The sequence below is a fragment of the Pseudomonas sp. FG86 genome, assembly GCF_057808775.1.
This window is the reverse complement of the sequence record NZ_JBMDIS010000030.1, coordinates 1-55,059: the sequence shown is the minus strand read 5'-3', so window position 1 is coordinate 55,059 and position 55,059 is coordinate 1. Positions and strand designations below refer to the sequence as shown.

The following is a 55,059-nucleotide window of genomic DNA, read 5'->3' as shown; positions in this document are numbered from 1 at the left end:
GGTCAGCACCGGCCACACCTTGCGGAAGAAGCGCAGCGGGTTGATCCCGGCCAGCGACAGCAGCAGGCCATGCACCACGAACATCAACCCCAGGGCCAGGTACGAGACCACGACAAAACTGCCGAGCTTGATGATGTCTTGCAGGTTGGAGCTGGCGACCACCTTGGTCATCAGCGCCAATACACCGTAGGGCGTCAGCTTCATCACCAGGCGCACCAGGCGCATCACCCAGGCTTGCAGGGTGTCGATGGCGTTGAGCACTTTCTGGCCTTTCTCCACGTCATCCTTGAGCAGTTGCAGCGCGGCAACCCCTAGGAATGCGGCGAAGATCACCACACTGATGATCGACGTCGGCTTGGCCCGCGCCAGGTCGGCGAACGGGTTGGCCGGCACGAATGAGAGCAGCAACTGCGGGATATTCAGGTCGGCGACCTTGCCCGCGTAATCGCTCTGGATGACTTGCAGGCGCGCCATTTCCTGGGTGCCGGCCACCAGGCCTTCGGCGGTGAGGCCAAACAGGTTGGTCAGGCCGATGCCGATCAGGGCTGCAATCGCCGTGGTGAACAGCAGCGTGCCGATGGTCAGGAAGCTGATCTTGCCCAGGGACGCGGCGTTATGCAGGCGCGCCACGGCACTGAGGATCGAGGCGAACACCAGCGGGATCACGATCATCTGCAGCAACTGCACATAACCATTGCCGACCAGGTCGAACCAGCCGATGGAGGCCTTGAGCACCGGGTTGCCGGCGCCATAAATGGCGTGCAGGGCCACACCGAACGCCACGCCCAGTACCAGGGCGAACAGAACCTTCTTGGCGAGGCTCCAGTGGGTGCGACGGGTTTGTGCCAGGCCCAATAGCAAGGCCACGAACACCAGTAAGTTGAGAATCAGGGGCAGATTCATTGAAGCTCCGTTGAGAAGGCAGCCAATCGCGTGAGCCTGCGATTGCGAACCGGGAAGCCTAACAGCTTGAAATATAATGATTTAATACCGATATGGAATGGTGTCTGTCGTTTTTGGAATAAGCGTTTGACGCTCAGGCACATGCCATTGGCGCAATCGCGATGGAGGCGGTCGTGCTCGGGCGGTAACTGTCACAGAGATTTGTTAGCGTCGATGTCTTTCTCTCAGGGAGACAACGCCTATGAAGCTCGTACCGAAACTACTGGTATCCGCCGCATTCTGCCTAGGCCTCGCCAGCCAGGCGTTCGCCGCCACCGAGTTGAAGCACTGGCCGGCACCCGCCGCCAAGCAACTGGACGAAATGATCGCCGCCAATGCCAACAAAGGTAACTTTGCGGTGTTCGACATGGACAACACCAGCTATCGCTACGACCTCGAAGAGTCCCTGCTGCCCTACATGGAAAACAAGGGCCTGATCACCCGCGACACGCTCGATCCGTCGCTCAAGCTCATCCCGTTCAAAGACACCGCCGACCATAAGGAAAGCCTGTTCAGTTACTACTATCGCCTCTGCGAAGTGGACGACATGGTCTGCTACCCGTGGGTCGCCCAAGTGTTTGCAGGTTTTACCCTCAAGGAGCTCAAGGTTCAGGTCGATGAGTTGATGGCCTCCGGCAAGCCGGTACCGGTCAGCTACTTCGAAGGCGACGTGGTGAAGAACTCCGAAGTACAGCCGCCGAAAGTCTTCACCGGCCAGGCCGAGCTGTACAACAAACTGATGGAAAACGGCATCGAGGTGTACGTGATGACTGCTGCCTCGGAAGAGCTGGTGCGCATGGTCGCCGCCGATCCGAAGTACGGCTATAACGTCAAGCCCGAGAACGTCATCGGCGTGACCACCTTGCTCAAGGACCGCAAGACCGGCGAGCTGACCACGGCGCGCAAGCAGATCAGCGCCGGTAAATATGACGAGAAAGCCAACCTCGGCCTGGAACTGACCCCGTACCTGTGGACCCCCGCCACCTGGATGGCCGGCAAACACGCCGCAATCCTGACCTACATCGACGAATGGAAAAAACCGGTGATCGTCGGTGGCGATACCCCGACCAGCGACGGCTACATGCTGTTCCACGATGTGGACGTGGCCAAGGGCGGCATCCATCTGTGGGTCAACCGCAAGGACAAGTACATGACCCAGCTCAACGGCATGATCGCCAAGCATGCGGCCGCACAGGCCAAGGAAGGGTTGCCGGTGACGGCGGACAAGAACTGGGTGATCGTCAAGCCTGACGAAATTCAGTAACGGGCCGAATGCGGTCAAAAATGTGGGAGGGGGCAAGCCCCCGATAGCAGTGGGTCAGCTGTGGATGTATCTACTGACACGCTGCCATCGGGGCAAGCCCCCTCCCACAGTTGATCTTCAGTGTTTTGAAGAGTTGTTCCAGGCAAAAAAATGCCCCGCACTTGGCGGGGCATTTTTATGCGCGAGGCTTACAGGCCGTCGAGCATCGCCTTGTTACGCACGGCACCCTTGTCGGCACTGGTGGCCAGCAGGGCATAGGCTTTCAGCGCCGTGGTGACTTTGCGCGGACGCTTCTCCACCGGTTTCCAGCCTTTCTTGTCCTGCTCGACCCGGCGCGCAGCCAGTTCTTCGTCGCTGATCAACAGGTTGATCGAACGGTTCGGAATGTCGATCAGCACCTTGTCGCCATCCTGCACCAGGCCGATCGCGCCGCCAGCAGCGGCTTCCGGCGAAGCGTGGCCGATGGACAGGCCCGAGGTGCCGCCGGAGAAGCGGCCGTCGGTCAGCAGGGCACAGGCTTTGCCCAGGCCCTTGGATTTCAGGTAGGACGTCGGGTAGAGCATCTCCTGCATACCCGGGCCGCCTTTCGGGCCTTCGTAGCGGATGATCACGATGTCGCCTTCCTTGACTTCGTCGGCGAGGATGCCGCGTACGGCGCTGTCCTGGCTTTCGAAGATCTTGGCGTTGCCTTCGAACACGTGGATCGACTCATCCACGCCGGCGGTTTTCACCACGCAGCCGTCCAGGGCGATGTTGCCGTACAGCACGGCCAGGCCGCCTTCTTTCGAATAGGCGTGCTCGACGCTGCGGATGCAGCCGTTTTCACGGTCGTCGTCGAGGGTGTCCCAGCGGGTCGACTGGCTGAACGCGGTCTGGGTCGGGATACCCGCCGGGCCGGCCTTGAAGAAGGTGTGCACGGCTTCGTCGTCAGTCAGGGTGATGTCCCACTTGGCGATGCCTTCGGCGAGGGACTTGCTGTGTACGGTCGGCAGGTCGGTGTGCAGCAGGCCGCCACGGGCCAGGGAGCCCAGGATGGAGAAGATCCCGCCGGCGCGGTGCACGTCTTCCATGTGGTACTTCTGGATGTTCGGCGCGACTTTGCACAGTTGCGGCACGTGGCGGGACAGACGGTCGATGTCGCGCAGGTCGAAATCGATCTCGGCTTCCTGGGCCGCGGCCAGCAAGTGCAGGATGGTGTTGGTGGAACCGCCCATGGCGATGTCCAGGGTCATGGCGTTTTCGAACGCCTTGAAGTTGGCGATATTGCGCGGCAATACCGACTCATCGTTCTCGCCGTAGTAACGCTTGCACAGCTCGACGATGGTGCGGCCGGCCTGCAGGAACAGTTGCTCGCGGTCGCTGTGGGTGGCCAGTGTCGAACCGTTGCCCGGCAAGGCCAGGCCCAGGGCTTCCACCAGGCAGTTCATCGAGTTGGCGGTGAACATGCCGGAGCATGAGCCGCAGGTCGGGCAGGCGCTGCGCTCGTATTCCGCGACCTTCTCGTCAGAAGCGCTGGAATCGGCGGCGATGACCATGGCGTCCACCAGGTCGAGGCCGTGGGAGGCCAGCTTGGTCTTGCCGGCTTCCATCGGGCCGCCGGAGACGAAGATCACCGGCACATTCAGGCGCAGGGCGGCCATCAGCATGCCGGGGGTGATCTTGTCGCAGTTCGAGATGCAGACGATGGCGTCGGCGCAGTGGGCGTTGACCATGTACTCGACGGAATCGGCGATGATCTCGCGGCTCGGCAGCGAGTACAGCATGCCGTCATGGCCCATGGCGATGCCGTCGTCCACGGCGATGGTGTTGAATTCCTTGGCCACGCCGCCAGCGCGTTCGATCTCGCGGGCGACCAGTTGGCCCAGGTCCTTGAGGTGCACGTGACCCGGTACGAACTGGGTGAACGAGTTGGCAATCGCGATGATCGGCTTCTTGAAGTCGTCATCTTTCATCCCAGTGGCACGCCACAGCGCGCGGGCGCCGGCCATGTTGCGACCGTGGGTGGATGTTTTCGAGCGGTAATCAGGCATTGGAGCACTCCGGGCGGCTAATCGGTATCAAAGGGGAGTGAGCTTCTATTGACGTCTGGAACACCCGAAAAATGGCACTGGTGTCCGGAAGTTGCCGCAAACGTGACGGGATCGCCGTGCGCATTGGCCTTGAGCTCATAAACCCGCCGGGGGATGACTGGCGATGAATAGGGCCGATTCTACACCGCTGGTGGCTGGAGGGAATGGGGCAATACTCACGGCCGCAGGCTTTGTTTAGACTAGCGGCCCTTTGCCCTCGCCCCTCTCCAAAGGAATTGGAATGCCCGGTATCCATCGTTTTCTTGGTTGCTACCTGCTGATCGGCCTGATCCAGGGAGTCGTCTTCTATTACTCCGATCAGCTCTATCGCTTGAGCGAAACCCTGTTTTTTGTCACCTACACCGTGGTGTTGGTCGGCGGCACCACCTTGCAGTTGCTGGGGGAAAAAGCCCGGCAGTGGCGGTCGCTGCTGCCTACGCTGGCGTTCACTCTGTTGATGGGCGGCATGACGCTGTGGGTCTGCTACGGCCTCGACCATGTCGGCAATAACCGCTGGGCGATCAATTCCTGGTTCATCAGCGTGATGTTGTTGAGTTATGTCTGTGCCACGTTTCTGTTCGCCTGGCCCGCCGAAAAAGGGCAGCGCTGGCGCTATGAGGACCTGTTCCAGCAAGCCTGGAACAGTGTATTCATCGTGCTGTACGCCCTGATCCTGGTGGGGGTGTTCATGTTGCTGCTCAAGCTATGGGGCCGACTGTTCCTGATGCTGGGCATCGAATTTTTCGAGCGCCACTTCTGGAGCCAGTTATTCCTGTGCATCAGCTTGCCGTTGGTGTTCGCCTTGGGCATGTACCTGGCGGCGCGCAGCGAGAAGGTCATCGACCAGATGCGCGGCATGCTGTTCAGCGCCTGTGGCTTGTTGTTGCCGCTGATCGCCCTGATCAGCCTGCTGTTTACCCTGACCCTGCCGTTCACCGGGCTCGGGCGGATTTGGGCGACGGGTTATTCCACGCCGATTCTGCTGGTGCTGGCCGGGGCGCAGTTGTTCTTGCTCAATGGCGTTTTTCAAGAGGGCGTTCAACCTCCGCCGTACCCCAAATGGTTAACGCGTTTTATCGAGTTGAGCCTGCTGTGCCTGCCGATTCTCGCGGCCATTGCGTTTTATTCGAGCTGGTTGCGGGTCGAGCAATATGCCTTGTCGCCACAACGTTTCATCGCACTGGCCGCGGCGTTCCTGTGTGGCTTGTACGGCCTGGCGGCCGTGTGGGCGGTGGTGTTACGTTCGCCGGTCTGGCTCAGCAACTTGCGTATTACCAACCCGGCCCTGGCGTTGCTGTTTTGTGGGCTGGTGGTGTTGGTCAACACGCCGATCCTCGATCCGGTGCGCCTGAGCGTCGACGATCAGGTCCGGCGTTTGCTCGACGGGCGCATCAAGGCTGAAGCGTTCGATGCGCACTACTTGCGGTTTGGCCTGGAGAAAGCAGGTGAGGAGGCGTATGCAAAGTTGCAGGTCGACCTGGATCAGGAGCGCATTCTGGACCCGGAGGCACGCCGCGCCTTGCGTGAGCGGATGGACGACACGGCACTGAGTTTCACTGAGCGGTATGAAAAGGAGAGGGCCGAGCGGCCCAAGCCCGAACTGGAATGGATCGGCCCGGAGCCCAAAGGCAGTGAGCAGTTTGCCGAACTCGGCCTGAACACGGACTCGCCTTGCGAGCCCGGCTGTGTGTTATGGGCGGTCGACCTTGACGAGGATGGCCGGTCCGAAGTGCTGGCAGTGCCGCGCACCAGTTACCGTCACGACTTCAAGCCCCCGCGTATTTTTGTGCAGGACAATAAAGGCCAATGGAGCGATCGTGGCCCGCTGCTGTGGACGCAACTTCCCGACGGTGCTGTCGACACTGAAACGCTGATCCGCGACATCCGCGCTGGCAAGGTCTCGTTGGCCAAGCCGCGTTACATGCAATTGAAGTCCAGCGACATGCTGCTCACCCCAGTGATTCGGGAGCGTTAGCCGCGACCTGTTCGGTGATTGGTCAGCAGCCCCCATAGGCTGAGGCCGATGAAGCTGAGGGCGATGGACATCAGCAGATAATCGCCGGCCTGGGCCAGTGCGGCGCTGCTGATGGCCGCGGTGAGGAACATAATGCTGTTGCCCGCAGACGCAGCCGTGCCCGCGCTGCTCGAGAACAACAGCATCGCTGCGGAAATCGCAGCGGGCCGAACCAGGGTGACGGCCAGGGCGCTGATCAGCATGGGGATGAGTAAGGTCACGGTGGTGATGGCTTCCAGGCTGACGATCAGCGTTAACAGCGCGCCAGCCACGAGCAGTAGTCCTAGGCCGATGTTGATTTGTAGGGGTAGCGAGATGCGTTTTTGCAGGTACGAAGCCGCCACGCCGCCGAGCAGATAAGCCGCGCCGTACACCATCAGCACCAGCGCGTACTGATATTCGGAAAGCTTCAGCGCATCCATGAAAATCAGCGGTGTCACGCTGATCAAGGCGAAGTAGCAGGCAAACACCAGGGCGGCGATCCACCAGTAGCGCAGGAAGTCGCGATTGGCAGCGACCGCCTTGAGCGTGCCTGGGATCGAGACGGGCGTGCTGTGAGGGCTGGCAGCCTTGGAAGGCAGGATGCAAAACGCATGGAGAAACATGCCCAATGCCATGAGTGCGAACGCATAGAAGCTCCCTTGCCAGTCGAAGGTGGTTTGCAGCCAGGAGCCGATCAGCGGTGACAAGGCGACAAACGAGCCGCTCAGGGTCATGTAATAGAGGCGCACCCGGACTCGGTCCTGTTCGTCGAACAGGTCTTCCACCAGTGCATGGCCCAATACAAAGAACCCACAGCCCATGGCCTGCACCGCGCGAAACAGCAGGAAGGTCAGGTAATTCGACGCCAGTGCGCAGCCTATTGCTCCGACAATCGACAACGTGATGCAGCCGAGCAGCACGTTCTTGCGCCCCCATTTATCCGAAAGCGGACCGGTGACCAGTTGAGAGATGGAAAAGACCAGGGTGAACAGGCTGATGGACAGCGCGATGTCTGCGCTGGGCGTGTCAAACCGGGTTGCCAGCGCGGGGAAAGAGGGCAGTAGGATGTTGATAGGGAAGAAGCTGATCAGTGAAATGCAGGTGATGAGGATAAAGCGGGAGAGGGTGGGCCCAGACATTGCTTTTGTTTTCCGGAGTAAAACCAGAAACGGATACTAGTCTGCGAAAAGTGGAATTCAATCAAAAGCGTTGAGAGAAACTTCCTGAATTGACGTGGCTTGCTTGGGTAGGAAAAGCTTTCACGGCAACCACAAAACAAATGTGGGAGGGGGCTTGCCCCCGATTGCGTAGTGTCAGCCCCATATTAGCTGGCTGACACACGGCTATCGGGGGCAAGCCCCCTCCCACATTTTTATCTGTGCTTGGCTTTAGCTATTGGGCAACAACCGGCACGTAATGCTCTTGATGTAGCGCGTCTCGACAATCGCCGGATGCACCGGGTGATCCGGACCCTGGCCGCCGCGCTCGAGCATCTGGATATTGCGGTCCAGGTGGCGGGCGCTGGTCAGCAGGATGTTTTGCAGGTCGTCTTCGGGCAGGTGCATCGAGCACGAGGCGCTGACCAGGATGCCGTCCTTGCTGAGCAGGCGCATGGCTTGCTCGTTGAGGCGGCGGTAGGCGCCTTCGCCGTTTTTCATGTCTTTTTTGCGTTTGATGAAGGCCGGCGGGTCGGCGACGATCACGTCGAAGCGTTCTTCGCTGGCTTTGAGTTCCTTCAGGGCTTCGAAGACGTCGCCTTCGATGCAGGTCATTTTCTCGGCGACACCGTTCAGCGCGGCGTTGCGCTCGACGCCGTCGAGGGCGAAGGCCGAGGCGTCGACGCAGAATACTTCACTGGCGCCGAAGGCTGCCGCTTGCACGCCCCAGCCACCGATGTAGCTGTACAGGTCGAGTACACGTTTGCCTTTGGCATACGGCGCCAGGCGCGCGCGGTTCATGCGGTGGTCGTAGAACCAGCCGGTTTTCTGGCCCTGGATCACCGGGGCTTCGAATTTCACGCCGTTCTCTTCGAGCGAGACCCACTCCGGCACCAGGCCGAATACGGTCTCGACGTAGCGGTTGAGGCCTTCGGCGTCGCGCGCGGCGGAGTCGTTCTTGAACAGGATGCCGCTCGGCTTGAGCACTTGGGTCAAGGCGGCGATCACGTCTTCTTTATGGGCTTCCATGGTCGCCGAGGCGATCTGTACCACCAGGATGTCGCCGAAACGGTCGACCACCAGGCCCGGCAGCAGGTCGGAATCGCCGTAGACCAGGCGGTAGAACGGCTTGTCGAACAGGCGGTCGCGCAGGGACAGGGCGACGTTGAGGCGGTGCACCAGCAGCGATTTGTCCAGGGGCAACTTGATGTCACGCGACAACAGGCGTGCGCAGATCAGGTTGTTCGGGCTCATGGCCACGATGCCCAGGGTCTTGCCGCCGGCTGCTTCCAGAATGGCCTGGTCGCCTGCCTGGAAGCCGTGGAGTGGGGTGGCGGCCACGTCGATTTCGTTGCTGTAGACCCACAGGTGGCCGTTGCGCAAACGACGATCGGCGTTGGCTTTGAGACGCAGGCTTGGCAGGGACATGACGTCGCTCCGGAAAAAAGAGCGGGAGTATACCGTGTTACATGCAATTTCGCGGCGTGGCCTGATGGACTGTAGGAGAGAGCTTGCTCGCGAAGAACGCCAACGATAACGCAGCGCTATCAGGCAGCCCGCGTCGTCTTTGGGTTTTCGCGAGCAAGCTCGCTCCTACAGGAGCAAGGGGTGGTTTTTTGAGGTGTCGGTGAGCTTCCCATCGGGGTTAGAATCCCCTCTCGCCCAGAGTATGCACTTATGTCCCCAGAGCTTTCCGCCGAACAGATCCAACAGGCCTTGCAAGGCATCAGCGTACCGCCTCAGCCGCAAATCATGGTGGATTTGCAGATGGAGCAGTACATGCCCGATCCGGACCTGGAAGTGATTGCGCGGCTGATTTCCCAGGATCCAGGCCTTTCCGGTGCGCTGTTGAAGGTCGTCAACTCGTCGTATTACGGCTTGAGCAACAAGATCGCTTCGATCCAGCGCGCGGTTAACCTGTTGGGGAGCCGTTCGATCATCAACCTGATCAACGCATTGTCGATCAAAGGCGAGATGAGCGACGACACCATCGTTACGCTCAACCGTTTTTGGGACACCGCCCAGGATGTGGCGATGACCTGCCTGACCCTGGCCAAGCGCACCGGTTCCCAGGCAGTCGACGAGGCTTATGCCTTGGGCCTGTTCCACGACTGCGGCGTGCCGTTGATGCTCAAGCGCTTCCCCGACTACATGGCGGTGCTCGAAGAGGCCTACGCCAACGCTGGCGCCGATTGCCGGGTAGTCGACACCGAGAACAATGCGTTCAACACCAACCACGCCGTGGTCGGCTACTACACGGCCAAGTCCTGGCGCCTGCCGGAACATGTGACCGATGCCATCGCCAACCACCACAATGCCCTGGCGATCTTCAGCGATGAGTCGTCGCGCAATCCGCAGCTGAAAAACCTGCTGGCGATCCTGAAAATGGCCGAGCACATCTGCTCGTCCTACCGCGTGTTGGGCAACCAGGCGGAGGACCATGAGTGGAACGCCATTGGCCACCTGGTGCTGGACTACGTGGGCCTGTCGGACTACGACTTCGAAAGCATGAAGCTGTCGATCCGCGAGCTGGGCGCGCACTGATCCCCCCTTCAAGAGGTCCACATGCCCGAGTTACCTGAAGTCGAAACCACCCGGCGCGGGATCGCGCCGCACCTGGAAGGCCAGCGGGTCAGCCGCGTCGTGGTGCGCGAACGGCGCCTGCGCTGGCCGATCCCGGAAGACCTGGATGTGCGCCTGTCCGGGCAGCGCATCGTGCTGGTGGAACGACGGGCCAAGTACCTGTTGATCAATGCCGAAGTGGGCACCTTGATCAGCCACCTGGGCATGTCCGGTAACCTGCGCCTGGTGGAGGTCGGCATGCCGGCGGCCAAGCATGAGCATGTGGACATCGAGCTTGAATCCGGCCTGGCCCTGCGTTACACCGACCCTCGGCGTTTCGGCGCAATGCTCTGGAGCCAGGACCCGCATAACCACGAACTGCTGCTGCGCCTGGGGCCGGAGCCGTTGACCGAGCTGTTCGACGGTGAGCGTTTGTTTCAACTGTCTCGCGGCAAGTCGATGGCGGTGAAACCGTTCATCATGGACAACGCGGTGGTGGTCGGCGTGGGCAATATCTATGCGACTGAGGCGTTGTTTGCGGCGGGGATTGATCCGCGTCGCGCCGCCGGCGGCATTTCACGCGGGCGTTATTTGAAGCTGGCGATCGAGATCAAGCGCATTCTGGCGGCGGCGATCGAGCGTGGCGGCACCACGTTGCGCGACTTTATCGGCGGTGACGGGCAGCCGGGGTATTTCCAGCAGGAATTGTTCGTCTACGGCCGGGGTGGCGAGGCGTGCAAGGTCTGTGGGAGCGAATTGCGCAACGTGGTGCTGGGGCAACGGGCGAGTGTGTTTTGCCCCAAGTGCCAGAGTTGATTGCGGTGTAAAGGCTGATATCGCTATCGGGGGCAAGCCCCCTCCCACATTTTGAGGGTATTCACAAATCAAAGTGTGGGAGGGGGCTTGCCCCCGATGAGGTCCTTACAGGCACTAAAGAAGCTCAAGCCTTACCGGTAATCTTCCGGTACTTCTCCATCAACTGCGCTTCAGTCTCGGGGTGTGCCTCATCCAGCGGAATGCAATCCACCGGGCACACCTGCTGGCACTGGGGTTCGTCGTAGTGGCCGACGCACTGGGTGCACAGGTTGGGGTCGATCACATAGATCTCTTCGCCTTGTGAAATCGCAGCGTTCGGGCACTCAGGTTCGCAGACGTCGCAGTTGATGCAATCGTCGGTGATGATCAGGGACATGGAAACTCCTGCCAGGGCTGTCAGCCAAGGCATCTGAAAACGAATGCGCGCAATTGTGCCGCATTGGCGCCCGCAGTGCGAGTGCACATGACCTGTGGCCGTCCGGCATGTCGTGTAGAAGACTACTTTGTTGCTGTGGCGAGCGGGCTTGCCAATAAGAGCATTACTTCTTGAAGCGCAGCGTCAGTGCATCCGCCACGGCCGGGTGGACGAACTTGGTGATATCCCCGCCCAATGCGGCGATTTCACGGACCAGCGTCGAGGAAATGAACGAATAACGTTCCGACGGCGTGAGGAACAGGCTTTCCACGTCCGGCGCCAGTTGGCGATTCATGTTGGCCAGCTGGAATTCGTATTCGAAGTCCGACACCGCACGCAAGCCGCGCAGGAACACATTGGCGTTCTGCTCCTTGGCGAAGTGCGCCAGCAACGTCGAGAAGCCCACCACTTCAACGTTAGGCAGGTGCTTGGTGACCTCACGCGCCAGCTCCACGCGCTGTTCCAGGGGAAACAGCGGGTTTTTCTTGGGGCTGGCCGCGACCGCGATGATCACGTGGTCGAACAAGCGTGAGGCACGTTCGACCAGATCGCCATGGCCTTTGGTAATCGGGTCGAAGGTACCTGGGTACAACACTCGGTTCATCGCGTCGTCCTGGCGGAGTCCGTTGGGGAACCGGATGGTATCGCAGCCATCCCGGTCGGCCAAGTCAACTTATGCAGAAGAAAGCACTATAGACACCCCGAATACCGGCTTTTTTCATGCTGTTTTCAGACGTTCGGCCAATGCCGACGCCAGTTGCGCGGTCAATCCATACACCGACAACTGCGGGTTGGCGCCAATGCTGGTGGGGAACAGCGAGCCATCGTGGATCGACAGATTGCGCAGCTGGTGATGGCGACCGAGGCTGTCGGCCACGGCATTTTTCGGGTCTTCGCCCATGGCGCAACCGCCCATCACATGGGCACTGCCCAGGCAGGTGCGGTGCAATTGCAGGTTAAGGCCGTCGATCAGGCTACGGGCTTCGGCCAGGGTCTTCACATACTGCGCATCGTGATGCAGCGGCTTGACCGACTTGGCCCCCGCCGCGAACTGGATCTCGGCCATGCTGTGGAAGGCGCGGCGCAGGCCGTCCCAGGCGTAGTCCGACACCTGATAGTCGAGCACCGGCGTACCGTCACCGCGCAATTCCACGCTGCCACCGGGGCTATCCGGATGGAAACCATCGCGCAGCAAGGCGAGCATGGCGTGAGTGTGGGGCAACTGGCTCATGTCCAGGGCGTTCTGGGTGCCGTAGCCGCCGAGCAGGGTGCTGGCCAGCGCCGGGTGCAGCGGCGGTGCTTCCAGTTTGTAGGACATTTTGCCGGTGGTGCCGTCCTGCCATTGGAAGTGGTCGGAATAGATCGACTGTGGCGCACCGTAGAAGGGGTTGATCACCTCATCGAACAGCCCCGCGGAGAAATTCACCAAGTGCAAAAACGTACGCTTGCCCAGCCGTGAATGCGGGTCAGGGGCGTTGGAGCGCATCAGCAGTGCCGGACTATTGATGCCGCCACCCGCGAGTACGTAATGCTTGGCCTTGACCGTGATCTTGCGCCCGGTGGGGGCCACGCAGCGTTCGTCCATGGCCACGCATTCCAGGCTGCTGATCGTATCGCCGCTGTATCTCAGGCGCTCGGCGCGGGCCAGGTAGAGCAGTTCACCACCTTTCTCCAGGGTGGAGGGAATGGTGGTCACCAGCATCGACTGCTTGGCATTGACCGGGCAGCCCATGCCGCAATACCCCAGGTTGAAACAGCCGCGCACGTTGCGCGGGATCACATGCCAGCTGTAGCCGAGCTTCTCGCAACCTTTGCGGATCACATCGTTATTGGCGTTGGGCGGCATGGCCCAGGGTGCGATGCCCAGGCGCTGCTCCATCTTTTCGAACCACGGCGCCATCTCGGCACTGCTGTGGCCCCTGACCGCGTATTCGCTGGCCCAGTGGGCGAGGGTGGCGTCCGGGGTGCGAAAACTCGAGGTCCAGTTGATCAACGTCGTGCCGCCCACTGCCCGGCCTTGCAGGATGGTAATGGCGCCATCCTTACTCATGCGACCGATGCCCTCCTGGTACAGGCTGGCGTAAGCCTCATCTTCGAGCAGCTTGAAATCGCTGCTGGTCTTGAGCGGGCCTTCTTCGATCAGCAGCACTTTGTAGCCGGCGGCGCTGAGGATCTCAGCGGTGGTGCCGCCACCGGCACCGCTGCCGATGATTGCGACGTCGGCGTCCAGGGTCAGGTCGTTGTCCAGGGCGGCGCCGTTGTGGGTTTTCCAGCCACGGGCCAGGCCGTCGCGAAACAAATCGGGTACGGGCATAGAGGGGCACTCTTGTTTTTATGCGTTAAAGGCTAGGACGTTGCCGTCAATGTGGGCGCCGGAGAACACGGCTAGATCTTCGGTGGCCCGGGGTAACCGCAATGTGCCCAGGACGCCGGTCGGAAGTACCAGGCCATGATCACCAGCTTGAGCAGCGAGCCCTGGCCCATGCGCAGCAGGTTCAGGTAGCTGTTTTCCCAGCGGTGCAGAAAGTTGCGGATTTGCTCGCTGCTGGCGTTTTCCCAACTGCCCCAGATGCCGGTCAGTGGGCCACGGGTGATGCCCATGCCGAGCACGTCGAACAACTGCTCGGTCAGCTTGAACATCTCCGGCGACAGGTGTTGCAGGCTGTAGTCGAGCTTTTTCAGCGTGTCTTCAATCCCGTTGGCGACTTCCTGGGCGCTGGCCACGCCTTCCAGCAGGACCGGGATCACCGCGCGCAGAAATGGCAAATCACTGGCACGCAGCATGGCGAAGCCGCTGGCCGGGGTGCTGCTGGAGCAGCCGCTGAGGCTGGCGCCCAGCCCGGCGGTGGCCAGGAAGGCACTGGCGCACAGGCCGATTTTCAAGACGCCGCGCCGCGACAGCGCGGGTGAATCAGTCAGGCTAGGGTTCATTGTTATTGTTATCCCGAGGGTGGCGGTATCAGCGAACGAACAGCTTCTGGATCAACTTCTGGATCGATTTGCCGTAGGGCGGGTAGATCAGCTTTGCCGCATTGAGGCGCTGTTTCACCAGTACCCCCTTGGCCTTGCTGAACGTGAGAAAACCTTCATGGCCATGGTAATGGCCCATGCCTGAAGGGCCGATCCCGCCAAAGGGCATGTCGTCCTGGGCGACGTGCAGCAGGGTGTCGTTCAGGCACACGCCACCGGAGTGGGTTTCGTGGAGCACGCGGTTCTGTTCGCGCTTGTTGTAGCCGAAGTAATACAGGGCCAGTGGGCGAGGGCGTTGGTTGATGTAGGCAAACGCTTGGTCGAGGCCGCGATAAGGCACGATCGGCAGCACAGGGCCGAAGATTTCATCCTGCATCACGGTCATCTCGTCACTGACATTCAACAGCAGGCTGTGGGCCATGCGCCGTGCCTGGTTCTGCTCGTACAGCGGGATCAGGGTGGCCCCCTTGTCGGTGGCGTCCTTTACGTAAGCATTCAGCCGGGCCAATTGCCGTTCGTTGATGATGGCGGTGTAGTCCGGGTTGTCGGCCAAGGTCGGATAAAACCCGCGAATCGCCTGGCTGTAAGCCTCGACAAAACCCTCGACGCGATCTTCCGGAACCAGCACGTAGTCCGGTGCCACACAGGTTTGCCCGGCATTCAGGGCCTTGCCGAACGCGATACGTTCGGCGGCGTCCTTGAGCGGCACATCCGCCGAGACGATGGCCGGCGACTTGCCGCCCAGCTCCAGCGTCACCGGCGTGAGGTGTTCGGCTGCGGCGCGCATCACATGCTTGCCAATGCTGGTGGCACCCGTGAACAGCAGGTGGTCGAAGCGCAGCCTGGAAAACGCCATGCCCACGTCGGCCTCGCCCAGCACCACACACACCAAGTCTTCAGGGAAGATCTTCGCCAGCAGGGTCTTGAGCAGCGCGCCGGTAGCGGGGGTGGACTCGCTCAGCTTGAGCATTACCCGGTTACCGGCCGCCAGGGCGCCGACCAGCGGGCCGATGGCCAGGTACAGCGGGTAGTTCCAGGGCACAATCACCCCGACCACGCCCAGCGGTTGGTAGATAACTTTGGCTGACGCGGGTTGGAAGGCTATACCTACAGCGCGGCGGGAAGGTTTCATCCAGCCCTTGAGGTGTTTACTGGCGTAGTGAATGCCATGCAGGCTGGGCATCAGCTCGGCGAACAGGGTTTCGTCTGCGCTGCGGTGGCTGAAGTCCTGGCTGATCGCGTTGATCAGCGCCTGACGTTCGTCGCTGAGCAACTCGCGCAGGGCCTTGAGCCATTGCTGGCGTTGCGCGGCTGGCGGCATCGGGTTGGCCGCATAGGCGCGACGCTGGGCATCGAACAAGCCCTGGAGTTGGTCCAGTGCCTGGGAATCCTGGAGGTAGGCAACGTTGGCAGACATGGCGCAGTTCCCGATTGTTATAGGTCTGCCTGGATTTTTAGAGTCATTGCTCTAAATTGTCAAATAACATTGCAGTAACATCCGGATTTATCCCAATCAGGATAGGCCGTAAGATGCCCGATCACGTGTACAGAAGCTGATCCCCTATGGCACCACGAGTAAAGACCAGCGAGCGCATTGTGCAAACCAGCCTGGAGCTTTTTAACCAGCAGGGCGAGCGTAGTGTCAGCACCAACCATATCGCCGCCCATATGGAAATTTCGCCGGGCAACCTGTACTACCACTTCCCCAACAAGCAGGCGATCATCGCCGTGCTGTTTCGCGAATATGAAGCGTTGGTCGACAGCTTCCTGCGCCCGCCCCAGGGGCGTGCAATGGTCGTGGAGGATAAGCGTTTCTACCTGCAGGCCGTATTGGCCGGGATGTGGCGCTACCGCTTCCTGCATCGCGACCTTGAACACTTGCTGGAAAGCGACCCGGAACTGGCCACCGGCTACCGGCGGTTTTCCCAGCGTTGCCTGATCCAGGGCGGCGCCATCTACCAGGGGTTTGTCGACGCCGGCATCCTTAATATGAACCCGGTGCAGACCGAAGCCCTGACCCTCAATGCCTGGATCATCCTCACCTCTTGGGTGCGTTTCTTGTGCACCACCAACGAAAATTCCACGCATTTGAGCGCCGAGGCAATCAAGCGCGGTGTGTACCAGGTGCTGGTGCTGGAGGCGGGGTTTGTCACGCCCCAGGCCAAAGAGGCGGTGGATGCATTGTTCAAAGAGTTTTACGTGCCGCTGAACCAGGCACTGGAAGAAGTGAAGTAGACCTTTCCCACCTGTATTTGTAGGAGTCCGTCATGCCACTTGCCCAATTGATCAGCCCCCAGCAATTAGCCGAGCGCCAAAAGTCGGCGGGGTTGGTGATCCTGGATTGCCGTTTTGCCCTGGAAGACCCGGATTACGGGCGTTGCAGCTACGCCGAAGGGCATATCGAAGGCGCGCAATATGCCGACCTGGAGCGCCATTTGAGCGGGCCGGTGACCAAGGGGGTGACCGGGCGTCATCCCTTGCCAGAGGCGAAAAGATTCGTCGAACAGCTCCAGGCCTGGGGCATCAATGCCGACACCGAAGTGGTGCTTTATGACGACGGCCCCGGCGCCTATGCCGCTCGCGCCTGGTGGCTGTTGGCCTGGCTGGGCAAGCGTGACGGCGTGTTTATCCTGGACGGTGGCCTCAAGGCCTGGCACTCCGCGGGTTTCCCGTTGAGCCTGGATGCGCCGGTAATTGCGCCTGGCACCTTTGTGGGGGCGCCGGACAATCACCTGCTGCTGGACGCCGAACAGCTGCAAAAACGCCTGGGCCAGCCCCGCCTGACCTTGATCGATGCCCGTGCCCAAGCACGTTTTCGCGGTGAAGTTGAGCCTATTGACCCGATTGCTGGGCATATCCCCGGTGCTCAATGTGCAGCGTTTAGCGAAAACCTGGGCAGTGATGGGCGTTTCCTGCCGGCCGACCAACTCAAGCAACGCTTCGCCGCGCAGTTGCAGGGCCGCTCGCCCGAAGATCTGGTGGCGTACTGCGGCTCGGGCGTGACGGCGTGCCACAACCTGTTCGCCCTGAGCCTGGCGGGTTACCCGTTGGGCAAGTTGTATGCGGGGTCGTGGAGCGAGTGGATTACCGATCCCGCGCGGGCAATCGCTACGGGTGACTGAGTTCCCTGCCTCAAATGTGTAAACGATGTCCCCGGTTTCAGATGTAAACGATGTCTACGGTTTTACTTCAACCGTGTTGGGCCAGCAGCCATTGTGGGATGCGCCGCTCCAGGTAGTAGCTGGGGCGTTTCAGTGAGCCATCGACGAAGCCCACGTGCCCACCTTTAGTCGTCAGCTCAAACTCGGTGCATGCCGACAGCTCGCTGGCTTCGGGCAAGCTGTGGGCGAATACGAACGGGTCGTCGGCAGCTTGGATAATCAACGTCGGTGTGCGGATAGCGCCCAGGTAGTAGCGGCTCGACGCGCGCCGGTAATAGTCCTCGGCACTCAAGAAACCATGCAGCGGCGCGGTCACCCGGCCATCGAAGTCCCAGAACGTGCGCATCTTCTCCAGTGAACCGAGGGCTTCCAGGGTTTTCAGCCCGTCCGCACGACCATCCTGTAAAAAGCGGCTTTGTTTGGCGCGGATATACGCGAGCATTTCGCGCATGAAGTGCTTTTGATAGATCCGCGAAAAGCCCAGCCCGATGCGATCTGCGCACTGGTCCAGGCGAAACGGCACCGACACCGCTGCTGCGCCTTGCAGCCCCGAAGCGTCGCCGGTTTCGCCCAAATGCTTGAGCAGCACATTACCGCCCAGCGAATAACCCACTGCATACAGCGGTGCCAATGGTCGTTTGGTGCGCAGGTGGGTAATCGTGGCTGCCAGGTCTTCACTGGCCCCGGAGTGATAGCTGCGCGCCAACAGGTTCGGCTCGCCCGAGCAGCCGCGCCAGTTCAGGGCTGCGCTGGCCCAGCCTTGTACGGCGAGGGCTTTTTGCAGGCCGGCCACGTAAGGCGAGTTGGATGAGCCGGTGAGCCCGTGCAGCACCAGTACCAATGGTGCTTGCGCGTCGTGCGGGCCGTGCCAGTCGAGGTCGAGAAAGTCGCCATCTTCCAGCCATAGCCGTTCACGTTGGCGTTCGAGGTGGGTGGTAGGGCGCCACAGCGGCCCCCACAGGGTTTGCAGGTGAGGGTTGCCGAGGCCGAAGGCGGGGGTGAACAGGTCGGAGGACGGTGTCATGAAACTCTCGGTTTTGAGCTAACTCACTGTCTGTGGCGAACGGGCTTGCCCCGCGTTGGGCTGCGAAGCAGCCCCATCAAGAACACCGCATTTATTCAGTCAGAGTGCCGTCGCAGGTTTTAGGGCTGCTTCGCAGCCCAACGCGGGGCAAGCCCGCTCGCCACAATTGACGCCAGTCTGAAAGGTCAGACGGCGCTTTCGACCAACCGATGCCACAGCGCGTAATACACCCGCCCGGATTTTTGCTCCCGGTGCAGGCGCCAGGCGCCCGGCAAACCCAAGGTAGACGGTGCCGTCTCGCTTTCAGTGTAGATCCATGAGTCCGGTGCCAGCCATTGGCGCTCTTCAAGCAATGCGCACACCGTCGGCAACAGGTTCTGGTTGAATGGCGGGTCGAGGAACACCACGTCGTATTCGCTCGCCGCCTGGGTTTCCAGGTAGCGCAGCGCGTCAGCGGTCTGCACCTGGCCGTTGGTGCAGCGCAGGGTGCCCAGGTGCTCCTTGAGGCTGGACACCGCCACATTGCTGGCATCCAGCGCCTGTGCCTGGGCCGCGCCACGGGACAGCGCCTCCAGGAACAGGGCGCCGCTGCCGGCAAACGGGTCCAGCACCTTCGCCCCGGCGATGTACGGGGCCAGCCAGTTGAACAGGGTTTCGCGCACGCGATCCGGCGTTGGGCGCAGGCCCACGACGTCGGGGAAGCTCAGCTTGCGGCTGCCCCATTCGCCGCCAATGATGCGCAGTTGGCCCACACCGTTATGCACGTTGTGGACAGGTTTTTTCGGGCGAGATGAACTGGCCATTAATGCTCCGGAACCCCGAGCGGCTGCTCGGCAGGTTTATCAGTGGGGGGCGGTAGTGGCTTTTGCGCAGTGGTCGGGCCGGCGGTCACGATGACCATCTTGTCGGCGCTCAAGTGTTTGTTCAAGGCAGCCTTGACCTGCTCTACGGTCAGGGCCTGGGATTGTTTCATGAAATCTTCCAGGTAGCTCAGCGGCAGGTTGTAGAAACCCATGGCGCCCAGTTGCCCGACGATATCGGCGTTGCTCGCGGTGGATAGCGGGAAGCTGCCGGCCAGCTCGCGCTTGGCGTCATCCAGCTCCTTTTGCGTCGGGCCGGTCTTGAGGTAGTCGGCGAGCACATCCTCGACCAGGCGCAGGGTGCCACCGCTCATTTCCGCGCGGGTCTGCAGGTTGATCATGAACGGGCCGCGTGCCTGCATCGGCGAGAAACCGGAGTACACGCCGTAGGTCAGGCCGCGCTTCTCGCGCACTTCACTCATCAACCGGGTGCCGAAACCACCGCCGCCGAGGATCTGGTTGCCCAGGGAGAGGGCCGCGTAGTCCGGGTCGGCGCGGTCGATACCCAGTTGGGCGAACAACAGGTGGGTCTGCTTGGACGGAAACTCGATATGGCTCAGGCCAGCCTTGGGCTCGGTCGGCTGGGCGATCTTCGCCAGGGCCGGGCCCTTGGGCAGCGAGGCCGACACTTTGGCCGTCATCGCTTCGGCTTCGGCGCGGGTCAAATCACCGACCACGGCAATCACGGCATTACCCGCCGCATAAGCCTTGGCGTGGAACGCCTGCAACTGCGCGAGGGTAATCTTCGGAACGCTTTCTGGCGTGCCTTCGCTTGGGTGAGCGTAAGGGTGATCGCCGTACAGGCGCTTGAACAGTTCAAGGCTGGCCAGTTTGCCGGGGTTCTGCTTCTGGTATTCAAAGCCGGCGAGGATCTGGTTCTTGATCCGTGCCAGGGAGTCGGCGGGGAAGGTCGGCTTGCCAATCACCTGGTCAAACAGCGTCAGGGCGGCGTCGCGCTTGGTGCTGTCGCTCAGGCTGCGCAGGGAGACCAGCGCCATGTCGCGGTAAGCGCCATTGCCAAAGTCGGCGCCCAGGCTTTCAAAACCGCTGGCGATCTGGCTGACATCCTTGCCCGGCACGCCTTCGTTGAGCATGGCGTTGGTCATCAGCGCGAGGCCCGGGACGTTGCCGTCCTGGCTGCTGCCAGCGGCGAACAGGATACGCATGTCGAACATCGGCAGTTCATGGGCCTCGACGAACAGCACCTTGGCGCCTTCGGCGGTGGTCCAGGTTTGCACATCGAGCTTGCGATTGGTCGGCGCCTTGCCGTTCAGCTCTGCCAGAGATTGCAGCTTGTTGGCCGATTGGGCCTTGTCCAGGGCCTGGCTGGCGACGGACTCGCTGGGGCGCAGGAAATACACGGCGCTTGCTGCGATCAAGGTGACGGCGATCAGGCCGGGCAGGATCAGGCGGCTGCTTTTGCGATCACTCATGAGCGGTCTCCTGAGGCAGAACATGGGCGACGCTGAGACGTTCGCGGATGAAATAGGTGCGTGCGGCCTTCTGGATGTCTTCCGGGGTCACGCTTTGCAGGTCGGCCAGCTCGGTGTCCATGAGTTTCCAGGACAGGCCGACGGTTTCCAGGGAGCCGATGGCCGTTGCCTGGCTGGTGATGGAATCACGTTGGTATACCAGGCCGGCGATGACCTGGGCACGGATGCGCTCCAGTTCTTCGGCGGTCGGTGGCTTGGCCTTCAACTCTTCCAGCAGGCGCCACAGGCCGGCTTCGGCTTGGGCAACGGTCTTTTTCTTTTGCTGGTTCGGGGTGGCCGAGAGGGTGAACAGGCTGTCACCCCGGGTGTAGGCGTCGTAGTTGGTGGATGCGGCGGATACCAGCTCTTCACCACGCTCCAGTTGCTCGGAGATCCGTGCACTGTAGCCACCGTCCAGCAGGGCCGAGATCAGGCGCAGGGCTTGGACCGAGCGCTTGTCTTCGGCGGTGGCCAGGCCGGGTACGTTGAAGCCCAGGATCACACTCGGCAATTGGGTCTGCACGTGCATCGTCAACAGGCGCTCGCCGGGCTCGGCCAGTTCCATCGGGATCTTGGCGGGCGGTACGTCACGCTTGGGGATAGGGCCGAAGTAGCGCTGGGCCAGGTTTTTTACCTCATCCGGGGTTACATCGCCCACCACTACCAGCGTGGCGTTGTTCGGCACATACCAAGACTGGTACCAGTGGCGCAGTTCCTCGACCTTCATGCGGTCGAGGTCGGCCATCCAGCCGATGGTCGGCGTGTGGTAGCCACTGGCGGGGTAGGCCATGGCCTTGAAGCGCTCGAAGGCCTTGGACATCGGGTTATCGTCAGTGCGCAGGCGGCGCTCTTCCTTGATTACCTCGATTTCGCGGCTGAACTCGTCGGCCGGCAGGCGCAGGCTGGCCATGCGGTCGGCTTCCAGCTCGAAAGCGACGCCCAGGCGGTCGCGGGCCAGTACCTGGTAATAAGCGGTGTAGTCATCGCTGGTGAAGGCATTTTCTTCGGCGCCCAGGTCGCGCAGGATCAGCGAGGCTTCGCCGGGGCCGACCTTGGCGCTGCCTTTGAACATCATATGTTCCAGAGCGTGGGACAAACCGGTCTGGCCTGGGGTTTCGTAGCTCGAACCGACCTTGTACCAGACCTGCGAAACCACCACCGGCGCGCGATGGTCTTCGCGCACCACGACCTTGAGGCCGTTATCCAAGGTGAATTCATGGGTGGGTTGTGGGTCGGCAGCCAAGGCTGAGAGGGGCAGACAAACTGTGCTGAGCAGCAGGCCTGCAGCGCGGCGGGCTAGAGCATTCATTCGTTTTTAAACCTGTTGGGCTGCCCGCTTGGTCTTAGCGTCGGCGGGCGAGGAGGTGCTAGGATACTGATCCGACCTAGGGACGGCCACTATGGCTGTCTTGTTGAGGCCCTATTTAGGCCTTACAAAATGTTGCGCATGAACGAGCTGGCTAAAAAACAGTCTGTTACGCATCGAATTTTATTTACCGATGTGCCCCTTGGCGCGTCGCTACCTTGAGATAGCCGTCTCCATGTTTGGTTCCAACGACGACAAGAAGACCCCAGCTGCGGCTGGCGAGAAAAAAGGCCTGTTCGGATGGCTGCGCAAAAAGCCGCAGGAAACCGTCGTCGAACAGCCACAGGTTCAAGCTGAGCCGATCCCCGCTCCTATAGTAGAAGCCGAACCGGTTGCCCAAGCGCCGGCGCCGGTGGTGCTGCCGATGGCTGAACCGGTGTTGCAGCCAGTGGCCGAAGTGGTGCCGGAACCTGAGCCCGAGCATAAGCTGTGGCCGGAGCTGCCGGTGGCCGAGGAGCCCGTGGCGTTGGTTGACGATGTGCGGGCCGAGCATGTGACGCCGCCGATTCCGGTGGTTATCGAGCCGGCTCCTGTTGTGTTCGAAGCCCCTGCGCCTGTGGCTGTGAGCGAGCCGGCGCCCGTTGCGGTTGTCGCGCCCGTGGTTGAGCCGGTTCCCGTCGAGCCTGAGCCCGCCGCTGCCGTCGAAACCAGCAAGACCGGTTTCTTCGCCCGCCTCAAGCAAGGCCTGAGCAAGACCAGCGCCAGCATCGGCGAAGGCATGGCCAGCCTGTTCCTGGGCAGGAAGACCATCGATGACGAACTGCTCGAAGACATCGAGACTCGCCTGCTGACGGCGGACGTGGGCGTTGAAGCCACCGCCGTGATCATCCAGAGCCTGACCCAGAAGGTCGCGCGCAAGCAGTTGACCGACGCGGACGCACTGTACAAGTCCCTGCAAGCCGAGCTGGCCGCGATGCTCAAGCCGGTGGAAGCGCCGCTGGTGATTACCCCGAAGAAACCTTTCGTGATCCTGGTCGTGGGCGTCAACGGCGCCGGCAAGACCACCACCATCGGTAAGCTGGCCAAGAAGCTGCAACTGGAAGGCAAGAAAGTCATGCTCGCCGCTGGCGACACCTTTCGCGCCGCTGCTGTGGAGCAATTGCAGGTCTGGGGTGAGCGCAACAAGATCCCGGTGATCGCCCAGCACACCGGTGCCGATTCGGCCTCGGTGATCTTCGATGCCGTGCAAGCCGCCAAGGCGCGCAATATTGACGTGCTGATCGCCGACACCGCCGGTCGCTTGCACACCAAAGACAATTTGATGGAAGAGCTGAAGAAAGTCCGCCGTGTGATCGGCAAGCTCGATGCCGACGCGCCGCATGAGGTGTTGCTGGTGTTGGACGCCGGCACTGGGCAGAACGCCATCAGTCAGGCCAAACAATTCAACCAGACGGTACAACTGACCGGCCTGGCATTGACTAAGCTCGACGGCACGGCCAAGGGGGGGGTGATCTTCGCCCTGGCCAAGCAGTTCGGGTTACCGATTCGTTACATCGGCGTTGGTGAAGGCATCGACGACCTACGCACCTTTGAAGCCGAACCCTTTGTCCAGGCACTGTTTGCCGAGCGGGAGCGTTCATGATTCGATTCGAACAGGTCGGTAAACGCTATGCCAACGGGCATGTCGGCTTGCATGAGCTGAGCTTTCGAGTGCGTCGCGGCGAATTCTTGTTTGTGACCGGCCATTCGGGCGCCGGTAAAAGTACATTGTTGCGCCTGCTGCTGGCCATGGAGCGCCCGACTACCGGCAAGCTGCTGCTGGCCGGGCAGGACCTGGCCACCATCAGCAATGCGCAGATTCCGTTCCTGCGCCGCCAGATCGGCGTGGTATTCCAGAACCACCAGTTACTGTTCGATCGCACGGTGTTCAATAACATTGCCTTGCCATTGCAGATCCTCGGGTTGTCCAAGGCCGAGATCGTCAAGCGCGTGGATTCGGCCCTGGAGCGCGTGGCGCTGTCCGACAAGACCGACCTCTACCCGGGTGACCTGTCCACAGGCCAGCAACAGCGCGTCGGCATCGCCCGCGCCATCGTCCATCGCCCGGCCCTGCTGTTGGCGGACGAACCCACCGGTAACCTCGACCCGCGCCTGGCCGCCGAGATCATGGGGGTGTTTGAAGACATTAATCGCCTGGGCACCAGCGTATTGATCGCCAGTCACGACCTGGCGTTGATCGCGCGCATGCGCCATCGCATGCTCACGCTGCAACGCGGGCGCCTGATCGGCGACGGGGAGGCTGGCGTATGAGTGCGACCCGCAGCCCCAAGGTTTCCGAGCGTGTGGCGCCAAAGGCAGCCGACCCGCAGCCGAAAAAGAAAAAACACGACGAAGACGACGGCCCGGACTTCAGCACCCTGTTGCGCGCCTGGATCGAAAGCCATCGCGCCAGCCTGCTGGACAGCCTGCGTCGCCTGGGCAAGCAACCCATCGGCAGCTTTTTCACCTGTTTGGTGATGGCCGTGGCCTTGAGCCTGCCGATGGGCTTGTCGCTGTTGCTCAATAATGTGGAGCGCCTGGGCGGTTCCTGGCAGCGTGCGGCGCAGATTTCGCTGTACCTGAACCTGGATGCCAGCGCCAAGGAGGGCGAGGCTCTGCGTGATGACATCAAGAACCTGCCGGGCGTCGCGGATGCCGAGTACATCAGTCGCGATCAGGCCCTTGAAGAGTTCCAGCAGCAGTCCGGATTAGGTGAGGCGCTCAAGGAACTGCCGCAGAACCCGCTGCCGGGCGTGGTGCTGGTGACGCCGAATGAAGTCGACAAGCCTGCCCTTGAAGCGCTGCGACAAAAACTCGCAGAGATGCCCAAGGTGCAACAGGCGCAACTTGATCTAGTCTGGGTAGAGCGCCTGGCCGCGATTCTCAAGCTGGGCGACCGCTTTGTGTTCGGCCTGACGGTGTTGTTGGTGTCTGCATTACTTTTGGTGATAGGTAATACCATTCGTCTTCATATTGAAAACCGTCGCACCGAGATAGAAGTGATTAAACTGGTCGGCGGCACGGACAGCTATGTGCGTCGTCCCTTTCTGTACATGGGCGCGCTTTATGGCTTTGGTGCGGGGATCTTGTCCTGGGGTGTCCTGGCGTTTGGCCTTGACTGGCTGAATGACGCGGTGGTCGGGCTTGCCGGCTTGTACGGCAGTGATTTCGCCCTGGCGGGCGTGCCGGTTGCCGACGGTCTGTCGCTCTTGCTTGGCGCGGTATTGTTGGGGTATATCGGTGCGTGGATTGCGGTCGCACGGCATTTACGTGAGCTGGCACCGAAGTAGTTAATGTCAGGGTAATGTGGTTTCGTTTGTATTGGCCGTATCAGTAGTTTAGGGAACTTGTCCTACGGTTCCCGGTCAATTTTCGCAGTGCTGAACTGCACGAGTTATGTGAGTCGGAGGTTTTTTCGTATGACCACTTCTTTGCAACCTGCTTATGCTTTGGTCCCAGGTGCGAACCTGGAGGCTTATGTGCACACGGTGAACAGCATTCCATTGCTGACACCGGAGCAGGAGCGTGAACTGGCCGAGAGTCTCTACTATGAGCAGGATTTGGGGGCGGCTCGGCAGATGGTGCTCGCCCACCTGCGTTTTGTCGTACATATCGCCCGTAGCTACAGTGGCTACGGCCTGGCCCAGGCTGACCTGATCCAAGAAGGCAACGTCGGCCTGATGAAGGCTGTAAAGCGCTTCAACCCGGAGATGGGTGTGCGCCTGGTGTCGTTTGCCGTGCACTGGATCAAGGCGGAAATTCACGAATTCATCCTGCGCAACTGGCGCATCGTGAAAGTCGCGACCACCAAGGCCCAGCGCAAGTTGTTCTTCAACCTGCGCAGCCAGAAGAAACGCCTGGCGTGGCTGAACAACGAGGAAGTCCACCGCGTGGCCGAAAGCCTTGGCGTGGAGCCCCGTGAAGTACGTGAGATGGAAAGCCGCCTGACCGGCCATGACATGGCCTTCGACCCGGCCGCCGAAGCGGACGACGACAGCGCCTTCCAATCGCCAGCCAACTACCTGGAAGACCACCGGTACGACCCGGCGCGTCAACTGGAAGACGCTGATTGGAGTGACAACTCCAACCACAACCTGCACGAAGCGCTGGAAGTGCTGGACGACCGCAGCCGTGACATCCTCTACCAGCGCTGGCTGGCGGAAGAAAAAGCCACGCTGCACGACCTGGCGCAGAAGTACAACGTGTCGGCCGAGCGGATTCGTCAGCTTGAGAAAAGCGCGATGAATAAGCTGAAGCTGTCGATCGCGGCTTAAAAACGCGGCTTAAAAATGTGGGAGGGGGCTTGCCCCCGATAGCAGAGTGTCAGTCGACATCAAAGTGACTGATCCACCGCTATCGGGGGCAAGTCGAATCGTCGCACCGCCCCTCCCACATTTGTTTTGTGTTGTATCAGTCGGACCAAGGCGCCTTGCGCGAATTGTTCAACTCCACCAAATAACCATCCCCACCCAACTGGCTCATCTGCTGGCGAATCCATGCGGCCCGTCGCGCCACATAGGCGGTCGGATGGCTTGCGCTCCACACCCGTGGGTTAGGCAGTACCGCCGCCAGATAGCTGGCTTGTTGCCGGGACAGCCCCTTGGCACTTACGCCGAAGTGATGCTGCGCCGCCGCTTCCGCGCCAAACACGCCCTCATCCCACTCCACGCTGTTGAGGTACACCTCAAGAATCCGCTCCTTGGGCCACAGCACCTCGATCAGCCCGGTAAACCAGGCCTCCAGGCCCTTGCGCAAATAACTGCGGCCTGCCCACAGGAACAGATTTTTCGACACCTGCTGGCTCAGCGTACTGGCGCCGCGAATCGAACCGCCGCGCTCGTTGTGCAGGAGCGCCGCCTGGATCGCGCCGAAATCAAAGCCCCAATGCTGCGGGAAGCGCTGGTCTTCACCGGCCATCACCGCGACCTTGAGGTCATCGGAGATCTGGTCCCAGGGCACCCAGGTGCGCTGCAGGTCAATGGGTTCGCCGTCGAACCAGGATTCAACCTTGCGTTCCACCATCAACGCCGTGAACGGTGGCGGCACGAAACGGAATAGCAGCACCAGCAAAACGCTGCCGATGGCAAACCATTTCACGACTTTGAGAAAACGATTGAAGAGGACACGCAGCATAGAGATGGCTTGGCCGAACCCGTTGAGCGGGCCATTATACAGACCCTGCCCAATGAGTCTGACTGGAGTTCCTCATGCTGCGTGGCTTTCTGATGTTGGCTGCCTTTTTCGGCTTCACCGGCGTCGCCCTCGGTGCGTTCGCCGCCCATGGCTTGAAAAACCGCCTGAGCGCCGAGTACCTGGCAATCTTCCACACCGGCGTCACCTACCAGTTGGTGCACGCCCTGGCGCTGTTCGGCGTCGCGCTGCTGGCCGCGCACATGCCTGGCCGGCTGGTCAACTGGGCGGGTCTCTCGTTTACCGTCGGTATTCTGCTGTTCTCCGGCAGCCTGTATGTGCTGACCCTGACTGGCATCAGCAAGCTGGGCATCATCACGCCATTTGGCGGGCTCGCGTTCCTGCTGGGCTGGTTCTTCCTCGGCCTGGCGGCATGGCGCCTGCAGGCTGATTAAAGCTTTCGCTGACCGGAGGACTTGGGCCAGCAACCTCAATCGGGCTAGAATGCTGGCCCCTAAAAACGATGGCGGCCCGTGGCATGCGCATTCAGTTGAACGGCGAATCTTTTGAACTGCCCGACGGGGAATCCGTTGCGGCCCTGCTGACCCGCCTGGACCTGACCGGGCGTCGCGTCGCAGTGGAGCTCAACCAGGATATCGTCCCGCGTAGCCAGCACGCCGAGACCGCGCTCACCGAAGGTGACCAGGTCGAAGTGGTGCACGCCATCGGCGGCGGCTAGTCGTCCGGCGTCCAGGCGCGCCACCCCGGATTCTGCAGAACCTCACCCCATTTCGAGGATTTCCCATGAGCATCGTTCGTAGCGACAAGCCCTTCGTCCTGGCCGGCCGCACCTACCAGTCCCGTCTGCTGGTCGGCACCGGCAAGTACCGCGACATGGAAGAAACCCGCCTGGCCATCGAAGCCTCGGGCGCCGAGATCGTGACCGTGGCCGTGCGACGCACCAACATCGGCCAGAACCCGGGCGAACCGAACCTGCTGGATATCCTGCCGCCAGACCGCTACACCATCCTGCCGAATACCGCCGGTTGCTACGACGCCATCGAAGCCGTGCGCACCTGCCGCCTGGCTCGTGAGCTGCTCGACGGTCACAATCTGGTGAAGCTGGAAGTACTTGCCGACCAGAAAACCCTGTTCCCCAACGTGATCGAAACCCTCAAGGCCGCCGAAACCCTGGTCAAGGAAGGTTTCGACGTGATGGTCTACACCAGCGACGACCCGATCATCGCCCGCCAACTGGCCGAAATCGGCTGCATCGCCGTGATGCCACTGGCTGGCCTGATAGGCACGGGCCTGGGGATCTGCAACCCGTATAACCTGCAGATCATCCTCGAAGAAGCCAAGATTCCGGTGCTGGTGGACGCGGGTGTAGGCACTGCCTCCGACGCCACCATCGCCATGGAACTGGGCTGCGAAGCGGTGCTGATGAACTCTGCCATCGCCAATGCCCAGCAACCGATCATGATGGCAGAAGCCATGAAACACGCGATCGTCGCGGGCCGCCTGGCCTACCTTGCCGGGCGCATGCCGAAAAAACTCTACGCCAGCGCCTCCTCGCCGCTGGATGGTCTGATCAAGTAAGAGCCATTGATGACTGAATCAAACGAAACGCCGAACACCGTGGACGCAGGCGACGAGTCCAAGCACCGCCGTATCAAGAGTTTTGTGATGCGCGCCGGTCGCATGACCGAAGGCCAGCAAAAGGGGCTGGAACAGGGCACGCCGCTGTTCGTCCTGCCCCTGGCCGACGCGCCGGTGGATTACGACCAGGTATTCGGTCGCTCGGCCCCACGTTCCCTGGAAATCGGTTTCGGCATGGGCCACTCCCTGTTGGAAATGGCCGCGGCTTCGCCCGAACAGGATTTCATTGGTGTGGAAGTGCACCGGCCCGGTGTCGGCGCGCTGCTCAACGGCGTGCTCACCCAGGGCCTGACCAACCTGCGGGTGTATGACTGCGACGCGATCGAGGTGCTCAACCGCTGCATCGCCGACAACAGCCTTGACCGCCTGATGCTGTTTTTCCCTGATCCGTGGCACAAAAGCCGTCACCACAAGCGCCGTATTGTCCAGGCCTCCTTCGCCGAGTTGGTGCGTAGCAAATTGAAAGTCGGCGGCATCCTGCACATGGCCACCGACTGGGAACCCTACGCGGAATACATGCTGGAAGTGATGAACGTCGCCCCCGGCTACCGCAACCTGGCCGAAGACGGCAAATGCGTACCGCGCCCGGCCGAACGCCCGATCACCAAGTTCGAACGCCGCGGCGAGCGGCTGGGGCATGGGGTTTGGGATTTGAAGTTCGAGAAAGTGGACTGATCAGCCGGTCACTTGGAATGCGGTCAAAATGTGGGAGGGGGCTTGCCCCCGATAGCGGTGGGTCAGTCATAGAGTGGTTGACTGATATTCTGCTATCGGGGGCAAGCCCCCTCCCACATTTGTATCTGTGTTGGGTATGGGGTCAGCGGCGGTCGGCGACGACGCCAATCAACACCAGCACCACCACCAGCACCGGCGCCAGGCTGTAGTTATTGAACTGGCTCAACCCTCGCACAATCCACGGCGTGGCGTAGATCAGCGCCGCGCCGCTGCCGATCATGCACAGCAGGGCCATCAACGGTACGCGCAACGCGCCGGCGATGCTGCCCAGGCGGGCTTCAACCCAGCCCTTGATGTCCGCGCCGAACAGCACCAACAGGCAGCCGACGAGGGCCAGGGATATTTCCGACAGGTTGCTGCGGCTCCAGCGGGATACGGTGGCGAGCAGGTCGAGTACCAAATCCATTCGATTTCCTTAAGAGCGATCAGCTCAAAAACTTCTGCAACAGGTCATTGAGAAAGAGTTGCCCGCGGTCGGTGGCCACCAGGCGTGACGGTTCGACCTGCATTAAGCCACTTTGTTCTGCCTCGCGCCGGGCCTCATCGAGGCTGGCCAGGTCGAGGCCGGTGCGCTCGGCATAGAGCTTGGCCTCGACGCCTTCGGTGAGGCGCAGGGCGTTCATCAGGAACTCGAACGGCAATTCTTCGTTGGTCAGTTCCTTCGCGCCAGCCTGAAAGCTTTTGGCCGGGTTGAGGTAGTCCTTCGGCGCGCGGGTCTTCCAGGTACGCACGATGCGTCCATTCGGGTGGCTGAGCTTGCCGTGGGCGCCGGCGCCGATGCCGATAAAGTCACCAAAGCTCCAGTAGTTGAGGTTATGTCGCGCCGCACGCCCCGGTTGCGCATAGGCTGAGACTTCATATTGCGCGTAACCGTGCTCGGCCAGCAGCGCCTGGCCGGCTTCCTGGATATCCCACAAGGTATCGTCTTCCGGTAGCGTCGGCGGCTGGTTCCAGAAGACGGTGTTGGGCTCCAGGGTCAGCTGGTACCACGACAAATGGGTCGGCTTGAGCGCGATGGCCTGGCGCAGGTCGCCCAAGGCGTCATCCAGGGACTGATCGGGCAAACCGTGCATCAGGTCCAGGTTGAAGTTGTCGAACCCGGCCTGGCGCGCCATGTCGGCGGCGCGCATGGCTTCATCGCCGTTGTGGATGCGGCCCAGGGCTGCGAGTTTTTCCTGCTGGAAGCTCTGGATGCCGATGGACAGGCGATTGATCCCCAGCTTGCGGTAAGCCACGAACTTCTCTTGCTCGAACGTTCCGGGGTTGGCTTCCAGGGTGATCTCGATGTCGTCGGCAAACGGGATGCGTGCTTGCACACCCTTGAGCAGGCGACCCAGCGCGGCGGCGCTGAACAGGCTCGGGGTGCCACCGCCGAAGAAGATCGAACTCAGTTCACGGCCGTACACCGCGTGCAGGTCCTGATCGAGGTCGGCCAGCAGCGCGTCGACGTACTCTTCTTCCGGCAACACGGGGCTGGCGGTGTGGGAGTTGAAGTCGCAATAAGGGCATTTGCGCACGCACCACGGGATGTGGATATACAGCGCCAGGGGCGGCAGCACCGGCAACGCCGCCCTTGGTGTTTGCGCGCCGCCGTGGATCAGCGGCTGCGCTGAGGTGTTCTGGGTCATTTCAAGCCCAGGCGCTGGCGCAGCAAAGCCATGGCACGGGCGCGGTGGCTGATCTGGTTTTTGTCGGCCGGGCTCAGTTCGGCGCTGGAGACATTGCGCTCCGGCACCCAGAACAGCGGGTCGTAACCAAACCCATGCTCGCCGCTGGCCGCATGCAGGATGCGCCCGTGCCACAGGCCTTCGCAAAGGATCGGCAGCGGGTCGTCGGCATGTCGCACCAGGGCCAGCACGCAGACGAACTGCGCACCGCGCTCGGCGTCCGGTACTTCCTTGAGGGCGTCCAGCAGCTTGGCGTTGTTGGCCGCGTCACCCTTGCCGTCGGCATAACGTGCCGAGTAGATGCCGGGGGCGCCGCCGAGGAAGTCCACCGCCAGGCCCGAATCATCGGCCAACGCCGGCAGGCCCGAGATGCGTGCAGCATTGCGCGCCTTGAGGATGGCGTTCTCGACGAACGACAGGCCAGTTTCTTCCGGTTCCACCTGGCTGAACTCACCGATCGAGCGCAGTTGCACGGATTCGCCGAGCATGGCCTGGAGTTCTTTGAGTTTGCCGGCGTTATGGCTGGCCAGCACGAGTTGAGTCAGGTTCATCAGTCCGCCGGAAACAGTTCCTGGTTGAATTGGAAACCATGGGCCTTGCCGCCGGTTTCAACGTTGATGGTGAAAACCCGCATTTCTTGTTGCGGCACGTTGTAGGGCGCGAGGTAATAGATCGCACCTTTCTCGGTAATCTGCTTGAACGTCAGGATTTCGCTCCTGCCGCTCAGGTCTTTGACCGTGCCGGTGACTTGCGCGGCCACGGGCGTCACGCCCTTGATCACGGTCACGTTGATCAGCCCCTTGTTTTTGCTGCGTACCACGCCAACCGCCTGGGCCGTGTCGGGCTGCAGGAAGCTGGAGGTGAAGGTGTTGTAGTGTACGGTGATATCGCCAAATTCTTTCTGGCGTTTACTGTCGATAGGGTCGGCGGCCATGGCGCTGACGCCCAGGCACGCGGTGAGTAGAAAAACAGCCAGGCGACTCATGATCGTCCTCCTTAAAAATAGTTAGACGGCAATCTTATGGTCCGTCAGACCAGGACTGCTGACCCGGTAAATCCCAATCTCACCCAACAAATTAGGCCATAGCTTACTCGCCCAGCCGTGGCGATGCTGTTGATCGACGGCAAGGCGGTTGATCACCTTGGCTTTGCGTTCGCCGCACAGCGCTTCGAAGTCTTCGAACGTGCAGAAGTGGATGTTCGGCGTGTTGTACCAAGTGTAAGGCAGGAAATCCGATACCGGCATGCGGCCCTTGGTGGCCAGGTACCAGCGGCAGCGCCAGTGCCCGAAGTTGGGGAAGGTGATGATGCACTGGCGGCCGACGCGCAGCATCTCGTCGAGGATGCGGTCCGGGTAATGCACCGCTTGCAGGGCCTGTGTCATCACGACGACGTCGAAGCTGTTGCTGGCAAAGTTGCCCAGGCCCTTGTCCAGGTCCTGCTCGATCACGTTGATGCCCTTGGCCACGCACTGGGCGATGTTGTCCGGGTCGTTTTCCAGGCCGTAGCCGGTGACCTGCTTGTTGTCGCGCAGCCAGCTCAGCAGTTCGCCATCGCCGCAGCCAAGGTCGAGCACACGGCTGCCGGCGGGTATCCAGTCTTGGATGATTTCCAGGTCGGCTCTCATGGCGTTCTCACAGAGTAATGCGGTTCATGTAGTTCCTGAACGCCTGCAGATAACGAGGGATCGGGATCAGGAAGGCGTCGTGGCCTTGCGGAGCATCGATTTCCAGGTAGCAGACGTCTTTCTTCGCTGCCATCAAGGCATCCACCAGTTCCCGCGAGCGGGCAGGCGAGAAGCGCCAGTCGGTGGTGAACGACATCACGCAGAATTTGGCCTTGGCACCTTCGAAGGTTTTCGCCAGGTCATCGTTGAAGTTCGCCGCCGGGTCGAAATAGTCCAGGGCCTTGGTCATCAGCAGGTAGGTGTTGGCATCGAAACGCCCGGAGAACTCCTCGCCCTGATAACGCAGGTAGCTCTCCACCTGGAATTCGACGCTGTGGAAGTCGTAGTTGAGCTTCTCGCTCTTGAGGCCACGGCCGAATTTTTCGCCCATGGAATCATCGGACAGATAAGTGATATGCCCGACCATCCGCGCCAGCATCAGCCCACGCTTGGGGATCACGCCCGCTTCCTGGAACGAACCGCCGTGAAAATCGGGGTCGGTCAGGATCGCCTGGCGGGCCACTTCGTTGAAGGCGATGTTCTGCGCCGACAACTTGGGCGCCGAGGCGATCGCCAGGCAATGGCGCACGCGATCCGGGTAGGTGATGGTCCATTGCAGCGCCTGCATGCCGCCCAGGCTGCCGCCGATCACGGCGGCCCATTGCTGGATGCCCAGCAGGTCGGCCAGGCGGGCCTGGCTGTGGACCCAGTCTTCCACGGTCAGCACCGGGAAGTCCGCGCCGAACGGCTTGCCGGTTTCCGGGTTGAGGCTGCTGGGGCCGGTGGAGCCGTTGCAGCCGCCGAGGTTATTCAGGCTGACCACGAAGAACTTGTTGGTATCGATGGGCTTGCCGGGGCCGATGCAGCTGTCCCACCAGCCCGGCTTGCGCTCGTCGGCACTGTGGAAACCGGCGGCGTGATGATGGCCGGACAAGGCGTGACAAATCAGCACGGCGTTGCTCGCCGTGGCGTTCAGTTGGCCGTAGGTTTCATAGATCAGGTCATAGGCAGGCAGCGAACGGCCGCAGGCCAGGGCCAGCGGTTCGCTGAAGTGCGCCACTTGGGGCACGACCAGTCCAACAGAATCGGGGGGGAAGGCAGTTGGCATCGACCCTGCTCTCGTTTAAATGAGGCGTAAGTCTAAAGACCGCTGCACCCAGCGGCAAGCAAAGGCCGGAGGGGAGTGGGAGATCGTTCTCGCGCAGGGCGTGAGAACGATCATCCGAGGGAGGATCAGATCAGGCCAAACAACAGCGGCGGCATGGCGACGAAGTCCGCCAAGTATGGAATCGCCCAGCTTTGCAGGAGCTGGATCGCAATGAACGCGAAAATCGGCGAGATATCCAGGCCACCCAGGTTGGGAATCAAACGACGGAACGGCGCCAGCACCGGCTCAGTGATCTGCGCCACCAGCTCAGCCCCCGGGCTGCGGCTGCCCGGTGCCACCCACGACAGAATCACGCTGATGATCATCGACCAGAACAGGATCTTCAAGAACAGCGAGAACACGCCAATCAGTGCCCACGGCAGCAACAGCAAGGTTTTGGGCAAGTAGCCCTTGAGCATCAGGATGACCGCAAACAGCAGGATCTGCAGCAGCAGCGCCAGCACCAACGAGGACATGTCCAGGCCGAACATGCTCGGGACCACCCGGCGCAGGGGCTTGAGCAGTGGTTGCGTGGCCTTCACCACGAATTGGCACAGCGGGTTGTAGAAGTTCGCCCGCACCAGTTGCAGGATAAAACGCATCAGCACGACCAGCAGGTACAGGCTGCCCAGGGTCTGGATGATGAAGATCACAGCGTCATTGAGTCCAAGCATCATTTATTCCTTTGTAAGGGACGACTATTGGCCCAGTTGTTCGGCCATTTCAGCCGAACGGTGCGCAGCGGCGCCGAGAGCTTTTTCCACCAGGGCTTCAAACCCCCCGGCCTGGAACGATTCGATAGCGGCTTGCGTGGTGCCGCCTGGGGAGGTCACGCGACGGCGCAGCTCGGCGGCATCCACTTCGCTGGTCACGGCCATCTGCGCGGCGCCCAGGGCGGTTTGCTCGGCGAGTTGCTCGGCGACTTCCTGGGGCAGGCCCAATTTCACGCCGGCGGCGGTCATGGCTTCGATCAGCAGGAAAAAGTACGCCGGACCGCTGCCGGACACGGCGGTGACCGCATCCAGTTGCTGTTCCTGTTCCAGCCACAAGGCGATGCCCACGGCGGACAGCAGTTCCTGGGCCTGGTCGCGCTGTTGGGCGGTCACTTCGGACGTGGCGTACAAACCGCTCACACCCTTGCGCAGCAGCGCCGGGGTGTTGGGCATGCAGCGTACGATCGGCTGGGCGCCGAGCCAGTTGTTCATGCTGGCGCAAGTGATGCCGGCGGCGATGGACACCACCAGTTGATGGGGTTGCAGGCTTGGGCGCAGGCTTTCGCACACGGCCTTCATGGCCTGCGGCTTGACCGCCAGCACGACCACGTCGACGCCCTGGATGGCCTCGGCGTTGTCGGCGAACGTGTCGATACCGTGCTCGGCGCTGACGCGGGCGCGGGTCTCGGCGCCCGGGTCGCTGGCGCGAATCTGTTGGGCTTGCAGGCCCTTGGCCCGCAGGCCGCCAATCAGGCTGGCCGCCATGTTACCGGCGCCGATAAAGGCAATACGCGTGTTGCTCATGACAGGTCCTTATTCAGTGGGAGATCAGCCATTTCACGGCTGGCCATAATCGCGGGCGCCAAACAGGGCGGTGCCGATCCGCACCCAGGTGGCACCTTGGGCGATGGCCGACTCAAGGTCATGGCTCATGCCCATGGAAAGTGTGTCCAGCGGCAGGTTCAGGCTGGCTTGCAGGTCACGCACGGTGGCGAACGCTGCATCTTGAGCGGTTCGATCTTCCGTCGGCTCGGGGATCGCCATCAGGCCGCGCAGCTTCAAGCGCGGCAGGGCGCTGATGGCGTTGGCCAGGGCCGGCAGGTCGGCGGGAGTACAGCCGGATTTGCTGGCCTCGCCACTGACGTTGACCTGGATGCAGATATTCAGTGGCGGCAGGTCAGCCGGGCGTTGTTCGGAGAGGCGTTGTGCGATTTTCAGGCGGTCCACGGAATGCACCCAAGCGAAATTCTCGGCGATCGCACGAGTCTTGTTCGATTGAATGGGGCCGATGAAGTGCCAACTCAAGGGCAGGTCGGTTAATTCGGCCTGTTTGCCCAATGCTTCCTGCAGGTAGTTCTCACCGAAGTCGCGCATGCCGGCGGCATAGGCTTCGCGCACGGCTTGCGCGGGTTTGGTCTTGCTCACGGCCAGCAGGTGGATGCTGTTTGCGTCACGTTGCACGGCGTTGGCTGCGGCGCGGATCCGCTCGCTAACCAGGCCGATGTTGTCTGCTATCGTCGACATTCAAGATGCGCCCGTGGATATGGAGTCCGCGGCATTCTACTGGAAATGGAAAGCCCTATGGATATCACTGAATTACTGGCGCACAGCGTACGCCAGGGCGCCTCCGACCTGCATCTGTCGGCTGGCCTGGCGCCGATGCTGCGGGTGGACGGTGAGGTATGGCCGTTGGATTGGCCGGTACTGGCACCTGCCCAAGTGGCTAACTTATTGAGCCCTTTGCTCAACCAATACCAACAAAAGGATTTCGAAACATCTCTTGAAACGGATTTTGCCTTCGAACTGCCCGGTGTGGCGCGGTTCCGGGTCAATGTATTTCAGCAGGCGCGCGGTATGGGGGCGGTGTTTCGCACGCTTGCAGCCGAGGTCCAGAGCTTGGAAGCCCTTGGCCTGGGGGAGGTGTTCCAGCGTATTGCCCAGTTGCCGCGCGGCCTGGTACTGGTGACCGGGCCCACCGGCTCCGGCAAGTCCACCACCCTGGCGGCGATGATCGACTACCTCAATCAGCATCGGCGCCAGCACATCCTCACCCTCGAAGACCCTATCGAGTTTATCCATACGCCGAAAATGGCCCTGATCAACCAGCGTCAGGTCCACCGCGACACCCACAGTTTTTCCACCGCCCTGCGTTCGGCCCTGCGGGAAGACCCGGATGTGATCCTTGTGGGCGAATTGCGCGACCTGGAAACCATTCGCCTGGCGCTGACGGCCGCTGAGACCGGCCACCTGGTCTTTGGCACCCTGCACACCACCTCGGCGGCAAAGACCGTGGACAGGCTGGTGGACGTGTTCCCGGCTGGGGAAAAGGCCATGGTCCGCACCATGCTGTCTGAGTCGCTGCAAGCGGTGGTTTCACAGGTGTTGGTCAAGAAGCTCGGCGGTGGGCGGGTGGCCGCCCATGAAATCATGTTGGGCACGCCAGCCATCCGTAACTTGATCCGCGAAGACAAGGTGGCGCAGATGGTCTCGGCGATTCAGACCGGTGCAGCGTTGGGGATGAAAACCTTGGATATGAGTTTGAAGGCGTTGGTCACGGAAGGCGTGATCAGCCGGGAAGAGGCGCGGGAGAAGGCGAGGGTACCTGGGGATATCTGAGGGCTTGTGGACATTACAAATCAAATGTGGGAGGGGGCTTGCCCCCGATAGCGGTGGATCAGTCACTTTGATGTCGACTGACACTCTGCTATCGGGGGCAAGCCCCCTCCCACATTTACTACTGCATTCCAGCTTTGGATCAGCGTTGGACTACTCGCAAGGTGTTCTGCTCTTTTGGCAGAACCCGCTTGGCAATCACGTAGTTCTTGTCCCAGAACGGCTTTTTCAGGGTGTCGATGCTGACCGACTTGCCACGGCGTGGTGCGTGGATAAAGCGGTCGTTGCCCAGGTAGATGGCAACGTGGTTGACCTTGCGGCTCTTGAGTTTGAAGAACAACAGGTCGCCCGGTTTCAAATCCTTGCGCTCAACCTTTTGCCCGTGGCCGGCGGCCATGGCGTTGGAGGTGCGCGGCAAATCCACGGCCGCTACGTCGTTAAACGCATATTTCACCAAACCGCTGCAGTCGAACCCTTTACTTGGGCTGCTGCCGCCCCAACGATAAGGAGTACCGAGCACGTTGACGGCGCGGCTGAGGACGGTGCTGCTTTGTTTGGTGTTGGCTGCCATCAGGCCTGGGGTGGTTTTGCCGTGGGCCTTGCTCAGTTGAGTCGGGCGGCTGACAGTAGGCTTGGCTGATTTGGCCGTGCTTGGTGTGCTGTGAACTTTAGGGGTGAAACCGTTTACGTTAGGAAGTCGTTGCTCACGATTGGTGGCGTGGGCGGCCAGTGGCATTAATAGGCAAATGGTTAGCCATGTCTTGAAAAATGGTCGCATTAGGCGTGGCTCTTATGGGTTTGCGCGCAACTTTATAACAGCTTTTTGTGCCGTTCTCAGGCCGTTTGTCGACTGAACCTTGGGGTCAAATCCAGGAAAAACGCGACGAATCGCCGCAATTGTCCTACACAAGTCAGGTGGCATAAGGCTTTCAGGGGAGGGAAGATACCATTGGCCGTACGTCGGGCGCCTGTAAAAAAGTCACAAATAAAGTGAAAAAATTTATCTATCAAGGCAAAAGAGGTACTCCATGAACACCTATCAACAGCTTGGTTCGCAGCAAGACACCCACAGCAAGGTGATCGGTTACCTGCTCTGGATTTTCGGGTTTACCGGCGCGCACCGCTTCTATTACGGCAAGCCGGTGACCGGCACGATCTGGTTTTTCACCTTCGGTTTGCTCGGCATTGGCTGGCTGATCGACCTGTTCCTCATCCCGGCCATGGACCGTGAAGCCGACCTGCGTTTTACCGCTGGGCCGATCGAATACAACGTGGCGTGGATTCTGCTGGCGTTTCTCGGGGTATTCGGTGTGCACCGGATGTACCAGGGCAAATGGATCACCGGCCTGATCTACCTGCTGACCGGAGGTTTGTTCCTGGTGGGGGTGCTGTATGACTTTTGGACGTTGAATACGCAGATTTCGATCCGCAATGCCGAGCGCAACGGCGGGCGATGATTTCTCAGACCCTATAGAGAACTAAATGTGGGAGGGGGCAAGTCGAATCGTCGCACCGCCCCTCCCACATTGACCGTGCCCGCTTCAGGCCTGGTAGCTGATCCGCCCATCCACCAGGGTGTAGCGCACCGTCGCCGGCAGGCTATGGCCGATGAACGGGCAGTTTTCACCCTTGGACAACCAGTGCTCGCCGGCAATCGTCGAGCTGGCTGGATCAAACAGCACCAGGTCTGCCGCGGCACCTACCGCCAACTTGCCCGCCGGCAGGCGCAAGGCTTCGGCCGGGCCTGCGCTCAGGCGTGCCAGCAGTGTCGGCAGGTCCAGCAAGCCATCCTCCACCAAGGTCATCGCCAGTGGCAGCAACAACTCTACGCTGCTGATACCCGGCTCTGTTGCGCCAAACGGCGCCAGCTTGGCATCGCGCTCGTGGGGTTGGTGATGGCTGGAAATGGCCGAGACCACGCCAGACTTCACTGCGGCACGTAAACCGTCACGGTCGGCACGGGTACGCAGCGGCGGTTGCACGTGATACAGGCTGGAGAAGTCGATCAGCGCCTCGTCCGTCAGGATCAACTGGTACAGCGCCACATCCGCCGTCACTGGCAGGCCACGGGCCTGGGCCTGGGCGATCAGGGCGACGCCGCGAGCACTGGTCAGCTGGCTGAAGTGCGCGCGTACACCGCTTTGCTCCACCAGCAACAGGTCGCGGGCCAGGGCGACGGTTTCAGCGGTTTCCGGAATGCCCGGCAGGCCGAGGAAGCTGGCGACGGCGCCCTCATGGGCCAGTCCACCTTCGGCCAGGTCGCGGTCCTGGGAGTGGAAAATAACGGTCAGGTCGAAGGTCGCTGCGTATTCCAGGGCGCGGCACAAGGTGCGAGTGCTGCGAAAACTCTCCAGCCCGTTGCCGAAGGCCACGCAACCGGCGTCACGCAGGGCGATCAGCTCGGCGAGCTGTTCACCTTCCAGGCCCTTGCTCAGGGCGCCGATGGGAAACACTTTGCAATTACCGGCCTCACGGGCGCGGTCGAGGATCAGTTCGGTCACGGCCGAGGTGTCCAGTACCGGCTTGGTGTGCGGCGGGCAACACAGGCTGGTCACGCCACCGGCAGCGGCGGCGCGGGTTTCGCTGGTAATGTTGCCCTTGCGGCTGTAACCCGGCTCGCGCAGGGCGACGTTCAGGTCAACCAGGCCAGGCGCGGCCACCAAGCCTTTGGCATCGATGGTCTCGACCGCGGTGAACCCGCTGGGCGCCGCACCGATGGCGATGATCTTGCCGGCTTCCAGATGAAGATCGGTAACTTGATCCAGGCCACTGGCTGGATCGATGACTCGGGCGCCGAGAATGCTGAGCTTCACTGGGCCTTCTCCTGCTCGAATTGACGTTGCGCGGTTTGCCCGCTCATGGCCATGGACAACACCGCCATGCGCACGGCGATGCCATAGGTGACCTGGTTGAGAATCACCGACTGGTTACCGTCGGCCACCGCCGACTCAATCTCCACCCCTCGGTTGATCGGCCCCGGGTGCATCACGATCGCATCGGGCTTGGCGCCGGCCAGGCGTGCGGTGGTCAAGCCGAACAGGCGGTAGAACTCGCCTTCGCTGGGCAGCAGGCCACCGGCCATGCGCTCGCGTTGCAGGCGCAGCATGATCACCACGTCCACATCCTTGAGGCCGGTGGTCATGTCGGTGTAGACCTTCACTCCATATTGCTCGATACCCACGGGCAGCAGGGTTTTCGGCGCGATCACGCGGATATCCGGGCAACCCAGGGTCTTCAGGGCCAGCATGTTCGAGCGCGCCACCCGCGAGTGCAGGATGTCGCCGACGATGGCTACCGAGAGGTTTTCAAAGCTGCCCTTGTGCCGACGGATGGTGAGCATGTCGAGCATGCCCTGGGTCGGGTGGGCGTGACGGCCGTCACCACCGTTGATGATCGCTACCTGCGGGCACACGTGTTCGGCGATGAAGTGCGCGGCACCGGAGTCGCCGTGGCGCACGACGAACATATCGGCGGCCATGGCTTCCAGGTTGCGCAGGGTGTCGAGCAGGGTCTCGCCCTTGCTCGCCGACGAGGTGGACACGTTCAACGTGATCACGTCGGCCGACAGTCGCTGGGCCGCCAGTTCAAAGGTGGTGCGGGTGCGGGTGGAGTTCTCGAAGAACACATTGCAGATGGTCTTGCCGCGTAGCAGCGGGACCTTCTTCACCGCGCGGCCACCGACCTCGAGGAACGAGTCGGCGGTGTCGAGGATTTCGGTGAGCAGTTCGCGGGGCAAACCGTCTAGGGACAAGAAATGTTGCAACTGGCCCTGAGCATTGAGCTGCAGCGGGCGCTTGGCATCGAGAGGCGTCATCGCGGGGACTCTTTACAAGGCGGTTTAAAGGGCAAGGTCTTGCAGTTCGAGTTCGAGCGGCGTGGGACCGGACAATTTTACCCGCTGGTGGGCTGAAAGCGACAGGGTGGCGCCGACCACATCGGGGCTGATCGGCAATTCGCCGGCGTCCAGGTCGAGCAGGCAGACCAGGGTCACACTGGCCGGGCGGCCATAGTCGAACAGTTCGTTCAGGGCGGCGCGAATGGTACGGCCGCTCATCAGTACGTCATCGATCAGCACCAGATGCTGGCCTTCGATCTCGAACGGCAGCGCCGAGGGACGCACCTGCGGGTGCAGGCCATTCTGGCTGAAGTCGTCGCGGTAGAAGGACACGTCCAGGGTGCCCAGTGGCGAATCGCTGCCCAGTTCCTTCAACAGTGCCTGGGCGACCCATACGCCGCCGGTGCGAATGCCGATAAAGCGCGGTTCGCTGATGGCACGGTGTTCCAGATGGGCCTTGAGGCGTATCGCCATCTGGCTGATCAGGTCGGCGGGATTGGGCAGGCTCATGGTGGCTCCTTCAAGGCCCTGCGTGGCGGGGGTGCCTGCACGGTCCGGGCTCAAACGTAAAAAGACGCGGCAAGCCGCGTCAGTCAGGATTCAAATAAAGCGGTGTTTTCATCCAGCCAGCCCTGCAACAGCAAGGCGGCGGCGATGGCGTCCACGGGGTTGTCGCGGTAGCTGCCTTTTTGCCCGCCACGGTCACGTCGCTCACCCTTGGCTTCGAAAGTGGTCAGGCGTTCATCGTGGGTATAGAAAGGCAGGTTGTAGCGGCCGTTAAGACGGCGGGCGAACTTCTCGGCGCGCAGGCACATGTCGCTGGGGGTGCCGTCCATGTTCAAAGGCAGGCCAACCACGACGGCGTCGGGTTTCCATTCCTTGATCAGGGCTTCGACCTGGTTCCAGTCCGGCACCCCATTCTGGGCTTTCAAGGTGCACAGCTCGCGGGCCTGGCCGGTGATCACCTGGCCGACCGCAACGCCGATCTGTTTGGTGCCGTAGTCAAAACCGAGGATCAGACGCAAGGCCATCAGGCGTGCCCCGCCTGGCTGGTGAGCAGGCTGAGGTTGACCCGCAGCTTGGCGGCGGCAGCTTCCAGGCGCAGCTCACTGGCGGTGTTGAACAGGATGTCGGCGTCGTACGGGCAGGTCAGCCAGGCGTTACTGGCCAGTTCGGCTTCCAGTTGCCCGGCTTCCCAGCCGGCGTAGCCGAGGGTGATCAGGCTCTGCTCGGGGCCGACGCCATCGGCAATGGCAAACAGCACGTCCTGGGACGTCGACAGCGACAGCCCCTCGAGGTCTACCGTGGCCTGGAACTTCGGCCCGCTCGGGTGCAACACAAAGCCGCGATCGGTCTGCACTGGCCCGCCGGTATAGATCGGCACGCCCTGGCAGCGGGCCGGTGGGTCGATCTCCGGGCGCAGTTGCTCAAGGATATCGGCCAGGTTGAGCTCTTGCGGGCGATTCACCACCAGCCCCATGGCACCATTGGCCGTGTGCTCGACGATGTAGGTCAAGGTCTGCGCAAAGTTCGGGTCGGCCATATGGGGCATGGCGATCAGGAATTGGTGCTTGAGGTAGGTCGGGTCGACATTTTTCATGTCCGCTAGTGTGGCGTTGGAGCGGCGAACTGACAAGCTGGAGTTGCCTGTTGTGGCAAGCCCGCCGCAGGGTGGGTGTTATCAGTTGCTGGAGAGTCGATCGCCCTTGGCAAACTTCCAGGTGCGGATAATTTCCAGGCGGTCGACGTCGTTCAGGTCCCCGGTAAACGGGGCAAAGGGCGCAGCCAGGCGCACGATGCGCTGGGCGGCCTGGTCCAGCAGCGGCTGGCCGGACGACTCCAGCACCTGGACCTCATATAACGTTCCGTCGCGGTTGATCGACACCAATAAGCGCAAATTGCCATAAATCTGCTGGCGCCGGGCTTCATCCGGGTAATTGAGGTTACCGATGCGCTCGACCTTCTTGCGCCATTCGTCCTTATACCAGGCACCTTTGTCGCGCATGGTGGAGGCCGCGTTGAGGCGGTAGATGCGCGGGCGCTTGGCATACAGCTGTTGTTCGTTGGCCAGTTCGGCTTCGAGGCTGGAAATCTGGTCGGAGAGTTGCGAGCTGTCAAAGGTGGGCGCCGGTTTCACCGGTTCGGGCTGCGGCTCGGTCTTGGTTTTCTCGCGTTGGGTCGGAGCCTTCTGCGGTTTTGGCGCGACGGTGGTCACGGCAGCCTTGGGCGCGGCCTGCTTGACCTCGGGCTTGGGGGCCGGGGGCGGCGTGACTTTGTTGACCTGGTTGTCCTGGAACGGCGCCAACTCGGTGGTCTTCGGCACGGCTTTCTTGTCGAGGGTGCCGCTGCCTTGCTGGTTGTCCTGGGCGAGAAAGTCTGCCTTCTCGGGCTTCTTTTCGCTCTTGAACGTGGCGAGGGTGATTTCCAGGGTTTTACTGATCTGCTTGGGTTCGACCATGGTGAAACCCACGCCCAGGATCAGGGCCAGGTGGATCAACGCCGCGAGAAACAGGGTAAATCCGAGCCGATCAGCCGGGCGCACGCCGCGTTGGGAGAGTTCGGGGGGCAGTTCGGACGGGAGTGTCATGACAAGAAAACCAACATCGCGCGTTTCACAGGTGGCGCATGATAACGCAATGTTGGTTGGTGTCCGGCTGTTCTATGTCACTTGGCTTGTAGCTTGCGTTCAATCGCGGCCATCAACATTTCGCCGATGTTCGTGCCAAATGCGTTATCAATCTCGCGGATACAGGTTGGGCTGGTGACGTTGATTTCGGTGAGGTTTTCACCAATTACGTCTAGGCCTACAAACAGCAGGCCCTTTTCCCGCAGAGTCGGGCCGACCTGGGAAGCGATCCAGCGATCCTTGTCCGACAATGGTCGCGCTTCACCGCGACCACCGGCCGCCAGGTTGCCGCGAGTCTCGCCGGCCGCCGGGATACGCGCCAGGCAGTAATCGACCGGCTCGCCGTCGATCATCAGGATGCGCTTGTCGCCATCCTTGATCGCGGGCAGGTAGGCCTGGCCCATGATCTGCTGGGTGCCCAGGGCGGTGAGGGTTTCGAGGATCACCGACAGGTTCGGATCGCCCGCACGATGACGGAAGATCGAAGTGCCGCCCATGCCGTCCAGCGGCTTGAGGATCACATCGCCGTGCTTGGCGGCGAATTCACGCAGCACATCGGCGCGGCGGCTGACCACGGTCGGCGGCGTGCACTGTGGGAACAAGGTGGCGAACAGCTTTTCATTGCAGTCACGCAGGCTCTGCGGCTTGTTGACGATCAGTACGCCGGCGCGCTCGGCCTGCTCCAGCAGGTAGGTGGAATAGACGAATTCCATATTGAAGGGCGGGTCCTTGCGCATCAGGATCACGTCCAGGTCGCTCAGGGGGCTATCGATTTCGTCATGCAGCTCGAACCACCTATCAGGGTTGGCGAACACTTGCAGCGGACGCATGCGCGCGCGGGCCTCGCCGTCGCCCTGATACAGATCGCCCTGCTCCATATAGAACAGGCTCCAGCCGCGGGCCTGGGCAGCCAGGAGCATGGCCAGCGAACTGTCCTTTTTATAGGAAATGCTGGCGATAGGGTCCATGACAATGCCGACGCGAACGCTCATGGGGGATTTCCTCTAGCAAATTAGGGCATATAAAAGTGGCGTCAGAGTGGCGCTGCGGCTGTTGTGGGTCAAGGAAAAACCACCTGGCAGGCTGCTCGATAGATTGCGCCCGGAGACTGTGCTAAAAAGACTGCCACGGCGCAGCAGCCCTTGAATTCCAAGGCTTGCGGCGCTCATCCTGTGCAACATCAGGCAGTACACACCGAAAACCGATTCGCTGTGGCGATGGTAGAGCAGATATGGAACAGCATTCCAACGCCTTGAGAGTGATGGTGATCGACGATTCGAAAACGATCCGCCGCACCGCCGAAACCTTGTTGAAGAATGTGGGATGCGATGTCATCACGGCCATCGACGGTTTCGATGCCCTGGCTCGGATTGTGGATCATCACCCGCACATTATCTTTGTCGACATCATGATGCCGCGCCTGGATGGCTATCAGACCTGCGCCCTGGTGAAGAACAACCCGGCGTTCAAGTCGATCCCGGTGATCATGCTCTCCTCCAAGGACGGCCTGTTCGACAAGGCCAAGGGGCGCATCGTCGGAGTTGATCAGTTTTTGACCAAGCCTTTCAGCAAGGAAGAACTGCTGGGCGCGATCAAGGCCTACGTGCCTGGGTTCGCCGCGGTAGAACAAGCACACTGACGTCACCTCACAAGGGCTGGCGCCGACCAATGTAGTGGGGAAAACCATGGCACGCGTTCTGATCGTCGACGATTCGCCGACTGAAATGTACAAACTGACCGGTATGCTGGAAAAGCACGGCCACCAGGTCCTCAAGGCCGAAAACGGCGCAGACGGTGTGGCCCTGGCTCGCCAGGAAAAGCCCGACGCGGTCCTGATGGACATCGTGATGCCGGGCCTCAATGGTTTCCAGGCGACCCGCCAGCTGTCCAAGGAGCCGGAAACCAACGGTATTCCGATCATCATCATCACCACCAAGGACCAGGAGACCGACAAGATCTGGGGCGCGCGCCAAGGCGCCAAGGACTACCTGACCAAGCCGGTGGATGAAGAAACCCTGATCGCCACACTGAACAAGGTGTTGGCCGGCTGACGGCACGCCATCATGACCGAGTCGCAAACCGCCTTCGAGTTGCTGCTGGACATCGATCGCCGCTGCCGCCTGTTGGCCGCTGACCTGCCATCCCAGGAAGCCCGCCTGCACAGCTGGAGCGGCATCGGTTTTCGCCTGGGCGAGCATTGGTATGTGGCGCCCATGGGCGAAGTGGCCGAAGTGCTGCATGAGCCGCGCTGCACGTTAATGCCCGGGGTCAAGACCTGGATCAAGGGCGTGGCTAACCTGCGTGGGCGCCTGTTACCGGTGATGGACCTCGGCGGCTTCCTCGGCCATGCGTTGTCCAAGGCGCGCAAGCAGCGGCGGGTGTTGGTGGTGGAGTACCAGGACATATTTGTCGGGCTGCTGGTGGATGAGGTGGTGGGTATGCAGCATTTCGCACAAGACGCGTTGCAGGCACACGCCGCCCCAGGCGCGCCGTTTATCCAAGGCCAGTTTGATGGCGACCCGCTGTGGCAGGTCTTCAGCCCCTTCGCCCTGGCCCAGGCCCCAGGTTTCATGGATGTTGCCGCATGACCACTGTCACCACGCCTAAACCCCAGGCCGGCTCGCGTAGCCGCTCCCAGATCATCGTGCTGTTTATCGCGCTGATCGTGTTCATCATGTTGTTGTTCGCCAACTTCGCCTACCTCAATACCCAATCTACCTACGATAAGCAGTACATCGGCCACGCCGGTGAGTTGCGCGTGCTGTCCCAGCGTATCGCCAAGAACGCCACGGAAGCCGCCGCCGGCAAGGCCGCCGCGTTCAAGCTGCTGGGGGAGGCCCGCAATGATTTTGCCCAGCGCTGGGGGTACCTGAAGAAAGGCGACCCGGAAACCGGCCTGCCGGCGGCGCCCAGCGCGGTGCGCACCGAAATGCGCGCAGTGCAGACCGACTGGGAAGCGTTGTTGAAAAACACCGACGTCATCCTGGCCAGCGAACAAACGGTGCTGTCCCTGCACCAAGTGGCCGCGACCCTGGCCGAAACCGTGCCGCAATTACAGATGGAATCGGAAAAGGTCGTCGACATCCTCCTGCAACGCGGCGCCCCCGCCAGCCAGGTGGCCGTGGCCCAGCGCCAGTCGCTACTGGCCGAACGCATCCTCGGTGCGGTCAACACTGTGCTCGCCGGCGATGAAACCGCCGTGCAGGCCGCCGATGCCTTTGGCCGCGATGCCAACCGCTTCGGCCAAGTCCTTAATGGCATGCTCAATGGCAACCCTGGCCTGCGTATCACCCAGGTTGAAGACCGTGATGCCCGTGCGCGGCTGGCAGAAATTGCCGAGCTGTTCGAGTTTGTTTCCGGCTCCGTGGATGAAATCCTCGAGACCTCGCCGCAGTTGTTCCAAGTGCGCGCCTCGGCGAGCAATATCTTCAACCTCTCGCAAACCCTGCTCGATGAAGCCTCGCACCTGGCCACCGGCTTTGAAAACCTGGCCAGCGGACGCAGCTTCGACACCATTGGCGGTTATGTGCTGGGCCTGCTGGCGCTGGCGTCGATCATCCTGATCGGCCTGGTGATGGTGCGTGAGACCAACCGCCAACTGCATGAAACCGCCGAGAAGAACGAGCGCAACCAGAACGCGATCATGCGCCTGCTGGATGAAATCGAAGACCTCGCCGATGGCGACCTCACCGTCACCGCCTCGGTGACCGAAGATTTCACCGGCACCATCGCCGATTCCATCAATTACTCCGTGGACCAACTGCGTGACCTGGTCGCCACCATCAACCTCACCGCCGGGCAGGTTGCCGGTGCGGTGCAGGAGACCCAGGCCACGGCCATGCACCTGGCGCAAGCCTCTGAGCATCAAGCCCAGCAGATCGCCGAAGCCTCCACCGCAATCGAACAGATGGCCCAGTCCATCGACCAGGTGTCGGCCAACGCCGCTGAGTCCTCGGCGGTGGCGGAACGTTCGGTGGAAATCGCCAACAAGGGCAACGAGGTGGTGCACAACACCATCCACGGCATGGACAACATTCGCGAGCAGATCCAGGACACCGCCAAGCGCATCAAGCGCCTGGGCGAGTCGTCCCAGGAGATTGGCGACATCGTCAGCCTGATCGACGACATCGCCGACCAGACCAACATCCTTGCCCTCAACGCGGCGATCCAGGCGAGCATGGCCGGGGATGCCGGGCGCGGCTTTGCGGTGGTGGCCGACGAAGTGCAGCGCCTGGCCGAGCGCTCGTCGGCGGCCACCCGGCAAATCGAAACCCTGGTGCGAGCGATCCAGACCGACACCAACGAAGCCGTGATCTCCATGGAGCAGACCACCACCGAAGTGGTGCGTGGCGCGCGGCTGGCCCAGGACGCTGGCGTCGCGCTGGAAGAGATCGAAGGCGTGTCGAAAACCCTGGCGGCGCTGATCCAGAGCATCTCCAATGCGGCGCAGCAACAGACGTCGTCGGCGGGGCAGATCTCCCTGACCATGAACGTGATCCAGCAGATCACTACTCAGACGTCCTCGGGGTCCACCGCCACCGCCGAAAGCATCGGCAATTTGGCGAAGATGGCCAGCCAGTTGCGCAGGTCGGTGTCGGGTTTCACCTTGCCTGTGGCCAAGCAGGCAGATGATTGAAATGCGATCCAAGTGTGGGAGGGGCGGTGCGACGATTCGACTTGCCCCCGATAGCGGTGGGTCAGTTAACACACTTGCTGACTGATACACCGCCATCGGAGGCAAGTCGAATCGTCGCACCGCCCCTCCCACATTTGATCTCCATCTGTCTGGAGATCTCGCACTACCAGCAACCCATGAATTCTAAGCGGAGCAGTTATGGTTGATCGGCACGACTACGTGGCCCTCGAATGGGTCAAGGGCGACATTGCCGAAACCCTGAAACAGGCCCGTTCGGCGCTGGACGCGTTTGTCGAAACCCATGACGGCGATGTGATCAGCCAGTGCCTGGCCGGTATCCACCAGGTGCACGGTGCCCTGCAGATGGTCGAGTTCTACGGCGCGGCCCTGCTCGCCGAAGAAATCGAACAGTTGGCCCTGGCGCTCCAGACCGGGCATGTCAGCCAGTGGGAAGAAAGTATCCGCCTGCTGCAACAGGCCCTGGGCCAATTGCCGCTGTACCTTGACCGTATCCACAGCGCGCGCCGCGACCTGCCCCTGGTGGTGTTGCCGCTGCTCAACGACCTGCGCAGTGCGCGCGGCGAAAGCCTGTTGTCGGAGACCAGCCTGTTCAGCCCGCAACTGCTGTCGATTGCGCCCTTGCCCAATGAAGTACTGGCCCAACGTGCGCCGCCGGACCTGACCGAGCAACTGCGCCAGTGGCACCACCTGCTGCAACAAGCCCTGGCCGGCCTGCTGCGCGAAGACCATGGCCCGAGCAACCTGGAAGACATGGCGCGGGTGTTCGCGCGGCTCGAAGTGTTGTGCCAGGGCGCGCCGCTGTTGCCGCTGTGGCAAGTCACCTCGGCGCTGGTCGAGGGCATGCTCACCGGCGTGATCGCCAACAGCCCGGCGCTGCGCAGCCTGCTCAAGGCCAGCGACAAACAACTCAAGCGCCTGCTGGCCCAGGGCATTGGCGGTATCAACCAGGCGGCGCCGGACGAACTGCTCAAGAGCCTGTTGTTCTACGTCGCCAAAGTCACCCGGCCGACACCGCGTATGCAAAGCCTGAAAGAACGCTACGGCCTGGATGAAGCCTTGCCCGACAGCGCCCTGGTCGATGCCGAGCGCGCACGCATGGCGGGGCCGGATCGCAATGCCATGGGCTCGGTGCTCGGTGCCTTGTGTGAGGAGTTGGTGCGGGTCAAGGAACGTCTCGACCTGTTCGTGCGCAGCGACCGTCAGCACACCCGTGACCTTGAGGCGCTGCTGGCGCCGCTGCGGCAGATTGCCGATACCCTGGCGGTGCTTGGGTTTGGTCAGCCGCGTAAAGTCATCATCGACCAGCTTGCCGTCGTGCTGAGCCTGGCCCAGGGCCAGCGCGAACCTAACGATGCGGTGCTGATGGACGTCGCCGGCGCCTTGCTCTACGTCGAAGCCACGCTGGCGGGGATGGCCGGCACCGTCGAGCCGGACAGCCGCGAAGAAAGCCGCCTGCCCACCACTGACCTGACCCAGATTCACCAACTGGTGATCCGCGAGTGCTGCCAGTGCCTGCAACAAGCCAAGGAGCTGGTGATCGATTGCATCGAAGCCGATTGGCAGCGCCAGCGCCTGGAGTCCTTGCCGGAACTGTTGAGCCAGGTGCGCGGCGCCCTGGCGATGATCCCATTGCCACGCGCAGCGAGCCTGATGCGCGGTTGCAGCGTTTACGTCGATGAACAACTGATGATCAACGACGCCGTGCCCTCCGAGGCGCAGCTGGGGCAGTTTGCCGACGTGATCAGCGGCCTGGAGTACTACCTGGAACGCATGCTCCAAGACCCCGATGCCGCCGGCGAACGCGTGCTGGAGCTGGCCACCCGTAGCCTGGAGGCGCTGGGTTACCTGCCTGCGGAAAAACCCTGGCGCCAGGCATTGGTGGCGCCGGAGGGCGCATTGTCGGCCGAGACCTCACCGAGCCAATCGCAATTCGACGCCCTGGCCAGCCCCACCTCGCGGCTGAACCCGCCGGCCCAGCAACGCCCCGGTAGCCTGCTGCCGCCACCGGCCGGTGAAGAGCCGATTGACGAGGAGCTGCGCGACGTCTTCCTCGAAGAAACCGAAGAAGTCCTTGAGCTGCTGCATCGCAACCTGCCGAGCGGTGCCGATAGAACTGCCCTCGGCGAAATGCGCCGTGCCTTCCACACCTTGAAGGGCAGCGGCCGCATGGTCCGCGCCCTGGTGCTGGCGGAGCTGGCCTGGGCCGTGGAAAACCTGCTTAACCGCGTGCTTGAGCGCAGCGTGGCTCCCGGCCCCGAGGTGCAACAGGTACTGGATGAAGCGGTCGCCCTGCTGCCGGAACTGATCGCCGACTTCGCCGCCGGTGCCCAGCGCCAGCGCAAGGAGGTCGACACCCTGGCCGCGCGTGCCCACGCCTTGGCCAGCGGGGTTGAGGCCTCGGCCGTCGAAGCCCATGACCCGATGTTGCTGGAGATTTTCCGCAACGAGGCCCAGACCCACCTCGACAGCCTCAATCACTTCCTGCAACAAGCCGCCGAGCATGTGCCGCTGCAAGTCAGCGATGAACTGCAACGCGCCCTGCACACGCTCAAGGGCAGCGCCTACATGGCCGGCGTGCTGCCGATCGCCGAACTGGCGCGCCCACTCGATCACCTGACCCGCGAGTACAAGGCTCACCGCCTGCCGTTGGACCTGGATGAAGTGGAGTTGCTGCTGGAAGCCGAGGACCTGTTCCAACGCGGGCTGCGGCAACTGGACAGCGACCCCTTGGTGCCGATCAAAGGCGCGACGGACCTGATCAGCCGCACACAGAGCCTGCTTGATCGTCAGCTCGAAGCCCTGCTCGACGCCCCCAGCACCGGCCTGCGCATCAAGCGCGATCCACAACTGATCGCTGACTTCCTGGCCCAGGGCATGGATATCCTGCTCGACGCCGAAAGCCTGCTACGCCGCTGGCAACAACACCCCGGCGAGCGCCAGGAACTCACCGCATTGCTGGATGAATTGACCACCCTGGGGGAGGGCGCGCACGTCGCCGACCTGCACCCCATCGACGAACTCTGCGAAGCCTTGCTCGACCTGTATGGCGCTGTGGAAGAGAGCAGCCTGGCGGTCAGCGAGCGGTTTTTCCAGGAAGCCGAACAGGCCCATGAAGCGCTGATCAACATGCTCGACCAACTGGCCGCCGGCCAGGAGATCAGCCCGGTGCCGGCACGGTTACAGGCCCTGCGCGAGCTGCTCGATGATGCCCTCGACCCCTCTGCCACCGGCCTGATCAAAAGTGACGGCAGCCGTGCCCTGAACATCGCCGAACTGGGGGCCGCCACGGCGCGGCTGCACCAGGAAGCGGTACCGGACGATGAGATTGTCGAGATCTTCCTCGAAGAGGCCGTGGATATCCTCGACAGCGCCGGGCAGTCCCTCAAGCGCTGGTTGCTGGAGCCTGATGGCGTGGCACCGTTGTCGTCGTTACATCGAGATTTGCACACCCTCAAGGGTGGGGCGCGCATGGCCGAAATCGGCCCGGTGGGCGACCTGGCCCATGAGCTGGAGTGTCTTTACGAAGGCTTGGCGGACCGCCGCTACAGCTACTCCACCGAGCTGTCCCAGGTGCTGATGGCCAGTCACGAACGGCTGGCGTTGCAACTTGAAGAACTGCAACACCACCAACCCCTGAGCGACTCCGGCGAGCTGATCGCGCGTCTGCGCGAGTTTCGCCAGAGCAGCACGCCTGCCGCGCCGACCGCTGCACCGCAAGGCGCGGCTGCGGATCCTGAACTGCTGGATATCTTCCTCGAAGAGGCCGCCGATATTCTCGACAGTTCAGGTAGCGCATTGCTGCGCTGGCAGGCTGAGCCGAACAATCGCCAGGAAGTGGAAACCCTGCTGCGCGACCTGCACACCCTCAAGGGCGGCGCGCGCATGGTCGAGATCGGCCCGATTGGCGACCTGGCCCATGAGCTGGAGTTTCTCTACGAAGGCCTGTCCGCCGGCTTGCTCGGCCCGTCCCCTGAACTCTTCGCGCTGTTGCAAGGCTGCCATGACCGCCTGGCGCAGATGATCGATGCGGTGGCCGATGGCGTGCCGGTAGGCCCGGTGGACAAGCTGATCGAGCGCATCAAAAGCCTGGTACACCCCGGCGTAGAGCCGGTAGCCCCGGTGGCCTTGCCGGCGAGCAAGGCCGAAGCGGCGGTTGACCCGGCCGCCGACATGGTGAAGGTTTCCGCTGATTTGCTGGATGACCTGGTCAACCTGGCCGGCGAAACGTCGATCTTCCGTGGCCGCATCGAGCAGCAGGTCAGCGACGCACAGATCGCCCTCAACGAAATGGAAACCACCATCGAGCGCATGCGTGACCAACTGCGCCGGCTCGACACTGAAACCCAGGGGCGCATCCTCAGTCGCCAGCAGGCCGAGGCCGAGCGCCTGGGCTATGAAGAATTCGACCCGCTGGAAATGGACCGCCATTCGCAGTTGCAGCAGCTCTCCCGTGCGCTGTTCGAATCGGCTTCGGACCTGGTGGACCTCAAGGAAACCCTCGAGCGTCGTAACCAGGATGCGCAACAGCTGTTGCAGCAACAGGCCCGCATCAACACCGAGTTGCAGGAAGGCTTGATGCGTACGCGCATGGTGCCGTTCGAACGCATGCTGCCGCGCCTCAAGCGCATCGTGCGCCAGGTGGCCGGCGAGTTGGGCAAGGACGTGGAGTTTGTGGTCGGCAATGCCGAGGGCGAGATGGACCGCAATGTGCTGGAACGCATGGTGGCACCGTTGGAGCATATGCTGCGCAACGCCGTCGACCATGGCCTGGAATCCCGCGATGCGCGGTTGTTGGCCGGTAAACCGGAGAAGGGGCGCATCACCCTGGACCTGACCCACGAAGGCGGCGATATCGTCTTCGACATGCGCGACGACGGCGCCGGCGTGCCCCTGGAAGCGGTGCGGCGCAAGGCGATCAAGCGCGGTTTGCTCGACCCCAACCAAGAGATGAGTGACCGCGACGTGTTGCAGTTCATCCTGCAACCGGGCTTCTCCACGGCAGAAAAGATCACGCAGATTTCCGGGCGCGGCGTAGGCATGGATGTGGTGCATGAAGAAGTGCGCCAGCTCGGCGGTTCGATGTTCATTGACTCGACACCGGGCGCGGGCGTGCATTTTCGTATTCGCCTGCCGTTCACCGTGTCGGTCAACCGGGCGCTGATGGTGCAGTGCGCGGATGACCAATACGCGATCCCGCTCAACACCATCGAAGGCCTGGTGCGCGTGCTGCCCCACGAGTTGGCCGGGCACTACCAGCAAGACCCGCCGCGTTATGAGTACGCCGGCCAGCGGTATGAACTGTTCTACCTCGGTGATCTGCTGCACACCGTCAGCCGCCCGAAACTGCTGGGCCAGTACCAGCCGGTGCCGGTGCTGTTGGTGCAATGCAATGAGCGGCACGTGGCGGTGCATGTGGATGCCATGGCCGGGACCCGGGAGATCGTGGTCAAGGGCCTGGGGCCGCAATTCGCGGGGGTGAAGGGCGTCTCCGGGGCGACCATTCTCGCTGATGGCCGCGTGGTGCTGATCATTGACTTGCTGGCGCATATTCGCGCCCGGCAACCGGCCTTGCCGGCCCAGGCAGTCGATGCGCCCCTGATCCTCAACGATCCGCTGAAAAAGCGGCCGCTGCTGGTGCTGGTGGTGGACGACTCGGTCACCGTGCGCAAAGTGACCAGCCGTCTGCTGGAGCGTAACGGCATGAACGTCCTCACCGCCAAGGACGGTATCGACGCCCTTGCCGTGCTCGAAGAACACACCCCGGACCTGATGCTGCTCGACATCGAAATGCCGCGCATGGATGGTTTCGAAGTGGCTATCCAGGTGCGCAACGACCCTCGGCTGATGCGCCTGCCGATCATCATGATCACCTCCCGCACCGGCCAAAAACACCGCGACCGCGCCATGGCCATCGGCGTCAACGACTACCTGGGCAAGCCTTACCAGGAGTCGGTGCTGCTGGAAAGCATTGCCTATTGGAGCAAGTCCCATGCTTGACCACCGCACCAGCCAACTCACCGGCCTGCTGTTGCCCCTGGCCGACCGCCACCTGGTGCTGCCTAACGTCGCCATTGCCGAGCTGATCGACTTCCAACGCGGCGAACCGGCCAGTGATGCACCGCCGTGGTATCTGCGGCAAGTGACCTGGCGGGATCGGCAAATACCGTTGATCAGCTTTGAAGCGGTGTGCGGCGAGGCGAGCGTGACGGGCGAACGCTCGCGGATTGTGGTGTTGAATGCGCTGGGCGGGCGGCCGACGTTGAAGTTTATTGCGCTGGTGATCCAGGGGATTCCGCGGTCGTACAAGCTCGATAGCGAATTGAGCTATGTGGACGTGCCGCTGTGCCCATTGGAACTGGCAGCGGTGCAGGTTGGAGAACATGTGGCGAAGGTGCCGGATTTGATGGGACTTGAGGCGCTGCTGGTGGAGTCTGGGTTGGCCTGAGCCATGTGAAGAGGGGGCTTGCCCTAATGCCAGTCAGTTAAGGAGGAACACTGTAACGGTGGCGAGCGGGTTTGTTGTGGCGAGCGGGCTTGCCCCGCGTTGGGCTGCGCAGC

The 55,059-nt window shown here is 61.7% G+C and carries 53 protein-coding genes (1 of these 53 only partly in view); 22 read left to right on the top strand and 31 right to left on the bottom strand.

The features are described from left to right. A protein-coding gene (locus ACODSV_RS19615) for an L-cystine transporter (protein WP_024077934.1) crosses the window boundary here: on the bottom strand, window positions 1–903 show its 5' portion. 489 nt of this gene lie to the left of the window's left edge; 903 of the gene's 1,392 nt are visible here — the first part of the coding sequence; its start codon is at window positions 901–903; the stop codon falls past the left edge of the window. A 241-nt stretch (window positions 904–1,144) separates the two neighbouring features. On the opposite strand from ACODSV_RS19615, the gene ACODSV_RS19610 reads away from it, so the two are divergent. Then, window positions 1,145–2,206 (top strand): HAD family hydrolase, encoded by a 1,062-nt coding sequence (locus ACODSV_RS19610; RefSeq protein ID WP_024077933.1) that lies wholly within the window; start codon window positions 1,145–1,147, stop codon window positions 2,204–2,206. Window positions 2,207–2,394: 188 nt separating this feature from the next. On the opposite strand, the gene ilvD is transcribed toward ACODSV_RS19610, so the two are convergent. Beyond that, the gene (ilvD, locus tag ACODSV_RS19605; RefSeq protein WP_024077932.1) at window positions 2,395–4,236 is read right to left on the bottom strand and encodes a dihydroxy-acid dehydratase; all 1,842 of its coding nucleotides are present in this window, start codon (window positions 4,234–4,236) and stop codon (window positions 2,395–2,397) included. Window positions 4,237–4,516: 280 nt separating this feature from the next. On the opposite strand from ilvD, the gene ACODSV_RS19600 reads away from it, so the two are divergent. Continuing rightward, on the top strand, window positions 4,517–6,250 hold the full coding sequence (locus tag ACODSV_RS19600; protein WP_150054002.1) for a DUF4153 domain-containing protein: 1,734 nt from the start codon (window positions 4,517–4,519) through the stop codon (window positions 6,248–6,250). On the opposite strand, the gene ACODSV_RS19595 is transcribed toward ACODSV_RS19600, so the two are convergent. Both ACODSV_RS19595 and ACODSV_RS19590 read right to left on the bottom strand, forming a co-directional pair. Continuing rightward, on the bottom strand, window positions 6,247–7,410 hold the full coding sequence (locus ACODSV_RS19595) for an MFS transporter (protein ID WP_150054003.1): 1,164 nt from the start codon (window positions 7,408–7,410) through the stop codon (window positions 6,247–6,249). The two genes, ACODSV_RS19600 and ACODSV_RS19595, sit on opposite strands and share 4 nt — an antisense overlap. Before the next feature lie 249 nt (window positions 7,411–7,659). Beyond that, entirely contained in the window at window positions 7,660–8,856 is a 1,197-nt protein-coding gene (locus ACODSV_RS19590) for a class I SAM-dependent rRNA methyltransferase (RefSeq protein ID WP_150056382.1), read from the bottom strand. A 249-nt stretch (window positions 8,857–9,105) separates the two neighbouring features. Between ACODSV_RS19590 and ACODSV_RS19585 the strand changes: the two genes are divergently transcribed. Beyond that, a complete protein-coding gene (locus tag ACODSV_RS19585) occupies window positions 9,106–9,972 on the top strand; it encodes an HDOD domain-containing protein (RefSeq protein ID WP_069077221.1) in 867 nt (288 codons plus the stop codon). A 21-nt stretch (window positions 9,973–9,993) separates the two neighbouring features. Further along, entirely contained in the window at window positions 9,994–10,806 is an 813-nt protein-coding gene (gene mutM / locus ACODSV_RS19580; protein WP_024077929.1) for a bifunctional DNA-formamidopyrimidine glycosylase/DNA-(apurinic or apyrimidinic site) lyase, read from the top strand. A 124-nt stretch (window positions 10,807–10,930) separates the two neighbouring features. On the opposite strand, the gene ACODSV_RS19575 is transcribed toward mutM, so the two are convergent. The 5 genes from ACODSV_RS19575 to ACODSV_RS19555 form a co-directional block, all read right to left on the bottom strand. Beyond that, complete coding sequence (locus ACODSV_RS19575; protein WP_010564414.1) at window positions 10,931–11,182, bottom strand: YfhL family 4Fe-4S dicluster ferredoxin; 252 nt, start codon at window positions 11,180–11,182, stop codon at window positions 10,931–10,933. Window positions 11,183–11,345: 163 nt separating this feature from the next. Then, window positions 11,346–11,825: a pantetheine-phosphate adenylyltransferase gene (gene coaD / locus ACODSV_RS19570; protein ID WP_003176711.1), complete on the bottom strand. Its 480-nt coding sequence runs from the start codon at window positions 11,823–11,825 to the stop codon at window positions 11,346–11,348. Between the two features lie 114 nt (window positions 11,826–11,939). Continuing rightward, on the bottom strand, window positions 11,940–13,535 hold the full coding sequence (locus tag ACODSV_RS19565; protein ID WP_150054609.1) for a GMC family oxidoreductase: 1,596 nt from the start codon (window positions 13,533–13,535) through the stop codon (window positions 11,940–11,942). Between the two features lie 71 nt (window positions 13,536–13,606). Then, window positions 13,607–14,152 carry a hypothetical protein gene (locus ACODSV_RS19560; RefSeq protein ID WP_024077927.1) on the bottom strand — a complete coding sequence of 182 codons (546 nt, stop codon included), beginning with the start codon at window positions 14,150–14,152 and terminating at the stop codon, window positions 13,607–13,609. A 28-nt stretch (window positions 14,153–14,180) separates the two neighbouring features. Beyond that, entirely contained in the window at window positions 14,181–15,608 is a 1,428-nt protein-coding gene (locus ACODSV_RS19555) for a coniferyl aldehyde dehydrogenase (RefSeq protein ID WP_150054608.1), read from the bottom strand. A gap of 146 nt (window positions 15,609–15,754) precedes the next feature. Between ACODSV_RS19555 and ACODSV_RS19550 the strand changes: the two genes are divergently transcribed. Then, window positions 15,755–16,426: a TetR/AcrR family transcriptional regulator gene (locus ACODSV_RS19550; protein ID WP_069077217.1), complete on the top strand. Its 672-nt coding sequence runs from the start codon at window positions 15,755–15,757 to the stop codon at window positions 16,424–16,426. Window positions 16,427–16,458: 32 nt separating this feature from the next. Then, window positions 16,459–17,313: a sulfurtransferase gene (locus tag ACODSV_RS19545; RefSeq protein WP_150054607.1), complete on the top strand. Its 855-nt coding sequence runs from the start codon at window positions 16,459–16,461 to the stop codon at window positions 17,311–17,313. A 67-nt stretch (window positions 17,314–17,380) separates the two neighbouring features. Here the strand turns inward: ACODSV_RS19545 and ACODSV_RS19540 are convergent, their stop codons facing one another. From ACODSV_RS19540 to ACODSV_RS19525, 4 genes are all read right to left on the bottom strand, one after another. Further along, window positions 17,381–18,376, bottom strand: coding sequence for a hydrolase (locus tag ACODSV_RS19540; protein ID WP_024077923.1), 996 nt, complete (start codon window positions 18,374–18,376; stop codon window positions 17,381–17,383). 185 nt (window positions 18,377–18,561) lie between these two features. Then, window positions 18,562–19,179, bottom strand: a complete 618-nt coding sequence (gene rsmD / locus ACODSV_RS19535) for a 16S rRNA (guanine(966)-N(2))-methyltransferase RsmD (protein ID WP_024077922.1) — start codon at window positions 19,177–19,179, stop codon at window positions 18,562–18,564. Then, the gene (locus ACODSV_RS19530) at window positions 19,179–20,669 is read right to left on the bottom strand and encodes a M16 family metallopeptidase (RefSeq protein ID WP_024077921.1); all 1,491 of its coding nucleotides are present in this window, start codon (window positions 20,667–20,669) and stop codon (window positions 19,179–19,181) included. The genes rsmD and ACODSV_RS19530 overlap by 1 nt, the downstream gene beginning before the upstream one ends. After that, window positions 20,662–22,017 carry a M16 family metallopeptidase gene (locus ACODSV_RS19525; protein ID WP_150055222.1) on the bottom strand — a complete coding sequence of 452 codons (1,356 nt, stop codon included), beginning with the start codon at window positions 22,015–22,017 and terminating at the stop codon, window positions 20,662–20,664. Before ACODSV_RS19525 ends, ACODSV_RS19530 begins: the two co-directional genes overlap by 8 nt. A gap of 232 nt (window positions 22,018–22,249) precedes the next feature. On the opposite strand from ACODSV_RS19525, the gene ftsY reads away from it, so the two are divergent. From ftsY to rpoH, 4 genes are all read left to right on the top strand, one after another. Beyond that, window positions 22,250–23,656 carry a signal recognition particle-docking protein FtsY gene (gene ftsY / locus ACODSV_RS19520; RefSeq protein ID WP_150095370.1) on the top strand — a complete coding sequence of 469 codons (1,407 nt, stop codon included), beginning with the start codon at window positions 22,250–22,252 and terminating at the stop codon, window positions 23,654–23,656. Then, the gene (ftsE, locus tag ACODSV_RS19515; RefSeq protein WP_003213784.1) at window positions 23,653–24,324 is read left to right on the top strand and encodes a cell division ATP-binding protein FtsE; all 672 of its coding nucleotides are present in this window, start codon (window positions 23,653–23,655) and stop codon (window positions 24,322–24,324) included. Before ftsY ends, ftsE begins: the two co-directional genes overlap by 4 nt. Then, on the top strand, window positions 24,321–25,343 hold the full coding sequence (gene ftsX, locus ACODSV_RS19510; protein WP_024077918.1) for a permease-like cell division protein FtsX: 1,023 nt from the start codon (window positions 24,321–24,323) through the stop codon (window positions 25,341–25,343). The genes ftsE and ftsX overlap by 4 nt, the downstream gene beginning before the upstream one ends. A 129-nt stretch (window positions 25,344–25,472) precedes the next feature. Next, window positions 25,473–26,327, top strand: coding sequence for an RNA polymerase sigma factor RpoH (gene rpoH / locus ACODSV_RS19505; RefSeq protein ID WP_003176698.1), 855 nt, complete (start codon window positions 25,473–25,475; stop codon window positions 26,325–26,327). Window positions 26,328–26,463: 136 nt separating this feature from the next. Here rpoH and mtgA read toward each other — a convergent pair whose 3' ends face one another. Then, window positions 26,464–27,186, bottom strand: coding sequence for a monofunctional biosynthetic peptidoglycan transglycosylase (gene mtgA / locus ACODSV_RS19500; protein WP_024077917.1), 723 nt, complete (start codon window positions 27,184–27,186; stop codon window positions 26,464–26,466). 74 nt (window positions 27,187–27,260) lie between these two features. Between mtgA and ACODSV_RS19495 the strand changes: the two genes are divergently transcribed. The 4 genes from ACODSV_RS19495 (at window position 27,261) to trmB (ending at window position 29,517) form a co-directional block, all read left to right on the top strand. Further along, window positions 27,261–27,638 (top strand): DUF423 domain-containing protein, encoded by a 378-nt coding sequence (locus ACODSV_RS19495; protein ID WP_024077916.1) that lies wholly within the window; start codon window positions 27,261–27,263, stop codon window positions 27,636–27,638. A gap of 83 nt (window positions 27,639–27,721) precedes the next feature. After that, complete coding sequence (gene thiS / locus ACODSV_RS19490) at window positions 27,722–27,922, top strand: sulfur carrier protein ThiS (RefSeq protein WP_069077196.1); 201 nt, start codon at window positions 27,722–27,724, stop codon at window positions 27,920–27,922. A 65-nt stretch (window positions 27,923–27,987) separates the two neighbouring features. After that, on the top strand, window positions 27,988–28,782 hold the full coding sequence (locus ACODSV_RS19485; protein WP_017845016.1) for a thiazole synthase: 795 nt from the start codon (window positions 27,988–27,990) through the stop codon (window positions 28,780–28,782). Between the two features lie 9 nt (window positions 28,783–28,791). Then, entirely contained in the window at window positions 28,792–29,517 is a 726-nt protein-coding gene (trmB, locus tag ACODSV_RS19480) for a tRNA (guanosine(46)-N7)-methyltransferase TrmB (protein ID WP_024077914.1), read from the top strand. A gap of 142 nt (window positions 29,518–29,659) precedes the next feature. Here trmB and ACODSV_RS19475 read toward each other — a convergent pair whose 3' ends face one another. The 9 genes from ACODSV_RS19475 to ACODSV_RS19435 form a co-directional block, all read right to left on the bottom strand. Continuing rightward, on the bottom strand, window positions 29,660–29,983 hold the full coding sequence (locus ACODSV_RS19475; RefSeq protein ID WP_003176691.1) for a DUF3392 domain-containing protein: 324 nt from the start codon (window positions 29,981–29,983) through the stop codon (window positions 29,660–29,662). A 19-nt stretch (window positions 29,984–30,002) separates the two neighbouring features. Further along, window positions 30,003–31,205 (bottom strand): radical SAM family heme chaperone HemW, encoded by a 1,203-nt coding sequence (gene hemW, locus ACODSV_RS19470; RefSeq protein ID WP_150054743.1) that lies wholly within the window; start codon window positions 31,203–31,205, stop codon window positions 30,003–30,005. Next, window positions 31,202–31,798: an RdgB/HAM1 family non-canonical purine NTP pyrophosphatase gene (gene rdgB / locus ACODSV_RS19465; protein WP_162163625.1), complete on the bottom strand. Its 597-nt coding sequence runs from the start codon at window positions 31,796–31,798 to the stop codon at window positions 31,202–31,204. Before rdgB ends, hemW begins: the two co-directional genes overlap by 4 nt. After that, window positions 31,795–32,229 (bottom strand): DUF4426 domain-containing protein, encoded by a 435-nt coding sequence (locus ACODSV_RS19460; protein ID WP_024077911.1) that lies wholly within the window; start codon window positions 32,227–32,229, stop codon window positions 31,795–31,797. The genes rdgB and ACODSV_RS19460 overlap by 4 nt, the downstream gene beginning before the upstream one ends. 21 nt (window positions 32,230–32,250) lie before the next feature. After that, a complete protein-coding gene (gene metW, locus ACODSV_RS19455) occupies window positions 32,251–32,871 on the bottom strand; it encodes a methionine biosynthesis protein MetW (RefSeq protein ID WP_024077910.1) in 621 nt (206 codons plus the stop codon). 7 nt (window positions 32,872–32,878) lie between these two features. After that, entirely contained in the window at window positions 32,879–34,018 is a 1,140-nt protein-coding gene (gene metX, locus ACODSV_RS19450) for a homoserine O-succinyltransferase MetX (protein ID WP_024077909.1), read from the bottom strand. 125 nt (window positions 34,019–34,143) lie between these two features. Continuing rightward, window positions 34,144–34,731: a YggT family protein gene (locus ACODSV_RS19445; RefSeq protein WP_024077908.1), complete on the bottom strand. Its 588-nt coding sequence runs from the start codon at window positions 34,729–34,731 to the stop codon at window positions 34,144–34,146. Between the two features lie 24 nt (window positions 34,732–34,755). Beyond that, the gene (proC, locus tag ACODSV_RS19440; RefSeq protein ID WP_024077907.1) at window positions 34,756–35,574 is read right to left on the bottom strand and encodes a pyrroline-5-carboxylate reductase; all 819 of its coding nucleotides are present in this window, start codon (window positions 35,572–35,574) and stop codon (window positions 34,756–34,758) included. Between the two features lie 33 nt (window positions 35,575–35,607). Further along, complete coding sequence (locus ACODSV_RS19435) at window positions 35,608–36,294, bottom strand: YggS family pyridoxal phosphate-dependent enzyme (protein WP_024077906.1); 687 nt, start codon at window positions 36,292–36,294, stop codon at window positions 35,608–35,610. Window positions 36,295–36,351: 57 nt separating this feature from the next. Here ACODSV_RS19435 and ACODSV_RS19430 point away from each other — a divergent pair, with 57 nt between their 5' ends. After that, entirely contained in the window at window positions 36,352–37,386 is a 1,035-nt protein-coding gene (locus ACODSV_RS19430) for a type IV pilus twitching motility protein PilT (protein WP_069077198.1), read from the top strand. A gap of 139 nt (window positions 37,387–37,525) precedes the next feature. Here the strand turns inward: ACODSV_RS19430 and ACODSV_RS19425 are convergent, their stop codons facing one another. Beyond that, window positions 37,526–38,161 (bottom strand): C40 family peptidase, encoded by a 636-nt coding sequence (locus tag ACODSV_RS19425; RefSeq protein ID WP_024077904.1) that lies wholly within the window; start codon window positions 38,159–38,161, stop codon window positions 37,526–37,528. Window positions 38,162–38,411: 250 nt separating this feature from the next. Between ACODSV_RS19425 and ACODSV_RS19420 the strand changes: the two genes are divergently transcribed. Then, entirely contained in the window at window positions 38,412–38,840 is a 429-nt protein-coding gene (locus ACODSV_RS19420) for an NINE protein (protein ID WP_150054284.1), read from the top strand. Between the two features lie 84 nt (window positions 38,841–38,924). On the opposite strand, the gene ACODSV_RS19415 is transcribed toward ACODSV_RS19420, so the two are convergent. The 7 genes from ACODSV_RS19415 to gshB form a co-directional block, all read right to left on the bottom strand. After that, on the bottom strand, window positions 38,925–40,196 hold the full coding sequence (locus tag ACODSV_RS19415; RefSeq protein WP_024077902.1) for a dihydroorotase: 1,272 nt from the start codon (window positions 40,194–40,196) through the stop codon (window positions 38,925–38,927). After that, window positions 40,193–41,197 carry an aspartate carbamoyltransferase catalytic subunit gene (locus ACODSV_RS19410; protein WP_024077901.1) on the bottom strand — a complete coding sequence of 335 codons (1,005 nt, stop codon included), beginning with the start codon at window positions 41,195–41,197 and terminating at the stop codon, window positions 40,193–40,195. The genes ACODSV_RS19415 and ACODSV_RS19410 overlap by 4 nt, the downstream gene beginning before the upstream one ends. Window positions 41,198–41,221: 24 nt before the next feature. After that, window positions 41,222–41,728 carry a bifunctional pyr operon transcriptional regulator/uracil phosphoribosyltransferase PyrR gene (gene pyrR, locus ACODSV_RS19405; protein WP_024077900.1) on the bottom strand — a complete coding sequence of 169 codons (507 nt, stop codon included), beginning with the start codon at window positions 41,726–41,728 and terminating at the stop codon, window positions 41,222–41,224. An 83-nt stretch (window positions 41,729–41,811) separates the two neighbouring features. Then, complete coding sequence (gene ruvX / locus ACODSV_RS19400; RefSeq protein ID WP_003195067.1) at window positions 41,812–42,249, bottom strand: Holliday junction resolvase RuvX; 438 nt, start codon at window positions 42,247–42,249, stop codon at window positions 41,812–41,814. Next, window positions 42,249–42,818, bottom strand: coding sequence for a YqgE/AlgH family protein (locus ACODSV_RS19395; RefSeq protein WP_150056105.1), 570 nt, complete (start codon window positions 42,816–42,818; stop codon window positions 42,249–42,251). The genes ruvX and ACODSV_RS19395 overlap by 1 nt, the downstream gene beginning before the upstream one ends. A gap of 81 nt (window positions 42,819–42,899) precedes the next feature. Continuing rightward, window positions 42,900–43,805: a TonB family protein gene (locus ACODSV_RS19390; RefSeq protein WP_024077898.1), complete on the bottom strand. Its 906-nt coding sequence runs from the start codon at window positions 43,803–43,805 to the stop codon at window positions 42,900–42,902. Between the two features lie 77 nt (window positions 43,806–43,882). After that, a complete protein-coding gene (gene gshB / locus ACODSV_RS19385) occupies window positions 43,883–44,836 on the bottom strand; it encodes a glutathione synthase (protein ID WP_150095189.1) in 954 nt (317 codons plus the stop codon). A 239-nt stretch (window positions 44,837–45,075) separates the two neighbouring features. On the opposite strand from gshB, the gene pilG reads away from it, so the two are divergent. From pilG to ACODSV_RS19355, 6 genes are all read left to right on the top strand, one after another. After that, window positions 45,076–45,483, top strand: coding sequence for a twitching motility response regulator PilG (pilG, locus tag ACODSV_RS19380; protein WP_010564379.1), 408 nt, complete (start codon window positions 45,076–45,078; stop codon window positions 45,481–45,483). A gap of 46 nt (window positions 45,484–45,529) precedes the next feature. Next, window positions 45,530–45,895 (top strand): twitching motility response regulator PilH, encoded by a 366-nt coding sequence (pilH, locus tag ACODSV_RS19375; RefSeq protein WP_014720320.1) that lies wholly within the window; start codon window positions 45,530–45,532, stop codon window positions 45,893–45,895. Window positions 45,896–45,907: 12 nt separating this feature from the next. Beyond that, entirely contained in the window at window positions 45,908–46,432 is a 525-nt protein-coding gene (locus ACODSV_RS19370) for a chemotaxis protein CheW (protein ID WP_024077896.1), read from the top strand. Beyond that, the gene (locus ACODSV_RS19365) at window positions 46,429–48,480 is read left to right on the top strand and encodes a methyl-accepting chemotaxis protein (protein ID WP_024077895.1); all 2,052 of its coding nucleotides are present in this window, start codon (window positions 46,429–46,431) and stop codon (window positions 48,478–48,480) included. Before ACODSV_RS19370 ends, ACODSV_RS19365 begins: the two co-directional genes overlap by 4 nt. A 198-nt stretch (window positions 48,481–48,678) precedes the next feature. After that, entirely contained in the window at window positions 48,679–54,498 is a 5,820-nt protein-coding gene (locus tag ACODSV_RS19360) for an Hpt domain-containing protein (protein ID WP_150095343.1), read from the top strand. Beyond that, window positions 54,491–54,946, top strand: coding sequence for a chemotaxis protein CheW (locus tag ACODSV_RS19355; RefSeq protein WP_010207210.1), 456 nt, complete (start codon window positions 54,491–54,493; stop codon window positions 54,944–54,946). The genes ACODSV_RS19360 and ACODSV_RS19355 overlap by 8 nt, the downstream gene beginning before the upstream one ends. Window positions 54,947–55,059 lie beyond the last annotated feature (113 nt).

What these genes read in the sequence shown, in the direction of transcription:
- ACODSV_RS19475 (WP_003176691.1), bottom strand. Translation starts at nt 29,983, where the DNA reads ATGGATTTGGTACTCGACCTGCTCGCCACCGTATCCCGCTGGAGCCGC.
- ACODSV_RS19435 (WP_024077906.1), bottom strand. Translation starts at nt 36,294, where the DNA reads ATGTCGACGATAGCAGACAACATCGGCCTGGTTAGCGAGCGGATCCGC.
- metW (WP_024077910.1), bottom strand. Translation starts at nt 32,871, where the DNA reads ATGAGAGCCGACCTGGAAATCATCCAAGACTGGATACCCGCCGGCAGC.
- ACODSV_RS19360 (WP_150095343.1), top strand. Translation starts at nt 48,679, where the DNA reads ATGGTTGATCGGCACGACTACGTGGCCCTCGAATGGGTCAAGGGCGAC.
- ACODSV_RS19550 (WP_069077217.1), top strand. Translation starts at nt 15,755, where the DNA reads ATGGCACCACGAGTAAAGACCAGCGAGCGCATTGTGCAAACCAGCCTG.
- pyrR (WP_024077900.1), bottom strand. Translation starts at nt 41,728, where the DNA reads ATGAGCCTGCCCAATCCCGCCGACCTGATCAGCCAGATGGCGATACGC.
- ACODSV_RS19395 (WP_150056105.1), bottom strand. Translation starts at nt 42,818, where the DNA reads ATGAAAAATGTCGACCCGACCTACCTCAAGCACCAATTCCTGATCGCC.
- ACODSV_RS19555 (WP_150054608.1), bottom strand. Translation starts at nt 15,608, where the DNA reads ATGTCTGCCAACGTTGCCTACCTCCAGGATTCCCAGGCACTGGACCAA.
- ACODSV_RS19425 (WP_024077904.1), bottom strand. Translation starts at nt 38,161, where the DNA reads ATGCGACCATTTTTCAAGACATGGCTAACCATTTGCCTATTAATGCCA.
- ACODSV_RS19525 (WP_150055222.1), bottom strand. Translation starts at nt 22,017, where the DNA reads ATGAATGCTCTAGCCCGCCGCGCTGCAGGCCTGCTGCTCAGCACAGTT.
- ACODSV_RS19355 (WP_010207210.1), top strand. Translation starts at nt 54,491, where the DNA reads ATGCTTGACCACCGCACCAGCCAACTCACCGGCCTGCTGTTGCCCCTG.
- ACODSV_RS19365 (WP_024077895.1), top strand. Translation starts at nt 46,429, where the DNA reads ATGACCACTGTCACCACGCCTAAACCCCAGGCCGGCTCGCGTAGCCGC.
- ACODSV_RS19585 (WP_069077221.1), top strand. Translation starts at nt 9,106, where the DNA reads ATGTCCCCAGAGCTTTCCGCCGAACAGATCCAACAGGCCTTGCAAGGC.
- ACODSV_RS19485 (WP_017845016.1), top strand. Translation starts at nt 27,988, where the DNA reads ATGAGCATCGTTCGTAGCGACAAGCCCTTCGTCCTGGCCGGCCGCACC.
- pilG (WP_010564379.1), top strand. Translation starts at nt 45,076, where the DNA reads ATGGAACAGCATTCCAACGCCTTGAGAGTGATGGTGATCGACGATTCG.
- ftsY (WP_150095370.1), top strand. Translation starts at nt 22,250, where the DNA reads ATGTTTGGTTCCAACGACGACAAGAAGACCCCAGCTGCGGCTGGCGAG.
- thiS (WP_069077196.1), top strand. Translation starts at nt 27,722, where the DNA reads ATGCGCATTCAGTTGAACGGCGAATCTTTTGAACTGCCCGACGGGGAA.
- ACODSV_RS19560 (WP_024077927.1), bottom strand. Translation starts at nt 14,152, where the DNA reads ATGAACCCTAGCCTGACTGATTCACCCGCGCTGTCGCGGCGCGGCGTC.
- ftsE (WP_003213784.1), top strand. Translation starts at nt 23,653, where the DNA reads ATGATTCGATTCGAACAGGTCGGTAAACGCTATGCCAACGGGCATGTC.
- ACODSV_RS19430 (WP_069077198.1), top strand. Translation starts at nt 36,352, where the DNA reads ATGGATATCACTGAATTACTGGCGCACAGCGTACGCCAGGGCGCCTCC.
- ACODSV_RS19495 (WP_024077916.1), top strand. Translation starts at nt 27,261, where the DNA reads ATGCTGCGTGGCTTTCTGATGTTGGCTGCCTTTTTCGGCTTCACCGGC.
- ACODSV_RS19565 (WP_150054609.1), bottom strand. Translation starts at nt 13,535, where the DNA reads ATGCCCGTACCCGATTTGTTTCGCGACGGCCTGGCCCGTGGCTGGAAA.
- ACODSV_RS19420 (WP_150054284.1), top strand. Translation starts at nt 38,412, where the DNA reads ATGAACACCTATCAACAGCTTGGTTCGCAGCAAGACACCCACAGCAAG.
- ACODSV_RS19575 (WP_010564414.1), bottom strand. Translation starts at nt 11,182, where the DNA reads ATGTCCCTGATCATCACCGACGATTGCATCAACTGCGACGTCTGCGAA.
- ACODSV_RS19530 (WP_024077921.1), bottom strand. Translation starts at nt 20,669, where the DNA reads ATGAGTGATCGCAAAAGCAGCCGCCTGATCCTGCCCGGCCTGATCGCC.
- ACODSV_RS19590 (WP_150056382.1), bottom strand. Translation starts at nt 8,856, where the DNA reads ATGTCCCTGCCAAGCCTGCGTCTCAAAGCCAACGCCGATCGTCGTTTG.
- ACODSV_RS19545 (WP_150054607.1), top strand. Translation starts at nt 16,459, where the DNA reads ATGCCACTTGCCCAATTGATCAGCCCCCAGCAATTAGCCGAGCGCCAA.
- ftsX (WP_024077918.1), top strand. Translation starts at nt 24,321, where the DNA reads ATGAGTGCGACCCGCAGCCCCAAGGTTTCCGAGCGTGTGGCGCCAAAG.
- ACODSV_RS19595 (WP_150054003.1), bottom strand. Translation starts at nt 7,410, where the DNA reads ATGTCTGGGCCCACCCTCTCCCGCTTTATCCTCATCACCTGCATTTCA.
- gshB (WP_150095189.1), bottom strand. Translation starts at nt 44,836, where the DNA reads ATGAGCGTTCGCGTCGGCATTGTCATGGACCCTATCGCCAGCATTTCC.
- trmB (WP_024077914.1), top strand. Translation starts at nt 28,792, where the DNA reads ATGACTGAATCAAACGAAACGCCGAACACCGTGGACGCAGGCGACGAG.
- mutM (WP_024077929.1), top strand. Translation starts at nt 9,994, where the DNA reads ATGCCCGAGTTACCTGAAGTCGAAACCACCCGGCGCGGGATCGCGCCG.
- metX (WP_024077909.1), bottom strand. Translation starts at nt 34,018, where the DNA reads ATGCCAACTGCCTTCCCCCCCGATTCTGTTGGACTGGTCGTGCCCCAA.
- ACODSV_RS19460 (WP_024077911.1), bottom strand. Translation starts at nt 32,229, where the DNA reads ATGAGTCGCCTGGCTGTTTTTCTACTCACCGCGTGCCTGGGCGTCAGC.
- coaD (WP_003176711.1), bottom strand. Translation starts at nt 11,825, where the DNA reads ATGAACCGAGTGTTGTACCCAGGTACCTTCGACCCGATTACCAAAGGC.
- ACODSV_RS19390 (WP_024077898.1), bottom strand. Translation starts at nt 43,805, where the DNA reads ATGACACTCCCGTCCGAACTGCCCCCCGAACTCTCCCAACGCGGCGTG.
- ilvD (WP_024077932.1), bottom strand. Translation starts at nt 4,236, where the DNA reads ATGCCTGATTACCGCTCGAAAACATCCACCCACGGTCGCAACATGGCC.
- ruvX (WP_003195067.1), bottom strand. Translation starts at nt 42,249, where the DNA reads ATGGCCTTGCGTCTGATCCTCGGTTTTGACTACGGCACCAAACAGATC.
- ACODSV_RS19600 (WP_150054002.1), top strand. Translation starts at nt 4,517, where the DNA reads ATGCCCGGTATCCATCGTTTTCTTGGTTGCTACCTGCTGATCGGCCTG.
- proC (WP_024077907.1), bottom strand. Translation starts at nt 35,574, where the DNA reads ATGAGCAACACGCGTATTGCCTTTATCGGCGCCGGTAACATGGCGGCC.
- ACODSV_RS19540 (WP_024077923.1), bottom strand. Translation starts at nt 18,376, where the DNA reads ATGACACCGTCCTCCGACCTGTTCACCCCCGCCTTCGGCCTCGGCAAC.
- ACODSV_RS19370 (WP_024077896.1), top strand. Translation starts at nt 45,908, where the DNA reads ATGACCGAGTCGCAAACCGCCTTCGAGTTGCTGCTGGACATCGATCGC.
- ACODSV_RS19445 (WP_024077908.1), bottom strand. Translation starts at nt 34,731, where the DNA reads ATGCTTGGACTCAATGACGCTGTGATCTTCATCATCCAGACCCTGGGC.
- hemW (WP_150054743.1), bottom strand. Translation starts at nt 31,205, where the DNA reads ATGACCCAGAACACCTCAGCGCAGCCGCTGATCCACGGCGGCGCGCAA.
- pilH (WP_014720320.1), top strand. Translation starts at nt 45,530, where the DNA reads ATGGCACGCGTTCTGATCGTCGACGATTCGCCGACTGAAATGTACAAA.
- ACODSV_RS19410 (WP_024077901.1), bottom strand. Translation starts at nt 41,197, where the DNA reads ATGACGCCTCTCGATGCCAAGCGCCCGCTGCAGCTCAATGCTCAGGGC.
- rpoH (WP_003176698.1), top strand. Translation starts at nt 25,473, where the DNA reads ATGACCACTTCTTTGCAACCTGCTTATGCTTTGGTCCCAGGTGCGAAC.
- ACODSV_RS19610 (WP_024077933.1), top strand. Translation starts at nt 1,145, where the DNA reads ATGAAGCTCGTACCGAAACTACTGGTATCCGCCGCATTCTGCCTAGGC.
- mtgA (WP_024077917.1), bottom strand. Translation starts at nt 27,186, where the DNA reads ATGCTGCGTGTCCTCTTCAATCGTTTTCTCAAAGTCGTGAAATGGTTT.
- rsmD (WP_024077922.1), bottom strand. Translation starts at nt 19,179, where the DNA reads ATGGCCAGTTCATCTCGCCCGAAAAAACCTGTCCACAACGTGCATAAC.